The sequence below is a fragment of the Candidatus Limnocylindrales bacterium genome (assembly GCA_035559535.1).
Taxonomy (GTDB): domain Bacteria; phylum Moduliflexota; class Moduliflexia; order Moduliflexales; family JAUQPW01; genus JAUQPW01.
In genome coordinates this window covers 1-57,671 of the sequence record DATMBG010000043.1, presented here as the reverse complement: position 1 = coordinate 57,671, position 57,671 = coordinate 1, and the positions used below count along the sequence as shown (strand labels likewise).

Sequence of the window (57,671 nt, the reverse complement as noted above, 5' to 3'; positions counted from 1 at the left end):
GGTGATACCGGAGGGAAGAGAAACCCTGTGGATTAAGCAGCTTTTAATTCTTTTACCTGGGTAGGTTCGGTCTGGATCTCGATTTTCTTCCGGCCTATGAAATTCTTGGTCGGGAGTGAGATCTCCAGCAACCCATCTTTATAAGTGGCATGGACCTGATCCACATCCACTTCCACAGGCAGCGTTACCGTTCGCTCAAAGCTTCCATAGGGGATCTCGCAGAAGTAGTAATCTTCTGTTTCGATCCCTTCAGCGGCCTTCCGCTCGCCCTTGATGACTAAGGTGTTACCATGAATGGAGATGTTGACGTCTTTGGGATCAACGCCTGGAACTATAGCCCTCACAATCAGGTTATTATCCTTTACATATCCCTCCAGAGCAGGCTGCCAAGCTCCACTACTTAGCATTGCCCTGGGCATGAACCCACTCCCTTCCATTCGGCCGAAGAACTGGTCGAATAAACGATCCAGATCGGTATGAAGAGAGGCAAGTTCTTTCCAAGGATTCCATCGTGTGAGTACCATAGTTCATCACCTCCTTGTTAACCCTTAGTCAGATTTTGGAAAGAAGCTCCAGAACTTCCCTGAGAGGTATGGGGTTGACCCCTTATCAGGTTTCTCTTCCCTCCGAGGAGGAAGTTCTGGAAACTTCTTTCTGAGTTTTTCAACCTTTCCATTTATCAATCTACATATAACTCTTTATTTTTTCAACTCTTATAAATTTTAAAGGCGAAGAATAAACGAAGAAAGAATCACAAAGTTATCAATTATTTTTACCTTTCGTGTTTTTTTTTGCAAAATTTTTAATTTTTCTTTTTTTTTAAAATCTTTAAAAAACCCTGTAGAGCGAGGTTTTGATCACTTTTTTTTCTCCTTTTCCTGATAGGGAATGGGAATATATTGTACAGAAGGCCGTCTTTGGGCCGGCTGCGGATAAAGGCTCATGAGCAGATAAATTTCTTCAGGTAAGTCTCTTTTTACCGGTAGGCCCAATTCTTGTGCTTCTTCACAACTGATGGGATAGTCATGGGTCCATCGCCCTTCTGTCAGAAGAATGGCCAGGTCTTCGGCTTTTTTTTCTTCCATTTGATTACTTACCAGAATTTCTTTAACAGTACGCCGTACCTGTTTCATGGCTTTTTTAGCAACATCCGCCAGAATAAGGGTTTTATCTTCCAATTCCGGGAGGGGTTTTTGTTCTATTACTGCCAAAAGGGAGGCGGCGGGATATTCTCCCAGTTGAGGATCTAAGGGTCCCAGTACCGCATTTTCATCCATGAGAATTTCATCAGCTGCCAGGGCTATGAGGGTTCCGCCAGACATGGCATAATGGGGAACCATCACTGTAACTTTTCCCTTATGCCTACAGAGGGCATGGGCAATCTGTTCAGAAGCCAGAACCAGTCCTCCCGGGGTATGAAGAATCAGGTCGATGGGCATATGATCCGGGGTGAGTCGAATGGCCCGCAGTACGTCTTCAGAGTCATTAATATCGATATAACGTATAACAGGAAATCCCAACAGGCTCATGGTTTCCTGTCGATGAATCAGGGTAATGACCCTGGAACCTCGTTTTTTCTCCAACTTCTGAAGAATTCTCACCCGATTTGCTTCTAAGATCTTCTGCTGAAGCCAGGGAGTTATCATAGAGCTTATAAAGAAAATCCAAAATAAATCAAGAATTCCCATAACTCAACTCCTTTCTAAAATCCCTGGGTTACCAGGAAGGCCAGGCCTCATCTTCATAATATCTGGGAACTCGCCGCCTTTTAAAAAAGTGAACCAGAAAAAATCCGGCTAAGAAACCTCCAATATGAGCCCACCAGGCAACTCCGCCGGTGGCCTGACTGACAAAAGTAATGGCAATGGTTCCATTCAAGAACTGCATGAGGAACCACAAGACTAAAAACACAACGGCCGGAACTTCTACTAAAGTTAAAAAGAAGAAAACAGGAACCAGGGTAATTACGGTAGAATGGGGAAAAAGGGTTAAGTAAGCTCCTAAAATACCCGCAATAGCCCCACTTGCCCCAATCATGGGGACTGTAGAAAGGGGGTGGGTAATATATTGGGCATATCCGGCAATAAAGCCACAAAGCAAATAAAAAATCAAATATCGAAAATGGCCCAGGCGATCTTCCACGTTATCTCCGAAGATCCAGAGATACCACATATTGCCGATAAAGTGAATCCAGCCTCCATGGAGAAACATCGACGTCAAAAAGGGTAAATACCGAAACACCGGATCCACCTCCCATTTGGCCGATAGTGTAAACTTGGCCGGTACCAACCCGTAATGTAATACTAAGGCATCCACTTCCCTTCCTAAGGAGAGTTGATAAAAAAAAACGAGGGCGTTGATCAAAATAAGGGTTATATTCGTAAAAGGATATTCTCGAGATCTTATCGTATCACGAATCGGTATCACACTAAATTCCCCCTATCTAAAATCGAAGACTCATCGCTGAAACCCATCCCAAGACTTTGAAATGTCTAAAAGGAAGGTCCGATTGTTTGAGTTAGTGTTTTTATAAAATAGTATACGTTTCTAAAGATTTACAAGTTAAGATGTTGAAAACCGATATAGCCTGAAAAACTTTTAAAAATAAAAACTCACGAAAATTGATCCCAGTGAAAGTAGTTTTAAAAAATTATAGATTATTCATGGAGGTGATCTAAATGATAAAGGCCGTCCATCAGCTTGATAATTTGGAAAAGAAAATTATTTTACTTCTTTATGAAAATCCCTCAGGACTTACAACCAGTCAACTCCAGACCCTTACAGGATGTACCCAGCACTACCTCCATGATTTATGCTACTCGGTCTTTTATAATGATCGAATTGAAGGAATTCCCCAATACTTTAAAGCCTTCTATGTAACCGAAGACAAAGGCAATTTTAAAGAGTGGAGATATACTTTAACAGAAGCCGGAAAAATCCTGGCCGAAGCCCTGGGAAACAAAACTGGAAAACCTTGAAAGATTACCTGAATCTCCCTTACAGGCTTATGAATATTAAATCCGCAGGTTGAAACCTTTTTTATCTTCCCTTCCTCCTTGTAAAAGGAAGGTTTAAATAGTATAACCCCGTCAGGTCATCAGCTCACATATCCTCGGGCCCCTTTGGATGACCAGGAATCAATGATAAAAACCTTCCTTGTAAGTTTTCACTGGGGAGGTTTTTGAGGAGTTTCTTCTTTGGGTGGCTGGGTTCTACCTTGCCTGGATTTGATAGCCTCTGTAATAATAGGGGTCAGCGATTTGATTATTTCTCCTATCATACTTGTTTTGGCTTCCATAACCTCTACTTTATTTTCTGTAATGATCAACAGAGATTGGGGACTAAGCCAACCCCCCCCACCCCCGTTGAGCATGGCTCCTTCCGCTTCCATTTTAGAACAACCCGTACAGGAACCAAAACCAAAACCAAATGCCATACTAACCACAGGAACAATGGTTCTATTTTTGATCTCTATAGGCTGTCCTAAGGTTGCATTGGCCGATAGAACTTTTTGAATTTGATCTGATAAGGCACCTATCGTGCTGGCAGGAACTGTTGGGGGAGGGGGAACAGGCTTTGTTTCCTCGGCTATTATTTCAGAAGGTGAAATGAACCCCAGGAGTCCTAAAAGGATTAGACTCAGGGTAGAACGGATCTTGAGAGAATGTAGCATAGTTCTTTAATCTTTCCAGGATTGGAGCAGGGGCTGGGGGATTAACGTATTCCTCTAACTCCTTGCTCTCCCGTATGATTCCTCAACACGGTTAAAAGTATCGCACCAAATCCTAAAATACTTAACAACATCCAGAGTATCCATCCTACAAAGGGAAGTAAACGGAGGGCACCCAGGAGAACGGCTCCGAGAAGTGCCGCTATTGGAGAGGACAAAGGTCGACCTCCCAGGGAAAGGGCTATTCTTTGTCCGGTAAGGAGAGCCATACTTGACAAACCCAACCACAGGGCTCCGATCATCAAAAGACCGATGACCACCATCAGCGGAACTCCTATGATAGAAAGGGTAAGTAGGAGCAGGGTTAAAAGGGTTAGTAAAAGACTAAGTAATCCCCATAACCCTGCCCGTAAAGGGGTTTCGGACAGTCTAGACCCGATCCGATTCAGAAAACCGGAAAAAAAAGTTCCCGCCAGAATTACAGTTCCTACCCAACTGATTAAAAAAAGCAGTTGATACCCCAAAGGGACAGGAAGGAATCCAAATCGAAATCTGTCGGGAAGGGTCCAAAAAAGCCTGGTCAGTAGAGTTTTCTGAGGGGAAACAATCTTTTCGGGTACCGATGGAGAAGGTTGGGTGGCATAATCTCTCATCTTCCAGATGGTAAGGAATAAAGAGGAGACCCCTTCCAGAAATTGAGTAAAAAGGCCTTTTTGAACGGGTAGCCATTCCACCCCTCGGGAGGAGAGAAGAATCACTCCCACCGGGCTTATAACAGCCCCTCCCCCCCGGCTCATACTCCCCCCCTGATCTCCCTTTTGTTCTCCAATACCAACCCCTATGAGAGCTACCGGAATAATTTTAATACCTTCCACGTCCATAGGCTCCCCTAGAACCATACGGGGAGAATATCCGGTCTGCAAGGTCTCCAATATAGAAGTTAAGGTTGCAGCTTGATCAACAGGAGGAGTAGGAGATTGCAGGAGAGTCTTATTTTCCTCGGCAATCCCTTCCAGGGAAGCAACTAAAAGAAGATAACTTCCTAAGAAAATTCCCAGGCCAAAAGCCAGTACTCTGAAGGTGGGTATAGGCCCCTTTGTCTGTACCATCCTATCTGGGTAGGTGCTAAAAAGTTTGTTGTTGTTTAATCTTTATCTATTATATCCCCATTTTTGGTAATAGACCATAAAAAATTTATGGTGGTAATGGTAATAATTTGTTACCGATACTTTATGGTCAGGTAAATGAGAGGAGATAAAGGGAGAGATAAAAAGTAAAAGTAGATAATAAATATGAAAGAAAGTAAAGGAATTAAAAGAGGAGATAAAATAGAGAAAATTAAAATTGGAGCGGGCAACGGGATTCGAACCCGCGACTCTGAGCTTGGGAAGCTCATACTCTACCAGCTGAGTTATGCCCGCTTTTATTTCAATATGATCTGATTACGTGGGAATGTCAAGACTTTTTTAAAAGGGTTCAGGGGAGTTTAGAGCGAAAAGATCTAAAAACAGGGATATACCTTTGGATCTTTGGATCGGGGTATACAAAATTTTTCTTAAATTTTCTGATAAGCGGGCATCTTCAAATTTCCGTAACGAATATCCCTCCACGACAAAAAGGTTGTGGTCGTATGTTTCTATTTCTAGGGGGGATTTTCGAAATGGTCTCTAAAGAGGGACAAAGGATTTTGAGTCAGTAGGGAATCCAATCAGGATTTAAGGGAGACTCCTTCCTTCAATAATTGGGCAAATGCCTCAGGGGGCAGAGGTTTGCTAAAGTAATATCCCTGGACTTCATCGCACTGTTGAGAATATAAAAACGGCAACTGTTCTTCGGTTTCCACTCCTTCGGCTGTTACTTTCAATTTTAAGCTATGGGCCATCGCAATAATAGCTGCGGCAATGGCTGCATCATCGGGATTGGTGGGGATATCCCGCACAAAAGACTGATCAATCTTCAAGGTATCGATAGGAAACCGTCTCAGGTAATTGAGTGAAGAATATCCGGTTCCAAAATCATCTATGGAGAGATGAACTCCCATGTCCTTCAAAGCGCGCAAGGTTTTGATTGTTTCTTCTGCATTTTCCATGATGGTCCCTTCGGTGAGTTCCAAATCCAGATATTTAGGATCCAGTCCGGTTTCTTTAAGGGCCCGGGCGATGGTTTCCACCAGGTTTTTTTGTTTAAAATGGCGGGCTGAAAGGTTTACCGAGACCCGTAAGGGTGGAAAGCCGGCATCCTGCCAGGCTTTATTCTGGGCACAGGCGGCTCGCAAGACCTTTTCCCCGATGGGAATAATAAGTCCGGTTTCTTCCGCTAAGGGAATAAATCTTGCCGGAAGGATGATTCCTTGATCCGGGTGTCGCCAGCGTACCAGGGCTTCCATACCAACTATTTGTTTGGTACTGAGGTTTACCTGGGGTTGGTAATACACCACCAGTTCATCCCGTTCGAGAGCCCGCCGCAGCCCATGTTCTAACATAAGCCGATCAAAGGCCTTGGCGTTCATGGTTGCCGTGTGAAGCTGGTAAGTATCTCGACCTTGTTCTTTGGCACGGTGTAGAGCCGTGTTAGCGCTCTTTAATAAGGTCTGGACATCTTCTCCGTCATCGGGATAAAGGGCAACCCCCACACTGGCAGTGATATGAAGTTCATGGCCTTCGAAATGAAAAGGGGGTTTGAGGGCCTCAAGGATTTTCTGGACAACTTTAGCAGCATCTTCCGATCGGCTAATTCCGGTTATGAGCAACAGGAACTCATCTCCCCCCAGGCGAGCCACGGTATCTCCTTCCCGTACACAATTTCTCAGTCGAAATGCAACACTCTGCAACAAACGATCTCCAAAGGTATGCCCCAACGAATCATTGATGACTCTAAACCGATCCAGGTTGAGAAGCAGGATGGCCAGTTTTTTCTGTTCACGACGGGCATGGGCCAGCTCCATGGCAAGGCGATCACTAAACAAAATACGATTGGGTAGATCCGTCAAAGCATCGTAATAAGCCATGTGAAGAATCGTTTCCTCATAATGTTTACGCTCCGTAATATCTATAAAGGTATCCACCGCGCCTTTTAAAGCCCTGGTATGGGAATCCAGGATAGGTTGGGAATTCATTAAGATCCAGCGAGGTTTCCCGGTTGATCCGGGTTTCCCCGGGAGTATCGAACCTTCTTCCCCGACAGGAAAAATACCGACCACTACATTGGATATGGATTTCCCGGTATGAAGGGTTAACATACCGGGACACGTTTCAAAAAGGAAAGGAGAACCATTTTCATAAATAGCACGCCATGCAGGATCTATGGGCACTCGCCCTCGGATCTGATCCAGGGTTAATCCCATGAGCTTACACGCAGCTTCGTTTGCATACACAACCTTCCCTTTGGCATTTCGTACAATAACACCGCTGGCAATAGCCTGATAAATACTCTTAAATTGTTCCATGTTCTTCCTTAATAAGTACTGAACCAATCCGGCCCTGGTTTTTACCTGTTCTAATTTGGGCAAATATTCTCGAAGTGCCTTTAATTCCCGGAGGAGTTGTTCCTTTGTTTTATCTTCGTCTTTCATAATCTCAAGCGATGGGAAGGCATGCCCTTAAATAAGGATTTATCTACCTGCTAAGTCCAAAAAATCCTTTAACCATCCCCTTTCTCTATCCAGAATATTTATCCTTTGTTGACCTGCTGAGTTGTAATCAGGTTTAAAGCTTCTTCAAAATCCTCTACCCTAAAATGAGGTCCCACATAAAAATGGCGTTGAGGGTTCTGGGTAGGAGTGGAGTTGACAATTCCGGCTCCTCTGCCGGAAGGACTTTCCACCAAAATAGTTTTGCAATTAATTTCTCGACCCATCAAAATGTTTTCCAGGCCTTTACTTATTACGAAACTACGGGCAAGATTAAGATTCAGATCGGAAACAGCCTGCTCTATAAGGCCGGGACGAGGTTTTCGACAAGAACATTCCACCCGGTAAGAGGCTACGTTCCCTTCCGGATGATGAGGACAAAAGTAAATCCCTGCCAGTTCAATTCCCTGGGATTTAAGAAGTTGTTGTACGGCTCCATAATAGCGCTTAAGGTCTTGCTCGGTAAGCTGGCCCATGGCAACTTCCGGATGGTTCGCCAGGATAATCAATCGATAATCGGCCTGTAAAAAGCCGGGTAATACCCGAAGTACCTCCTCATCGAAATTATCTAACATCGGAGGGATAAGCTGTGGACTTTTAAAAAGGGTCTCTGGATCTAAAAAAACGGCTTTATAAGAAGGCTGGCTATAAACATGTAAGATTTTTTCAATAAGGGAACTGGTAGAAAGACCTTCTATTAATTTGGAAAGATAAATTTCTCCCCCATGGCGAAGAACTACTTCTTTTTCAATACAATCATACCCATGTTCCGGAGAGTTTACGTGAATATGGGGCCGGATATGATCTAAAAGGGTGACCGGGGTTAACTCATCAAAAATAGTAATATAATCGGTACAGGCAAGCGCCGCCAACATCTCTGCCCGATCACGCTCCGAATAGATGGGTCGGTGGGGACCTTTAAATCTACGTATAGAAGCATCACTGTTAACCCCCACGATAAGAACATCTCCCAGACTCTTTGCTTCTTGAAGCATTTTTACATGACCCGGATGCAGGAGGTCAAAGGCCCCGTTGGTGGTAACGATCTTACGCCCTGCTTTTCGAAGATGAGAGGCTATCTCAATGATTTCCGCCCGGGATTTGATTTTATCTTTAGAGTTCATGAAAATGGTATGGGAGTATGGGAGTATGGGCGTGGGGAGTTTCATCTTCTTTATCCCCACTTCCCTACCCCCATACCCCCACACTCCCACACTCCCACGCCCGACACCCTCCTACTTCATCGGAGAGAAACTGGTAGGAGTGAGAAGGATGTTCTGGACGTTTTCCACTAAGGGGCCATTCTTCTCCGTTTCGGCTCGAGCTTTTAACCATTCGGGATCTTCTTTCATGGCCTTCCAGGCTCTTTCAAAGTGATTGATGTCTTCAAAGGCGAGGAGGTAGATAAGTTCATTGTTATTTCCCACCAGGGGTTGCCAGAATCCGATAACTTTCATCCCATGCTTTTCGAAAAACGAAAGGGTTATCTTTGCAAAACGATTTAAAAGATCCGGCATTCGCCCCGGCATCGCTTTGTAAATCCTGAGTTCATAAATCATAAGGAATAATAAGGCAATGCGTAATCAGTGAAAGGGCCTATCGGGTTCATATAGGACTTGATCACGTCTTACGCATCACGTTTTATGTTTGAAAGCTTTGAAAGTTAAATTCCTGAGGAGCTCCTTAGGTTTCCAAAAGATTTATTAATTAGGCCTCCATTTTGCTTTAAGATAATTATATCAAATAAAACTTGACAAGCTTTTATTTTAGAGTTTAAGCTGGTAAAGATGCAAAGGAAAATACATATTATCCTGATAATTCTTATTCTGCTGGTAGGATGGTCCTGCTTTTTTATTGTTGACGAACGGGAATATGCCATTGTAACCCAGTTCGGTAATCCGGTTCGCGTTCTCAAATCACCGGGTTTAAAACTTAAGTACCCTTATCCCTTTCAGGATGTCCTTCGATTCGATAACCGTTTTTGGGTCTTTGAATCCCCGTCTCAAGAATTTCTTTCCCTAAGTAAGAAAAATATCATGGCTTCCAGTTTTCTCTTATGGAAAATTGAAGATCCCAAGAAGTTCTTACAGACGGTTTTCGACAAAAAAGGGGCCGAATCCAGGCTTTTGGATATTGTATCGGCGCAGTTAGGTGCGGCCCTGGGTAAGGTGGAACTGACAACTTTCATCACCGTGAATCCCGAAGATTATCAAGCCGACGCGATCATGGCAGAGGTAACCAGGAAGTGTCGGGAGATTGCAAGTCAAGATTACGGGATCTTCATCGCAGATGTCCGGATACAACAGTTGGATTTTCCAGAAAAAAATCGGGAAAGTGTTTTTCAGAGGATGAAATCGGAGCGGGGACGTATTAGCATGAAGTATCGATCAGAGGGCGAGGAAGAAGGGCTTAAGATACGTGCAGAGGCCGCCAAGGAAAGGACGAGGATTGTATCGGAAGCTTACAAGGTTGCCCAGGCCTACAAAGGGGAAGGAGAGGCTGAATCAACCAAAATCTATGCGGAAGCCGTGAATAAAAACCCTGAGTTTTATCAGTTTTTAAGAACCCTGGAGGCTTATAAATCGTTCATGAACGATAAAACCAGTATGATTTTACCCTTAAATTCGGATTTATTCAGACTTTTGTACGACCGTAATTATGTCTATGGGGAAGGAGGTGATCATAAACCTGAATAAATCCTTTTACCTGCCTATAATCTGTTCTTGGAGTTAACCCTGAACTTTAACTAAGGAGGTTAATTATGAGGTTGTTAATCAAACGATTCGTAGGGGTAGTCAGCGTTTCGGTTTTTCTTTTCTCCATCCTGGTGAGTTTTCCTGTTTCAGCGGCAGAGCATAGATATGACCCGGGGGATAAAGTTTATTTCACTTACTGTCATTCCCATCCTCCTGCTTTAAAAATTAAACCCGGGGATAAAGTAATTACGAGAACCCGGGATGCATCCAATGATGCCTTTGCGCCCACAGACAAAACCTTAGCTCCCAAACTGGATCTTACCAAAGTGAACCCTCAAACGGGTCCCTTTTACATTGAAGGGGCAGAACCCGGAGACACGCTGGTGGTGAAACTGTTAAAAGTTGCTCCAAACCGGGATTGGGGTTGGGGCGGGGCCATTCCCTATTTTGGGGCTCTGGCTCCAGAGTATAAAACCCAAATGGTGACAGATCCGGTGAAGGATACTCTGTATATTTGGAAGTTTAATCCAGATAAAACGGCGGCAGTTTTAGATATGCCCAAGAGCAAAGTAGGAAAGGAAGAGGTTCCTATCCGATCATTCCTGGGAACTATTGGTACGGCTCCTCCGGGAAAGGAGTGTATCAGCTCCCTGGTTCCGGGTCCCCATGGGGCTAATATGGATTTTAATGAGGTCATCTCCGGAGTAACCATGTATTTTCCGGTTTTTGAACCTGGTGCCTTATTTATGATCGGTGATGGACATGCTGCACAAGGAGATGGCGAGGTCATGGGAGCAGCTATCGAGACTTCCATGGACGTAGAGTTCACCGTGGATTTGATCAAAGGGAAAACCATCAACTGGCCCCGTCTGGAGAATGATAAATTCATCATGTCTATCGGCAGCACACGACCTTTGATCGATGCCCTGAGAATCGCCTGTGTGGATTTAATTAACTGGCTGGTTACAGACTACGGCTTTGACAAAATGGAAGCTTATCAATTACTGGGGCAGGCGGCTCAAATTGAAGTTGCCAATGTGGTCGATCCTCAATACTCCGTGGCCTGCCAGTTAGACAAGAAGTATTTACCAAAGTAGTACTTTGTAAAGTTAATAAAACCCCGTCAGGAGCTGACTGTTTGGAGTAGGTCAAACGTCTCGTTTGACTCGAACGTCTCGTTTGACCCTCCCAGCAGCGATCTGGGGTAGATCTGTTCCGAACCGGTTGCTCTTAACGGAGCTTCCTCTCATAAAGTTGGGGAGTTATTTTGCTATAAACAGATCCCCCCTAAGGGAGTTTTTAAGGTATATTAAAAAAGCTAACTTTACAAGGTAGTAGTACATAGTCCATTTAATTTAGAGTACGGGTGAGGGGCCCCTCACCCCCAGTGCTGCCTTCGCTTCCCAACCCCCCCTCTCCCGCAGCGTGGGAGAGGGGCTGGGGGTGAGGGCTTAAGTAGTAATACAAAAAAATACCTGACCTTTCATCCCCTCGTCCCTATAAGACGAGGGGATTAATTCTTCTGGATAGACAAAGGGTGGGGTAGGTTTTTCTGGTGACGAATGATTGATTTTTTACTTCAAATCCTTCAAGAAATCTGGACGGTTTTTAAGGAAGCTTCTCTCTTTCTTCTCTTTGGTTATATCATAGGGGTTCTCTTAAACTTACTCATTCCTGCCAAAACCTTTCTTAAATACCTGGGAGCAGGAAAGATCAAGTCGGTTTTTTGGGCATCTCTTCTGGGAGTGCCCTTACCTTTATGCTCCTGTGGAGTCCTTCCCACGGCGCTTTCTTTAAGAAAACAGGGTGCCACCAAAGGTGCCACTGTTTCTTTTCTCATTTCAACTCCGGAAACCGGCGTAGATTCCATCAGCCTGAGTTATGCTCTGATGGATCCCATTATGACCGTAGCACGTCCCATAGCCGCTTTTTTTACAGCCATGACGGCCGGTATTGTAACGAATTTATGGGGGGATGATACAGCCGGTACTCCGCGACCCGATCAACCCCCTCTAACCCGGGATCCCCATTCTGATCTGGTAGAGGAGGGGTCTTTGCTAGAACCTCCTCCTCAGTTGGAAACCCTCTTAGAACCCCCTGCGGTTACGCATACACAGCAAACGAGCCGTTTAACCTACTGGACTCGGGAATTTTATAAAAGATTTCTCGAATTGATTGATGAAACTTCTTACTGGTTAGTCCTGGGAGTGGTTTTATCCGGGATTATCGCTACACTCCTTCCGGCCTCTATCATCGAAAAATATCTAAGTGGTGGTTTTACAACGATGCTGCTTATGCTGCTCATCGGGATTCCAATCTATACCTGTGCTTCAGCATCGACGCCCATTGCTGCAACCCTCATCTTAAAAGGATTAAATCCGGGAGCTGCTTTGGTTTTTCTCTTATCCGGGCCTGCAACCAATATAGGGGCCATTGTAGTCCTATTAAAATTTTTGGGTCGTAAGGTGATGGCTCTCTACCTGGGATCCATTGTTGTGATGAGCTTATTGGCCGGATATATAGTCAACTGGATATATCTGAGCTCTGGCCTCGATCCCCGGGCTACTTTTGGAACCACCACCAGTGTTATTCCGGAGCGCCTCAAAATTGTTGTGGCCGTTGCAATGATCGGCTTATTTATCTCCAGCGTCCGCCGGACCCACATACCCGAAGAGTGGATCCAGATACGAGATTGGCTTAGTACCTTTACCGGGTTTCATGTAACAACCCCCCGAATCAAATGGGGTGTTATCATTAGTCTTGTGCTTCTTTACCTGTATAGCGGTTTTATAACCGTCGAACCTGGAGAGATCGGAGTGAAATTACGTTTTGGGAGAATAGTCTCCTCTGATCTAACTCCCGGTCTTCACTACCATCTGCCGTGGCCTATCGAAAAAATCGAAAAGATTCATCAAGATCTGGTTCGAAGGGTCGAGATTGGGTTCCGAACCTCGGCCGGCTCTAGCCTGAACAATCCAAATCCAGTTAAAACCTTAACCGTAGCAGGCCCTTCAAATCCCGCACCAACCGCTATGACCTCCATGACCCTCTGGGCCGAGCAGAAAAAAGTAGAAAATGAGGCTTTTTTGATAACCGGAGATGAAAACATTGTAGATATCAATTTAACGGTACAATATCAGATAAAGGATCCTATACAATATGCTTACAGATTCGGTGAGCCAGATCGGTTGGTACGAAGTATGACCTTAGCCGGACTTCGTGAAGTTATCGGGCAGATGATGGTCGACTCGATCCTGACGACGGAAAGGGGAAATATAGAAAAGAAGGTACAACGTATTCTCCAAGATGCCCTGGATGGTTATCAGGCGGGTATCCAGGTTCTTTTTGTACAATTGTTATCGGTTGATGCTCCCCGAGAAGTCCACTCGGCGTTCCGGGATGTAGCCAGTGCCCAGGAAGATAAAATTCATATCATCAATCGGGCTTTGACCTTTGCCGAAGAAACCATCAATGCAGCTAAAGGAGAAGCTGCCAGTACCATTCAGTCCAGTCTGGCTTTTAAAGAGGAAAAAATCTTGAAAGCTCAGGGAGATGCCCAGGCCTTCCTTCTAAGAAACCAGGCCTATCAACTTTCCCCTGAGCTCAATCAATTCCGCCTTTACATAGAAACCCTTGAGACGGTTTTACCGAGAGTTCAAAAAACCATAAGGCCCGGGTCTCGATACGTCAAAGATGTCGATCTTTGGATGATTCGGCCTCTTGTACAAGAACCATGAGAAATATCTCAACCCCTTGGGAACCTAAAAGTTTAATGAATTTCTTTACAAGATTCTGGTCACAAACGGTCTTACGTTTCCGACATCTCCCCAACAGAACTAAAAAATCAATTAACTTCTTGGGGGGAGTTCTAGGGCTGCTTTGTCTCTATTCCATGTTCTTTACTGTAGATGTGAGTGAATATGGCGTGGTCAAGCGATTTGGAAAAGTCGTAAGGGTTCTTTCAGAACCCGGCCTCCATGTAAAGCTCCCCGCACCTTTTCATCAGGTTCAAAAAGTCAACCGAAGCCTCATGAGCTTCCAACCTCCCAGTATGGAATATCTGACCCAAAGCAAGAATCATATTTCTATTTCCAATATCATTTTATGGCGGGTGGGAGATCCCAAGAGATTTGTGGAAACCCTTATAGATAGAACCCATGCAGAAATTCGACTGGCCGATATGGTATCTTCCGAAATCGGCTCTACCTTGGGGACCTATCCTTTAAATGCATTAATTTCTACGCAACCGGAAGAATTTCAGTTTAGAAAGGTTGTATCTCAAATCCTGGAGAATACCCGAAAAAATGCCAGGAATTACGGAATTGAAGTCACCGATGTTCGCCTGGTCGCCCTCAATTTCCCGGAACAGAATAAACAGAGCGTTTTTGAACGTATGGTGGCCGAACGTGGCCGTATGGCAACAAAGTATCGCTCTGAGGGGGAGATGGAATCTGCTCGTATCATCGCAGAGGCAGAACGGGAGAAAACAAAAATTCTAGCAGAAGCCTATAAAGAAGCGGAAAATTATCGGGCCCAAGGAGATAGTGAAGCCATGCGAATCTATACCGAAGCATTTCGCAATAACCCTCAGTTCTATAAGTTCCTGAGAACCCTGGAGGCTTACGAGAAAATTTTTGATACCCGAACCTTGATCTTTTTTCCCTCCGATGCCGATGTAATTAAATTGCTTAATAACCCTGAAGGAATGAAACCTGTTATCGAGAAGAAAGAGGCTTTGAAAGACCAGGCCCCTGTAAGATAGCCGGGCCTGGTAGGTCAAACGTCTCGTTTGAAGGGGGTAATCCTGATATGTCAAACGAGACGTTTAACCTACCTGATAATCCCTCAACTTAAAGAGGAGGACTTTGACCGCCTTTTAAAGTAGGTCAAACGTCCTTGTTTGATACGCTGGTTTTAATGGATTCAACTTGTTATGGCAGGTGAAGCAAAACACAACCCGTTGACAGAAAAGATTGCTTTGCCGGGCTCATCCTGGAGGAGTGGAAGGCTCGCAATGACAATCTTTATTGTTCAAGGCTTTACAAGGTATTATCTATAAACCTTTACGCAAGGCCCCGTTATGACCCAAAAAAGAAAAGTTCAGTTGGTTGGAATCCTTTTCCTTGTTCTGATGGCCGGGTATTTATCCACGGGTTTTTTTACCGTTGCCCCCGACGAACAGGCAGTCATCAGGCGCTTTGGTAAGATTATAAGTTCTCGCCTAGGGCCTGGAATGCACTATCGAATCCCCTGGCCGGTAGATCAGGTGAATACCCTCAAGACCACAGCCGTTATGAAAACAGGGGTGGGATTCGAGCTGGTTGCAGAAGGCCAGGGTCAGGAATCTCCCCTGGGAATGGAACTCCTGACGGGAGATACCAATATCCTCAATATTGCCATGGTCCTTCAGTATGTAATTCAAGACCCGGCTTTATTTCTCTTTGAGGTCGAAGATCCCCAGAAACTCATAAAAAATGTTGCCGCTTCCATATTAACAGAGACCGTTCTAAATTTACCTGTTGATGAGGTACTAACTTCTGGACGCTTACTTATTCAAGATATTGTGAAACAAAAAACCCAGGAAGCCCTGGATCGCTATAAGAGTGGTATTCATGTAATTTCAGCAAATATTATGAGTATTAATCTGGATCCGGCAGTAGTCCAGGCCTTTCAAGATGTTTCCAATGCAAGGGCCGATAAGGAAAGAAAAATTAACGAAGCCCATAGCTACGTAAACAATCTTTTACCTAAAACCCGTGGAGAAGCACAATCCCTTTTGCTGGAAGCCCAAGGATATAAGGAAAAAAAGATTTCTGAAGCAACCGGGGAAGCAAACCGCTTTAAGGAATTTCTCAAAGAGTATGAAAAGTCTCCAGATGTTACCCGAACCCGTCTTTATCTGGAATATATGGAAAAAATCCTCTCCAAGGTTAAAAAATACTACATCGATTCGGATAACGGAAAGATTCCTGTTAACCTGAGACTCTCAACAACCCCTTAAGGCTTAAAGCTGAGGGGAACTACCAGGAATTCTGAAGGATGGGGAAAAATTTTCCTGAAAAGGACGGATAAATATGGATTTGTCTTCTCCTTACCTTAAGGATGGCAGGAGGGAACTAAAAGTCACCTGGAGTCTTTAGCTCGTTTAGCCCACTAAAACTTCCCTTTCGTTTTCAAATAACCCCTTTGGGGAGTATGGGAATAAAAAGAAGCGGGAGTACAGGCCAATTCCCATACTCCCTTGATTTCAAGCTAAATGCTCTGAGGAAACCCCTAAGTAAGGGCATGGCGCCCATGCCCCTACTCGGATTCAGATTCCGATTCTTCAGGTTCAGGCGTAACCTCTCCAGCTTCTTCGGGTATAGAAGTCTCCTCTTCCTGAATAAACCCCGCGGGCTTTGGAGTGCCTCTTCCTTCACCTGCCGATTTCTGGGCTGATTTTCCTTCGGGCTTAACCTCCGAAGTGCCGGCCTCTGGACTGCCCATGGCTGCAGCTTCTTGCTTCCTGAGCTTTAGCATTTTTTTCCTTCGTTTATATTTTTGTTTTAATTTTGTTCGTTTCCTTTTAATTTTACTTTTACTTATAGCCATACATCGACCCTTATCTTCCTTAGATTTGCGAACTTAGGTTTTTACTAATCGCAAATCGATCTGCCGGTACTTCTGGCCCCATCGCCTCTATAATTACCTGATCTCCTTGGTCGGTTACTTTTATTTCCAACTCCTGGGGCCCAGAAGATTTTCCAACTTCTCCTATGCCAATACGCTTGATCAAATTGAAAAATTCTTCTTTCAATTGATTCAAGTTAGCTTTTATAAAAAGGGGTGGCCCCTCGAATTGGGTATTAAGTTGAATACGTTTACGCTTGAGATAGGGTGCTAACAGAGAAATAATCTCTTTCAAGAAGCTTTTTACCTCTATCTCCGAGATTTCCTGGGAAGACCTGGAAAAATCCCTTAGTTTTTTTGTTAAGTCGGCTATCTGATCTATTTGCTGTAAGACCCCTTCTAACAATTGCGTTTTTCTCTCCGGTTCTAAATCTGTTAAGGCATGGCTGACAGAGAGTTGAATAGCGTACAAAGAATTATTGATCTCATGAACGAAACTGGCTATAATCTCTTCGTCCATTTTCTTTTTAAAGAAAGCTTGTAGAAGTTGTAATTTAAGGATAAAATACTAGAGAATACATACTAAACAAAGAGGATTCTTGTCAAGGAGTTTGTGTTAACTCTTAAACTTTTTACCCTAAATCGTCTAAATTAACAAGGAATCATTAACCCTTTCTTCTCTTCATGGCCGGTTAAATAATCCGCTTATGCCAGGACCCCTCCATTCTATTCGAGTTTTAGATTTAACCTGGGCTCTTGCAGGCCCTTTTGCGAGTATGCTTCTTGCGGATATGGGAGCTGAGGTGCTCAAGATAGAAATTCCAGGTGAAGGAGATCCTACCCGAAAGCACGGCCCTTATATTCAAGGGTTGAGTTCTTACTTTTTAAGTATCAATCGGGGAAAAAAAAGTGTTACATTAAATTTAAAAGATCCTAGAGGTAAAAAAATCCTGTTACAACTCGCAGAAAAGTCTGATATTCTTCTAGAGAATTTCAGGCCTGGCGTTATGGATAAATTGGGATTAGGCTATGAGGAAATAAAAAAGGTAAACCCAAAGATCATTTATGCGGCCTGCTCAGGATTTGGTCAAACAGGACCCTACGCCCAAAGGGGTGCCTATGATATTATTATTCAGGGGATGGCCGGAACGTTGAGTATCACAGGCGAACCTGGAGGTCCTCCGGTTCGAGCTGGTTTTTCGATAGCCGATCTGGGAGCCGGACTATTTACTGCTTTGGGAATACTTGCAGCCCTCTACGAGCGGAGCAATTCAGGAAAAGGACAGATGATCGACGTGGCCATGCTGGATACCCAGGTTGCACTACTGGAGAACGCTTTTTCCCGATACTTTGCCACCGGAGAAGTTCCAGGACCTCTGGGAACTCGACATCCGGTGGTTACTCCTTTTCAGGTATTCCCGTCTCAAGATGGCTATATCGTTCTGGCTATTTCCAAAAATGATCAATGGGAGAGGTTCTTGAAAGCGATAGGTCGTGAAGATCTTTTAGAGGATGAGCGGTTTAAAACCAATGATCTTCGCACCAAACATCATAAAATTTTAGAAACCCTTCTAACCACCATAACCAAAACAAAAACGACCGATCAATGGATCCAAATTTTAGAAGCAAATCGTATCCCGGGAGGACCTCTCAACACTATCGATGAAATCGCCGAAGATCTCCACCTCAAAGTCCGAGGGATGATTACCGAGTTAGATCACCCGGGTATCGGCAAAGTTCGAGTGATTTCCCATCCGGTCAAGTTCTCGAGAACCCCTTCCCATATCCAGGGTTCGGCACCTGAAATAGGACAACATACGGAGGAAGTTCTCAGAGAGCTTTTGAATTTGAGCCAGGAAGATCTGACGCTTCTTAAAAAAGAGGGGGTTATTTAGTTAAGGTTTACCCAGGAAAACTGAAATCTAACATTTAGATGGTTGACAGTTCCCCGGGGGGAGCATACCCTTATAAGTGGGGAGGTAGCTTATGTCCATTCGAGAAATTACTATAGCCCATAGTCCGGATTCCGATGATGCCTTCATGTTTTATGCGCTGGCTCATGGGAAAATAGATACAGGCCATTTACATTTTAAACATATTCTCCAAGATATCGAGACCCTTAATCAAAAAGCGACTCAGGGAGTCTATGATCTAACTGCCATTTCCTTCCATGCCTATGCGTATATTGCAGATAAATATGCCCTTCTTTCCTCAGGGGCCAGCATGGGTTTAAGGTATGGTCCCCTGGTTATTGCCTCTAAACCTTTTCCTCCCTCGGAATTGGCCGGAAAAACCATCGCTATCCCGGGGATTAAAACCTCGGCCTATCTGGCTTTAAAGCTCTTCCAGCCTGAGTTTACCTACCAAATTATTCCCTTTGATAAAATTCTAGAGGCCGTACAGAAAGGGGTTTGTGAAGCAGGACTTCTTATTCACGAAGGTCAGCTCACTTACAAAGATCTCGGACTTCATAAAATCATCGATTTAGGAGAATGGTGGTACGAAGAGACCGGATTACCACTTCCGTTGGGCGGAAATGTGATTCGCCGAGATCTGGGTTGGGATTTAATCCCCCGAATTTCGGCTTACTTGAAACAGAGTATCCATTATGCCCTTACCCACAGGGAAGAAGCACTGGTCTATGCGGCTAACTTTGCCCGGGGCTTGAAACCGAAGTTGACGGATAAATTTGTAAGTATGTATGTTAATGAGTTAACTCTGGATTTTGGGGAATCTGGAAGAAAAGCCATTCAACTCTTCCTGGAAAAAGGTTATCAGAAAGGAATCATCCCTCATCCGGTGGAAGTAACCGTTTTTTAGCAAAAGGCAAAGGATAAAAGGCAAAGGATAAAAGGCAAAAATAAAATTTCCTTTTCCCTTTGTTCTTGGTCCTCTTGCTTCTTTATTGAGGAGGAACTTTGCTTTCCATACTATTCGAGCGTTATCCCGGTTACAAAGATATTATTGAGAAAGTCCACGAAGGAAAACGGCTCAACTTTGAAGAAGGTTTGCGGCTTTTTAATTGCGATAATTTAAACCTGCTGGGATATCTGGCCAACCTGGTACGGGAACGACTTCATGGAAATAAAGCTTATTTTATTCGGAATTTTCATATTAACAGTACCAATATTTGTATTTACAGTTGTAGCTTTTGTTCCTTTGCCAGGAAACCCGGACAGGAAGGCGGTTATGAAATGTCCCTGGAAGACGTTTATCGTAAAGTACACCAATACGATAATCGGGTTGTTCATGAGCTTCATATTGTAAACGGGGTTCATCCCAAGCTGGGGGTTGAATATTATGCGGAGATGCTCCGGGGAATCAAGAAAATCCGCCCTGAACTTCATCTAAAAACTTTTACAGCCGTTGAGATTCCATATATGGCCAAACGCTCTAAGATGACCATTGAACAGGCCCTACGAACCTTAAAGGAAGCCGGTATGGATTCTATGCCGGGGGGAGGAGCCGAGATTTTTCATCCGGAGATCCGTCAACAGATCTGTGCCGACAAGGCTGATCAAGAGTTATGGCTCGAAGTACATCGAACTGCCCACAAACTAGGGATACGTACCACCTGTACCATGTTATATGGACACATCGAGCGCTATGAACATCGGCTCCACCACATGCTGGCTCTTCGAGATCTTCAGGATGAAACCGGTGGCTTTACCGCTTTTATTCCTCTCAAATTCCACAATGAAAACAACGATATGTCTCACATCCCTCAAACTTCTGTGGTAGACGATCTTAAGACTTACGCAGTAAGCCGATTAATGATGGATAATATTCCCCATCTCAAGGCCTATTGGATCATGATTGGTCCAGAGGTTGCTCAACTGGCTCTAAGTTATGGGGTGGATGATATCGATGGAACGGTGGTAGAGGAAAAGATTTATCATATGGCCGGAGCCAAAACTTCCCAGGAAATGACCCGGGAGGAACTCATCCGCCTTATCCGAGAGGCCGGACGTCATCCCATTGAACGGGACAGCCTGTACGGCGTTGTGGAAGATCTCGGGGAACCGACAGAAGCTACTCCATAAGTCGTCTGTTATCGGTTATTGATTGTTTATTCCCTATCGTTAGGCTAAAACTTTCGAGATTTCAAGAATCTCCAGGATTTATAGCGATTTCTTATCTTTTGCTGGAGTTACTGACTCCGGAGAGCAGACCCATGATCCGAATTATTGCTGTTTCTTATCTGAATACCAAACCTTTAGTCTACGGTCTGGAGCGAGGAATGCTCCCGGCCGGTTATGAGTTGTCTTTTGAAATCCCCAGTGTGTGTGCCCAAGCCCTTATAGAAGGGAACGGTGAGATTGGATTGATCCCTTCCCTGGAGTATCAACGTATTCCCGATTTGACCCTGGTTCCTGATATAGGAATTGCAGCCCGAGGAGCTGTACAAACGGTTCTGTTGGTGGCCGAAGTCCCCATTTCTTCCCTTCAATCGGTTATCTTAGATTACTCCTCGCGAACTTCCAATGCCCTGGTCCAGATTCTGCTGGCCCGTAAATATAAACGATCCCTTTCTTTCCACATTGGAAAACCCGGATACGAAGGAGAAATTCGAGGAAGGCAAGGGGGGCTTATCATCGGAGACCGGGCTTTCCTCTATCGTCGGCAATTTCCTTATGTGTATGATTTAGCCCTGGAGTGGCAAGAATGGACCGGACTTCCCTTCGTTTTTGCCTTCTGGGCGGCTAAATTGGGTTCTCTACGCGAGGATTTGATCCAGGCCTTCTATCAAAGCCTGGAGGTTGGACTGGAACATATCCCGGAAATTGCCCGGGAATGGGCCCAACTCCACGGAGGTTCACCGGATATTTATGAATCTTATCTAACCTCTGCCATCCTCTACAAATTGGGTTCTAAGGAATATGAAGGCCTTCGACGATTTTATCATCTGGCTGGACAGCAAGGACTTATTTCTGAACTGAAAGAACTTAAGGCAGGCCATTAAATTCAGGAATCAGATAGTAGAGGCAGGTTTTAAACCTGCCCCTACACGTCTGACCTCTGGCTTTATGATAACCCGTTTAATAGATAAAGCCCTTTCTTTCCAACCCCTTAGCCTGGAGGAGGGAAAACAGCTTTATCAAAAACTACCCCTGAGTGAACTGGGGCTTCTGGCTCATGAATTGCGGATGATGAAGAAAAAGGATAAGATCGTCACCTATATCATCGACCGCAATGTGAACTACACCAATATTTGCAATGCAGATTGTCACTTCTGCGCTTTTTATCGACCCCCTGGTCACGAGGAAGGCTATGTTTTGACAGAAGCGGAGCTGTATGCAAAAATTGAAGAGACCTTACAACTGGGTGGGCATCAACTCCTCCTTCAGGGAGGGCATAATCCAGATCTGGGAATTGAATATTACGAAGATCTCTTCCGAAAGATCAAAAGTCGCTACCCCATTAAACTCCATGCTTTGAGTCCCCCGGAAATCATTCATATTACCCAGATCAGCAAGCTTTCCATTGAAGAGGTTATCCGGCGGTTGATGGCAGCAGGCCTGGATTCCATTCCAGGTGGCGGTGCCGAAATTCTCGTGGATCGGGTTCGACGGAAAATTGCCAAAAATAAGTGCACCACCGAAGAGTGGCTGGAGGTCATGCGGGTAGCCCATAAATTGGGCCTCCGTACAACGGCTACCATGATGTTTGGGCATATTGAGACGTTGGAAGATCGCCTGGAACATTTAATCCGTATCCGTGAGCTACAGGAGGAACGAGGGGGATTTACGGCTTTTATCCCGTGGCCCTATCAAAGCAAAAACACGGTATTAGGACGCAGAATTGAAGGAAATACCACAGGACATGAATACCTGGCTACATTGGCCATCTCCCGAATTATGCTCCATAACGTGGATAATCTCCAGGTCTCCTGGGTCACCATGCCGGTTAAAATCGCCGTAGCCGGACTCTATTACGGAGCTAATGATTTTGGTTCGATCATGATCGAAGAAAATGTAGTCAGAGCCGCAGGAGCCCACTACAAAATGGATACTGCTCAGGCCGAGTATCATATCCGTATGGCCGGATTTATTCCAAGACGGCGAAATATGCAATATGAATTGATCTAACTCCATCCCTAAAGAACTCCGCCAAGATACCAAGCCCTCGAACGAATCCAGACAATCCTTTAATGAAAGACGAAAGAAAAATGAGAAGACCGGAGAGTGGGAGAACGGGAGGGGATTCTATATTCCCCCCTTTTTCTTATTCCTCCCCGGTTACCCTGATAACGGCCCCCCTTGTACTTCCCATCACAACCCCTCCTCTTCGAGAAGGGGCCGTGGTCCTTTCTAAGAATGGAATGATTTTGGACTGTGGACCCTGGCGAGAAGTGCGAGCACGATTTCCCAAGGTCCCGGAACAGCGTTATGAAGCGGTATTGGTTCCGGGATTCATAAACACCCACTGTCATTTGGAATTAAGCCATCTGCGTGGCCGACTTCGACCGGGTGGAGGATTACCCTCCTTTGTTCGACAGGTAATGGGATTACGAAATGCCGATCCTTTGAGGATCGAGCAGGGAATTCAAGAAGCCTTGCAGGAGCTGCGGCAGGAAGGAGTGGTTGGTCTGGTTGATATTGGAAATACAGGACGTTCCCTCCCTTTTTTTAGGGAATCCGGGTTACAGGGACTCTTCCTTCTCGAATTGATTAAGTTCGATCCTCAAGCCGCCGAACGAATCTTTGAAGAGGGAAAAGCTTTCTTGAATCGAGAGACGATGCGGAGAAATGGAGACCTGGAGATGCAGGAACATGGAGAGGGATCGACCCGAAGACCCGCAAAGATAGGGGATATAATTCCACAAGAAAACTTATTAGAGTTCAGAACCCAGATTGCAACCGGATTAACAGGACATGCTATTTATTCCTGTTCGGAACCTCTGTTGCAGAAAGTAGCTGCTTACGCACTGGAAACGAGAACCCCTCTATCTTTGCATTTATTAGAAAACCCGGAAGAGCGTATGCTGATTGAAAAAGGCAGGGGGTTTTTTGCCGATTACCTCCGACAACTGGGATACTCCCTGGATAACTGGAGACCTCCCGGGCTCCGTTCCGTTTTTTATGCCGAACGTTGTTTAGGATTTGAAAACCGCCGACTCTATGTTCACCTCATCTATATCCGGGAAGACGAACTTCAGCACCTGGCTACTCAACCCAACACCTTTATAGCCCTTTGTCCTAAAAGCAACCTCTTTGTTGAGGGTCGGCTTCCTCCCATCGATCAAATGGCCGCCGTTCATCCCAATATTACTCTGGGCACCGATAGTTTAGCCAGTAACGATCGGCTCAGTATCCTGGACGAGCTTAAAACAATCCAGCATGCATTTCCCCATCTCTCCTCGGCCCTTTTAATTCAATGGGCTACTCTAAACGGCGCCCGGTACCTGGGATTAGAAAAAATCTTGGGGAGTTTAACTCCCGGCAAACAACCCGGGATTTTAGCTATTTTCACCCCCCAACGAAATCCCGAGAATTTCCTGGCTGCAGAGGCCCTTTCCTTAAAAATAATTACTCCAGAGACTTAATGAACTATTGGTAACTGTCACAATTTTGCAGGCGTCACTTTTTTCTGACCGAACATTCCCCAGCTCTCCCTTTCAGGGGTATCTTTTTGGATCTAATCCCCCCGATTTCCCTGTAAGGGAAGGGGTGTTGGAGGGGTTAGGAACTAAGTAAAAAAAGTAAAACCCGCCATGGAGGGGGGCCATGGCGGCTGCCGTCTACCCGAAGGACCCCCTCACCTGCTACTTGTCAATACTTATAAACCACGTCCCAGTCCCAGGACGCCAAACAGCCAGATCCGTAATCCCATCTCCATTGTAATCCCCAGGCACCGGTTGATCCCCTGCCTGCCCCAACGACTTCACCACAATCTGACCTGTAGAAGATAAAATTATGTACCACTGCCCTTTATCCCCTCGCCAAACCGCCCAGTCCGCTCTTCGGTCTCCATCATAATCCCCAGGTACCGGTTCATCTCCCCTTAAACCCCAGGGTTGAATCACTATCCCCCCACCAGACCATACCCCATACCAGCTCCCCGTCCCAGGTCTCCACACCACCACATCGGTCTTCCCATCCCCTCCCTTGTAAAGTTAATTCTATGGAACTCTTCCCCCACCCTCAACCTCCAGGTGTCAGGTCAAGCTGAAAAGTCCCGTCAGGGGCAAACTGTCGGTAGCCCCCGAGCAAGTCGGGGGTTTCAGTCATTCAAAATTTTCTTCAAGCTCCAGAGGAGCGGCCTGTGAAACAGGTCGCCCCGCCGGAGCTAACCTTCCTATTCTGGCGCGTATGGGGGCCGGGGGTAAGGGGCACTTAAATATTAAGCAAAACTAAGTAAACAATTTTGAGAAGGAGTTGATATTATTTATTTCTTGCTGGCGTCAATAACCTCGCCGAACAGAACCCATCTCTCTCCGTTAAACTTACCCAGTTGTAGCTGTTCTATGGGATAAAAATCTGCGGGACTGGTATTGATCTTGATTCCGGGTAAGAGCATCGGCAACTCCAGATCCTTGATATTTGCAGCCTGGCGCATGATGTTCTCCCGCGTCAGGTCATCTCCAGCCTGTTTTAATACCTGAATGAGGGCCTGGGCTACCGTGTAGCCGTAGACATTAAATAAATCATGGATATTTCCCTCGGGATAGTACTTCTCCATCCATGTCAGCCACTCTTTTCGACCCGGATCGTCCGCCCATTGAGGGTCGTCTGGATCCTTCAAATAGAAAGAGGAAATGATATCCTTAGAGGCTTCGAGACCGGCCGGTTGAAGCACAGATCCTACAGAGTTCGATACGTTGTTCAGGAAGTGGACCGGCTTCCAACCTATATCCGCCACCTTCCGGATCGCCTGGGCAGCAAATTTGGGTGTGGTTACATTGAATAAAACATCGGCTCCACTGTTTTTCAGATTCACAATCTGGGAATCTACAGTAGGTTCCGTCACCTCATAGGTTTGCTCTGAGACGATCATCTCCCCGGCCCTCTCGCCAAGCCCGTCCTTAAACCCTTTTACATAATCCTTCCCGTAATCGTCGTTTTGGTATAGGATTCCAATCCTGGCATTGGGCAAATTCTCTAAAATATAACGGGCATAGATCTTTGCCTCGGTTTGATAATTGGGCTGCCAACCCATCGTCCAGGGATGCCCTTCGGGATCTCCCCACTTGGTAGCTCCGGTGGCTACAAAGAGCTGCGGTATCTTCTTCTGGTTCAGGTATTTCCAAATTGCCGTATTTGTTGGAGTCCCCAGCGTTTGAAACAAAAACAATACCTGATCCTGTTCCACCAACCGCCGTACCTGCTCCACCGTCTTGGGCGGACTATATCCATCATCATAACTGATGAAGGTGATCTTGCGACCGTTGACCCCGCCCTCTTCATTAATTTTTTTGAAATAAGCCGCAATAGACCTGCCGATTGTGCCATAGGCCGAAGCAGACCCACTATATGGATTGGTATTACCGATTTTAATCTCAGTATCGCTGGCACCGGGGTCGTATTTCCCGGCACTATAAGCCAATACCCCGATAAGACCTGAAAGTATGAAAATAATTCCTAAAAATAACTTTTTAAGAATCATAACCTCCTCTCCTTTACCTTAAAGTGAAATAGTTTCTCCCTCTTTATCTTATACCTTCCCTGTCTCCTATAGCTGACATGATTTACATGATTTAAAGGAAACGTCAAGATAAACTCACTATACTTTTGTAGTTTTTATGAGCTGAGAGTTTTCCTCGATCTCAAGCTTTGTCTGATAATCTTCTCCGTATTCTAAATCGTATATAATCTCCGCACAAAAAAGCAAAATAATCCAGGTCACTTCGGTCCATAGGAGAAAAGAGAAAATGGCCCCTAAGAGACCATATAATTTTTCGTAGTTCGCCAGATTATGGGTATAGTAATAAAAAGCCCGCTTGGCCAGTTCCCATAGAATCGCTGCTATCAGGCTGCCGAGGATGGCAGGTCGGGTTGAAACCGAATGCCGGGGCAGAAGTTTGTAAATGAGAAAAAAAATGAACCAGGATAAAAAAACAGGCAATGTGTACTCATACAGATATCTCACATAAGATTCAGAGAGATGAAAATATTTGTTAATATTAGCCGACAAATAAAAGGAGATTCCAAACAGGACCGGAGCCAGGGTAATGGTAGTCCAGTAGGCCGGAAATCTCTGGAAAAAAGGTCGATTCTCTTTCACCTTCCAAACGTTGTTAAGGGCGTGTTCAATAGAGCTTAGCCAAAATAACGAAGTAATAATAAACGAGATCAATCCAAGAAAGTTTACCTCGTACCCTTTTTCAAAATACAGGGTGAAATACTCCTGAACTCGAGGTTCGTTTTGAATGAAAAAATTCTTGAAAAGGAAACTGAGAATGGCTTCCCGATACGCCGTAAAGAACCCAAAAGTCTTTAGAAGGGAAAACGCCAGAACTGTTAAGGGAAGCATTGCAAACAGGGTGAAAAAGGAAATGGAAGAAGACCAAAGCAGACAATCATCTTCTTTAAACATCCGAAAGATCCGTATCAGACGAGAAACTTCCCTATGACAACATTGTTGAAGATATGCCTTCAACCCGGATAAAAGACTTAGATTTTTCCACATAACTTAATCTTTCTAAATCTCTTATTTTAAGATAAATTGACATAAATTTTATTGTCAATGATTTCTTCTTACTATTTCTTAAGGAAATACTCATTCTTTTCCACACCTTCTATCCACACCTTTGTGGATAATCTTTGGCAACCTCGGTACTTGGAGCTTTTTCTTTTTATTTATTCTGTTGATTTCCGGTTAATATTCGCTTTAAGGGCGGAACCACGGTCGAGGTAGGGGTGGGAGTTACTTTAGGCATTAGGGTTGCCGAAGGGGTCGGGGTAGACGTGGGCGTCACATCAGGCGTTGGAGTTGCCGAAGGGGTCGGGGTCGGCGTAGGAGTTAAATTGGAAGTTGGGGTCGGTGTGGAGAGAGACGGTGTTGGGGTAGGTGTGGAGGTTGGTGTAGGGCTTGGTGCAGCCAGATAGGGAGTCGGTGTGGAAGTTGCATTGGAAGTTGGGGTAGGGGTTGGGGTCGGCGTGGAGAGAGACGGTGTTGGGGTCGGCGTGGAGGTTGGTATAGGGCTTGGTGTGGCCGGATAGGGAGTCGGTGTGGGAACTGACTCGGAACGATAAGGGGTTGGAGTGGGTTCCAGTCGGACTGAAGTTGAAGGATTGGATAGAACCATTTGAGGAGTTGGTGTGGGCGTAGCAACAGCCGGAGCCGGAATAGGAAGCGAAAAGGGGGACCCTGTAAGGTTATTATGGATGGTAACCGGGACCCCGTTAACCTCTCCAATCACGTTTTTCTCTCCGTTTATTTTTTCGATTTTACAAAGGATGGAATGATCTGGTTTGTTAGGAGTTATATTAACTCCGAACTGGAAGTCGATATTTTTAGAGGCCTGCATGACCCTTACGATGAAATCTCCAAAGGGGATACCCATAAAAACGAATTCACCGTTTTGCCCGGTAACCGTGGTACTTATTTCATTATTTCTTTCATCCAGCAACAGGACCAGGAGGCCGGGAACTCCCACCGTGTTACTTGTATTGATTCCGGCCTCGGCGGGATATATAAAGGTAAAGGCCCATGCAAATATTTTCTCCAACCAAGTAGCCTGAGAGAGTTGAGTTCCGGCATCGGTGATAATTCGGCCGTTCAAGGTACCTATTCCGTTTAGGGGTTCGGTTTCAGTCGGGCTACTCTCGAAATCTCCACAACCATAAAGTGAAACCACTATGGCCAGGATGAACAATTTGCTACTCAACCCACCTGTCTTTCCCATAATCTGGATGGAGAAAAGGGTTGAGAAAGGGATTAATGAACCACCTGCTTTTCCTTCGACTTACACAAAGGAAATCCCATTTCTTCCCGTTGTTTGAGGTAAGCTTCGGCACACATTTTCGTAATATTTCGAACTCGCGCGATGAATCCGGTTCGTTCTGTAACACTTATGGCTCCCCTTGCTTCCAGAAGATTGAACGTATGAGAGCATTTCAGACAGTAATCATAAGCGGCCAGAACTATTTTTCTGTCCAGAGCTCGCAGAGCTTCCCGCTCATACATCTCAAACAAGCGAAACAGCATATCCACATCGGCGACTTCAAAATTATATCGGGAGTACTCCACTTCACCTTGATGATGAACATCTCCATATTTAATACCCGGCGTCCATATTAAGTCAAATACATTATCAACTTTTTGTAAATACATGGCGATACGTTCCAATCCGTAGGTAATTTCACCCGAAATAGGGAAAAGATCGATGCCGCCCGCCTGTTGAAAATAGGTAAACTGGGTAATTTCCATCCCATCCAGCCAGACCTCCCAACCCAGTCCCCAGGCTCCCAGGGTTGGGTTTTCCCAGTCATCTTCCACAAACCGGATATCGTGTTCCAGGGGATCAATGCCCAGATTGAATAAACTCTCCAAATAAAGGTCCTGGAGATTAGGTGGAGAGGGTTTCATCAGGACTTGATATTGGTAATAGTGTTGGAGGCGATTGGGATTCTCCCCATAACGACCGTCCGTGGGTCTACGAGACGGTTGTACATAGGCCACATTCCAGGGTTCTGGACCGAGGCATCGAAGCAGGGTGGCCGGATGACAGGTTCCTGCTCCTACTTCCATATCGTAGGGTTGTAGGAGGATACACCCTTTATTAGCCCAGAATCGCTCGAGTGTTAGAATAACCTCTTGAAAAGTCATCCTGAAGAGGAGTCCGGAGTCGGAAGGAAAAGCTTTTAACTTCTGACTTCTGGCTCCCGGTTTCTGATTTTCCGACTTTTAACTTCTATGAGATATACACCTTGTTCTGTTTCTCGACCTGACAAATACAATTGGGCACGATCGTTGTTTGAATAAACTCCTGCTGGTTCTGGATCAAGTTTAATCGAATATATTTGCTGGTTACCGTACCCTTATCCAGATAAGTTAAGATCTCCGGCAGAGCCAGTGCAACCAGAGCTTCGTTGATAGCTAAAATTTCCTCTCCTCGATTCCGGTGGATTTCTTCTTGGGGATCCCCGGTATCCAGGTAACCGGCTGCTCGACGTAAAGCCTTTTTCCTGTCGGAAACGGGTAAGGGTAACCCCATACAGAAAAGGCATTCTTCTCCGGGGAGTTGGATTCGTATCTGGCCTCCCTTGAAGATGACCTGTCCATTTCGAATGACGATTCCGGCCCCCAGGTCAAAGAGGGGCACCTTAAAGTAAAGACCAGCCATAGCCAGATATTGCCGGGTTTCATTATTATCGACACAGGCAACGATAACCTCATAATCTTGAAAATTCTCCGTGCAATCCTGGACTTTACTTTGAATTTTTTTCAGAAATCGATATCCGAATATGGCTTCGAAAGCTTCTGTTTTATAAAACCCCACATGTTGGTCTGTAGCGCCTATCAGCCTGGGGAGATTAGAGGATTCTATTTGATCGGGTTCTATGACGGCCACCTCAATATTTTCCCAGGACATTAATTTTCGCATCAGCGCCCAGCCATTTCCACCAAGGCCAACTAATAATAAATTCAAATTAATCTCGATGCAAGGGCCTAGAGAAGGGGAGGTAGCAACATTGTTACCTGGTTTCCGTATCTCTATACCCTTACACCCCTGCGTTGATCGGTACACGATTTACTTAATTTTGACCTCCCAGGACGGCCTTCACTCTCCAACGCCCTTCTCCCACAGCGTGGGAGAGGGGTCGGGGGTGAAGGCCCCTTAAACGCTAAGCCAAAACTATGTAAACCGTGTATTAGTTCACTACTTTGATCCTTACCGGTTGATAGGTTTCCTTTAAATAAATCCCGGCCTGATATTCTGTACGTGAAAATAACAGTCGAACAAGAGCATTGTTTTGGATATAATTACCCTCTTTATCGTAGAATCCGTATCGAGCCAGTTGGGGATGATAAGTATTATCTATTCTGGAGTATCTGGCTCTTTTAGAAAGGGGATGGGTATGAAAAAGGAACAGATAATATCCTTGAGCGTGGACCCACTGGAGGTAAGAACCACACTGTTCTGGGTCTACAACAACATGGAAAAGTCCGTTATGCTGGATTTTCGTATCTTTTAAAATTTCAATCAGTTTAAATTCTTTAGATACAGCACCCAGGTAAGCTTTTTCCTTTGGTGACCGAAGCGCCTTTTTAAGGAAAGCCAGATCGGCCCTTGAGATTTTAAGGACCACACTACCACCATCTCTTTCTCGTTTTCTCTGCCTGTCTTGCGAACCAATGCCAGGCTGCACGTACATATTCCGCCAGGGTCACATCGGCATAGACATGGAAACAAGACCAACACCATCCCAGGTCTCCATGATGGGACTGACGAGAAGTTGCAGGAAAATAATGTTCCCCTAGAAGCCGGCTAAACCCCTCTTCGATATGCATGAGGTAATTTTTGACGGCCCCCTTATTTCCGGCTGTAACCGGTAGCTCTATCAGTGCATGGGTAACTGGGCTTTCTTTTCCACAGGTAAGAGCCAACTCCGCAGGCAATTTCCAGTTATAGAGATAGATGTAATCAAACCCCTCGATATAAGAACCCTTCTGATCTTTGGAAGTACGTACATCCGCCATGGCATAGATCCCTTTGGTCTCGTACGCCGGTAATTCAATGGGATGAGAAAAACGGAAGCACTCTTCGGTACCTATGAGTCTAATCAATTCAAGATACTGACGATTGATCTCCTCAACGTTTTGTTTATACCAGTTAAACAGTTTAAACACAGCACAACCCCTCAAGACTGTGCAACAGCCTTACAATCCACATTAACCTTTCAAAGGTTTATGACCTTTGAAAGGTTAACGCTATAGAGGGTCTTTAACCGTATAAGTATCAAGCTGTTTAACCCGAGATCACTTGGGGATTGGTGGCGATTTTTACGCCTTTTAATTTCTCCGTACTAAAGTTATCAGTCAGTAGCTTAGAAGTAGAATTACCGGTATATTCCGTAACAGTATAATCTTCCGGAACTCCTAAAAATTCCTTGAGCTGGCCAACGGTCTTTATGGATTCGGGTACTTCAACCCGCTTACCATTATGAATGATGGTATAAGTACTCCCGGCAGAGGACTCAGATTCTCTCAGAGGGTCAAAGGGATGGGTATAGGATCTTTCATCATCGATTACCTTTTGCATACAGGTACCTCCTTAATTTTGAAGAATAAACCTATTACCAAATCGTCAAGGCCTATTCTAAAGGTATCACAATCCCTATACGCTGTCAATCAAATATTACTTCTAACCTTGGGTTAATCTTCTTATGGAATCTAAAAATTCTGGAGCCTTTAGAGGAACCTCCAGATAGAAATCCAACCATCTCCTTAAAAGCATCTTGATTTCCCTTTGAGTCTCTTCAGAGATCTTAAGTCGAGGGCATTTTTCTAAATCCATCTTCAAAAGTTGTTTTAAGATCTGAAGTGCTTGTAAGGAGGTTGGAAAAACCGGGTTTCCTTCCCCGGTACATCCTTTACAAAGGCCACCTCCTTTAGATAAGCTGAATAAAACCCGAGGGGTATTTAAGGGGTTTCGGCATTGCGCACACCGATCCAAAACGGGGCTATAGCCGGACAGGGTCAGGAATTTAATTTCAAAGGTTATAAGAACCTTATCTATTTCCTCTTCGGGATATACTACCATCGCTCTCAACGCCTGGCTGATTAAATCATAAAGCGGAGGACTTTCTTCATTTTCACCTACACCTTTATCTACCAACTCCACCAGACTGGCTGCTGAAGCGAGTTTCCGTAAATCTCCTCTCAGTTCAGAAAACGACTCGATAATATCTGCCTGACTGATGTTAGGAAAGGTATAAGTTTCCTTTTCAAAGAGGTTTACCTGGACCCGAGTGAATAACTCCAGACTACTTCCAAACCGATTTTTCAACTTTCTCGACCCTCGGGCTATCCCCCTCAATTTACCGAAGGATTTTGAATAAAAAACAATGATTTTATCGGCCTCGTTAATATCGAAAGACCGGATTATAAACGCTTCTGTCTTTTTAAAACCCATAGAATTCATTTTAAAAGGGATAATTGCCCGATGCAAGAAAAATTTTTATTGAAGGTTTTCATTGACCAAAAGATAATAAGTTGCTAGAAGAGGTTTTAGTGTATTTAATTTCTCGTAAAGGTGCAGAGAGGGTCAGGTGGAAGCGGGATAATCCCCGGGTTTCAAGCCAAGACCGATGGATACTTCCAGATTCTCATCGGGGGAATGGTATTAAAGGATCTAAACGGTTCCACCTCGACCGGGCGTCCTTTGCACCTTTGTGAGAAGCTCTGTGTATAAAGGAGGAATCTTCATGGCCGAGAAAGAAAAATTCCAATCCCTGTTAGGTGAGCAACGAAAATTCTTTCCCCCCAAGGAACTCAGTGAAAAAGCCTATATCAAAAGCATGGAACAATATGAGCAGATGTATAAACAATCTATCGAGGATCCCGAAGGTTTCTGGAGTAAATGGGCCGAGGAGATTGTTTGGCGTGAAAAGTGGACCAAGGTCCGGGAATATGATTTTGTAAACGCCCGAATCCAGTGGTTCCTGAACGGTAAGCTGAATGTTACCGAGAGTTGTCTGGACCGTCATCTCAAGGATAAAGCCGATCAGATTGCCCTTATCTTCGAATCCGATGATGAACAGAGTGATCAGACCTTTACCTACCGGCAGCTTTATGATGAAGTAAATAAATTTGCCAATGTTTTGAAGAGTCAGGGAGTCAGAAAGGGGGACCGGGTTTCCATCTACCTGCCTATGATTCCTCAATTGCCCATTGCTTTACTTGCCTGTGCCCGCATTGGAGCCATTCATAGTGTTGTTTTTGGTGGATTCTCAGCCAGTTCCCTGGCCGATCGTATCGTCGATGCCGGTTGTACTTTTTTGATTACTTCCAATGTTTCCATGCGCGGGGGTAAGTTCATCCCCATGAAGCAAAATGCCGACGAAGCCATGGAAGCTGCCAAGAAGAATGGCGTGACGGTAACCCGGTGTGTGGTGGTGGATCGTCAGGGTAACAAGGAGAATACCCCCATGACTAAAGGTCGTGACCTGTGGTGGGACGAGCTGATGGCCAAGGCCGAGCCTTATTGTCAGCCCGAGGTTATGGACTCCGAAGATCCTCTCTTCATCCTGTACACTTCAGGTTCCACCGGTAAACCGAAAGGAGTTCTTCATACCCAGGCCGGTTATCTCCTTTACGTCAAAAAGACCTTTGAACTCATTTTCGATTATCATCCCGGAGATATCTACTGGTGTACGGCAGATATCGGTTGGGTCACAGGCCATAGTTATATCGTCTACGGTCCTCTTGCAGCCGGAGCCACAACGACCATGTTCGAAGGTGTGCCGGTTTATCCCAATCCGGATCGTTTCTGGCGTACCGTGGATAAATACAAAGTGACCCAGTTTTATACCGCTCCTACGGCCATCCGTACCCTCATGGGTAAGGGAGATCATTGGGTAAACAATTGCGATCTTTCCAGTATCCGGATTTTGGGAACGGTAGGAGAGCCCATTAACCCGGAAGCCTGGATGTGGTACTACACCGTCGTTGGGAAAAGCCGCTGCCCCATCGTAGATACCTGGTGGCAGACGGAAACCGGAGGCATTCTCATCTCTCCATTACCCGGGGCAACGCCCCTCAAGCCCGGTTCGGCCACCCGTCCTTTCTTCGGTGTAAAACCCAAGGTTATTCGCCAGGATGGCTCTGAAGCGGACATCAACGAAGGAGGTTTTCTGGTCATCGAAGAAGCCTGGCCAGGAATCATGCGTACAGTCTATGGTCAGCACGAACGATTCAAAGAAACCTACTTCAGCCAGTACCCCGGTCTCTACTTTACAGGGGACGGTGCCCGCAAGGATGAGGATGGTTACTTCTGGTTGATGGGTCGTGTGGACGACGTTATCAATGTCTCCGGTCATCGGATAGGTACTGCCGAAGTTGAAAGTGCCCTGGTTTCCCATCCATCGGTTACCGAGGCAGCCGTCGTTGGTTATCCCCATGAAATCAAGGGTCAGGGTATTTATGCCTACGTCACTTTAAAAGATGGATTCCAACCCAGTGAAGATCTAAAGAAGGAATTGATTGCCCACGTTGCAAAGGAAATAGGCCCTATTGCCAGGCCGGATGTGATTCAATTTACACCGGGTCTTCCTAAGACCCGTTCTGGTAAAATCATGCGCCGGATCCTACGCAAAATCGCCCAAGGTGAATTTGAGCAGATAGGAGATACCACCACCCTGGCAGATCCCTCCGTGGTAGAGTATATTATCAAGGGCCGTACAAGTGGTTAATTTAAAGAAATGAGGTGTGGGGGTGTGAGGGTTTGGGAGTATGGAAGTATGGGGGTGTGGGAGTATAGGAGTATGGAAGTGAGAAAGTATGGGGGTGTAGGAGTATGGGAGTGTGGGAGTGGGGAAGTGAGAGAATGGTTATACTCCCATACTTCCATACTTCCCTACCATACCCCCATACTTCTATACTCCCATACTCCCACACCCCCACACCCCCATACTTTCCCAACCCCCACACCCCCATACCCTTTAAATAATGCGGCATCCTTTCATTGTAACCAGAGAAAATACTGCCTTAGCCATTATCGATGTGCAGGAACGATTGGCCGCTATCATGAAAGATAAAGATCAGGTAGTTCACAATATAAAATTATTAATCCAGGCGGCCAGGCTGTTTAACATACCGATACTGGTTACGGAACAGTATCCCAAAGGATTGGGTCGGACGGTTCCCGAGATCACGGTTGAAATTCCCAAAATCACCCCCATTGAAAAGATGACCTTCAGTTGTTGTCAGGCCGATGCCTTCAATAAAGAACTGGAAGATCTCAAAGTCGATCAGATTATTTTGACGGGTATGGAGACCCATATTTGTGTCTTACAGACGGCTTTAGATGCCCTTCAGGATGGGTATCGCGTTCAAGTTGTGGAAGATGCAGTCTGTTCCAGGACCCGGGATCGTTGGGAAACGGGCTTACGCCAGATGGAAAAAGCAGGAGCTTTAATCACCTGCACCGAGACAGTGATTTTTGAGTTACTGGGTAAGGCAGGAACCGAAGAGTTTAAAACGATGCTCAAAGCGTTAAAATAATGGACTTTTTAAAGCTGGTCGTTGCTACCCAAAATCCTGGCAAGATTCGGGAAATCCGGGAAATTTTGAAAGGGTTAAACTATGTTGTTATCCCCATCTCCGAGCTTTACCCTGACTTTGAGGTGGAAGAAGACGGTCAAACCTATGCAGAAAATGCCTCTAAAAAAGCGATAGCTGCTGCCAGACTTACAGGCCTTATGGCTTTGGCGGATGATTCCGGACTGGAAGTTAAGGCTTTGGGAGGTGCTCCCGGCTTATTTTCAGCCAGATTCGGTGGAAAATCCCTTCCTCAATCAGAAAAGAATCGTCTTATCCTCGAGTCTCTCAAAGGAGTTTCCGATCGATCGGCTCGATTTGTCTGTGTAGTTGCCGTTGCCACTCCTGAAGGTCAGGTTAAAACGGCGGAAGGAATCTGTGAAGGGAGTATTGGATTTAAAGAGCAGGGAGACGGTGGATTTGGCTATGATCCCATTTTTATCGTAGAAGGCTATCAAAAAACCATGGCCGAGCTGGAGCCGGAGATTAAAAATAAGATTAGCCATCGGGCCAGGGCTTTAAAGAAGATCCGGGAGATTTTATCCTCTTTGCAAAGTACCTTCTGATTTAATCCCAAAATCAGACTTGACTTTTATACAAAATTTATCCTATATTGTAGAGCAGTTTGATCCAATACGGGGCGTAGCGCAGTTTGGTTTAGCGCGCGTGCCTTGGGAGCACGAGGTCCCCGGTTCAAATCCGGGCGCCCCGATTTATGTGCGCCTGTAGCTCAGCCGGACAGAGCATCTGCCTTCTAAGCAGAGGGTTGGGGGTTCGAGTCCCTCCAGGCGCATTCTGAAAGGTTTGGAACATTTATCTGAAAATTTATATCTAAGAAAATAGCCCTTATTCGGTGCTACCCCCGGTCATACACCCGGCCATATCTCTGTATTCGACCCCGTTGGCCTGCTCCTCATCGTAGGTGATGCAATGACCAATATCAACAACAAACTGAGTGGTTCGAATCCCCAGTATACCACAAACATGGCCCAAGCCAATGAGAGTATTAAGAAGCTGGCAGCACTGAAGTTTGAAAAGGCCGTTTTCGGCCACGGTGAACCCATTGAACAGGGCGCTTCGGCTGCTGTTGCTAAACTGGCCGGTACTTTATGAGATACAGGGAAGACCACTTCCCTGTCGGCTGGTTTGAGCCTTTGGTGAAGACGCTGACCCTGTTAAGGTGATACCGAGGTACAGGACAGTCCCCCATCGACAATAAGTTGAATACCCGTAATGTACTTAGCTTCATCGGAAGCAAGAAACAGGGCAGCGTAGGCAACGTCCCAGGCATCCCCCATTCTTCCCATGGGGCATTGGCGACTCCGAATTTCCATCATTTTCTGAATATCCCCTTGAGCATAGACATGGGCTAAACTTTTATGGATCATGGGGGTATTGATGAAGCCGGGTAATATACAATTACAGCGAATGTTTTTAGAAGCATATTGGGCTGCTATAGCCTGGGTTAGCTGAATAACCCCTGCCTTTGTGGCACTATAAGAAATATAGGGAACCCCCAGCCAGCGGATACCAGCAACGGAGGCGATATTAATAATGGCCCCACTTCCCTGCCGCTCCATATAAGGAAGCACATATTTACAGGTGAGAAAGACACTCTTAAGATTTATTGCATTGACACGATCCCAGCTTTCCTCGCTGGTCTCAACCGGCCCACCTACCTCTACGATTCCCACGTTATTGTGGAGAATATCGATATGTCCATAACTTTCCATGCAGCGCTCAACGATCGTCTGGACATCTCCGGCTTTAGAGACATCTCCTGCCTGTACGATACATTCTCCCCCTTCTCGGACAATAATGTCCCTGGTCTCCTCCGCCGCTGCCGGGTTAATATCTACGGCAACTACTTTCGCCCCTTCACGGGCAAATAGAACCGCTGTGGCTTTTCCATTACCCCATCCTGGCCCAACAGACCCCGCACCGGTTACAATGGCTACTTTTGCCTTCAATCGTTCTCCCATGCTTAGAACCTCCCTGAAAGATGCCTGAAAAAATAACCCATCCCTCGAACCACAACATAAAACCACTTTACAGTGGATAGAGGAAAAGGTCAACCTAAAATTGTCGTCACAACTGCTTTTCATTTATTTCCTTGACCACTTCCTGGACTTCTGCTAGAAGTCAAAGTAGCTCCTAATTTTATAGGGACCTTCGAGATGTAAAAGTTTAAAAATTTTAGTTTTACACGGGAGGTGTCTTTTTATTCTCCAGAAGCAAGCTCTCCTTTTAATTTCGTTTATAGAAATATTGAGGAGAGCCCATGGTAACCCAAGTACACATCCCGACAGGATGTGTAAATTTGCTTAAAAATATATAACCATGATGGAAGCTCTTAACATCACCAATTGGATTTTACCTATAATTTTTATTTTGGGAGGACTTCTCCTGGGGATATTCTTTGAAGTCATAGTTCTCAAAACTCTCAAAAAAGTAACCGTCTACACAAGCTGGCAGTTGGTTGATATTGTCCTGACCTCACTTCACCGTATGCCCATACTCTGGTTTACCTGTGCAGGTATTTATGGTGCTATTCTGAGTATTTCCGTGCGGCCTCAGGTGCATAAATTTATCCAGGATGTGTTGGTTGCGGTGGTCATCCTCTCAATAACCATATTCTTATCCAGGATCGCGGTAGGTCTGCTCAGCTTGCTTGCCAAAAGGACAGAAGGTAGAGAGGCTCCTCCCTCCTCTCCGGTAGTCCAATATTCTAAGTATTTAGCTTCTCTCTCCCAGAGAGCCGAAAGTGGATTGCCGGCCACATCCCTTTTTGTTAGTGTCACGCTCTTTGCCAACGTGGTAAGGTTACTGATTATTCTTATCGGGGTATTTATTATTCTTCAAAACTTGGGCATTTCCATAACCCCTTTAGTAACTGCCCTGGGGATTGGTGGTCTGGCCGTTGCACTTGCCCTTCAAGATACCTTATCTAATCTTTTTGCAGGTTTCCATATCATTGCTTCTAAACAGGTAAGACCGGGGGATTATGTAAAACTGGACACCGGTGATGAGGGTTATGTAACCGATGTGAACTGGCGAAATACCGTTATTACCCCTCTTCCCGCCAATAACATCATTATTATTCCCAATAGTAAATTTGCCTCGGCTATCATTACAAATTATAACCTTCCCGAGAAAAAGATCTGGGTACCCGTGCAGGTTGGAGTGAGCTACAACAGTGATCTTGAAAAGGTCGAAAAAGTAACCCTTGAAGTTGCGAAAGAAACCGTAAAAGAAGTTGCCGGAGGTGTTCTCGATTTTGAACCCCTTATCCGATATCACACCTTTGGGGATTCCGGGATTCTTTTCACCGTAAGAATGCTGGTTAATGAATTCTCCAGCCAATTTCCGGTTAAACATGAATTTATCAAGAGATTGCATAGACGATATAAAGAAGAAGGGATTGAAATTCCTTTTCCTACCCGGACCGTCTATCTTAAAGAGAAAAAAGATACAGACCCTGAAGCCCAATCTTTATAAACCGATACTTTAAATAGCAGACTGAGTTTTTCATAAATCAAGCCAGATACTTAATGGTGAAGAGTTTTTTCTTGACAACACCCTCCCGTCTATGCATGGGTTTGTCCGTTTAAAGATCAAGATGAGAGGCCTTGACTTAAGGGTTTGTTCTCCTCATTCCCAGGTTCTGCACCGATACCGTTGATTCAGGCACCTTCTTGCTCCTGACATTTCCCTATTCCTTCAAGGAAGGAATCCGGGGAGTGCCCTGTTGTAAGCTCCCTCTGGTGTGGAAGGTTCCTTAAGTCAGTGCCATTTAGATTAAGATAACAAAAGCGGAAATAATCATAGCCTTTTTTAAAGGGAGGGTAGTACTTTCTTTACCTCGTTTTGCTTGGCTTTTAAGTAGATTATCGGGTGCTCCAGGAGGGCGTGGCTGAAGACGCGATCGAAGCTCCCATCATCAAAGGGCAGAGAACAACAGTCTGCCATGAGGAACTCAGCATTATGGATTCCGGCGTCGGCGGCACCGGAAGTTGCTGGCTCGATCTATGAGAATGCGAAATCGATCCCGACGATTTTACCCGGCGCGACAAGGGGGGCCATGCTCAAAGTGATGGAGCCAGGGCCATATCCACAATCCAGCACCAACAGACCAGGGGTCAGATACGAGAGGAAAAACCGGCCATGAGTCTGAACAGACCACTTTACCACGAAATCGGTAACCTTTGGTGAATAACCTGGGGGTATACATTTGGGTCTTCATAGACCCTCTACCCCGGTACGTTACGACGTAATTCCTCCAGCCAGACTGTCGCTTCAGAATCACTGGGTGCCCGCCAATCACCCCGTGGGGAGAGTGATCCACCGGAACCGACCTTTGGACCGTTGGGAATGGCCGTGCGCTTGAATTGACTGATTTTAAAGAAGCGGTAAAGGAAAACTTCCAACCACTTCTTGATAGTTGGTAAATCGTATTGGGTGCGTTTCTCGGGTGGGATCAAATCCGGCCAGATACCTCGAGTTTTATCTCCCCAGGCATGATAACCGAGGAACGCCACCTTGCTGGGTCGGAAACCAAAGCGGGTGATGTAATAGGTGTTAAAATCTTGCAACTCATAGGGTCCGATGACCTCCTGGGTACTTTGAGCCGGCCGATCCGAGGGACCTTCCTTGGCCGGAATCAATTCAGGTGAGATTTCCGTGTCCAGGATCGATTGCAAGATGTTACCGGTCTGTGGATCAAACTGCCCTGAAGTAATAACCCAGCGAATTACATGCTGGATTAAGGTTTTAGGTACCGAACTGTTCACATTATAATGAGACATGTGATCCCCAACCCCATATGTCATCCATCCCAGTGCCAGCTCGCTTAAATCCCCTGTGCCGACCACAAGGGCCTTATGTAAATTCGCCAGGCGAAAAAGATGGGAGGTCCGCTCTCCGGCCTGGACATTCTCGAAGGTGATATCATAAACCGGCTTCCCTTCTGCAAAGGGATGACCAATGTCACGGAACATCTGCATGGCCGACGGACGAATATCTATCTCTCCTGCGGTGACTCCCAATGCATCCATGAGTCGATGGGCATTGGTCCGGGTGATATGGCTAGTGGCAAACCCGGGCATGGTATAACCCAGGATATTTTTCCGAGGCAGCCCCAATCGATCCATGGTCTTGGCTGCAACAATCAGGGCATGCGTGGAGTCCAGCCCGCCGGACACACCAATCACAATTTTTTCGATTCCTGCGCTGGTTAGACGCTTCATGAGGCCATGGACCTGAATATTGTAGACCTCAAAGCAGCGTTCGTCGCGTACCTGTGGATCACTGGGTACATAGGGGAAACGTTCCACCCTTCGCATCAACTCGCTGGCACCTTCGGGCACCTGGAACTCAAATCTGATGTGGCGAATAGTCCGTACCCGCTCCAGATGATCCCCAACAGTATCGTTGAAACTCGTCATTCGCATCCGGTCCTGGATCAAACGTTCCAGATCTATATCTGCAAGGATGATCTGCTCTTCATCTGAGAATCTCTTAGATTCAGCCAGAAGATCGTTATTTTCATAGATCAAGGCATGTCCATCCCAGGCCAGATCGGTGGTCGATTCTCCAGGTCCCGCAGCAGAATATAAATAAGCTGCAATGCATCTGGCCGATTGCGAAGCACATAAATTACGGCGGTACTCGGCCTTGCCGACCGTAATATTACTCGCGGATAAATTTACCAGCACGGTGGCTCCGGCAAGGGCCGCATAGGTGCTGGGAGGAATCGGCGTCCATACATCTTCACAAATCTCCACGTGTAAGGAAAAACCTTCCACGTTAACAGCATCGAATACTAAATCGTCCCCAAAGGGAAGGGATTCACCCAGGAAAAGTACCTCCCGGCTCACGGCCTTACGCCCGGAAGTAAACTGTCGTTTTTCGTAAAACTCCCGGTAATTCGGCAGGTAGACCTTGGGTACGATCCCGAGGATCCGTCCCCGATAAATCACAATCCCACAATTGAACAGTTTTCCCTCAAACCGAAGGGGAGCTCCCACTACCAGAACAGGGGTGAGTTCTCGACTTTCCTCTATAAAATGAACCAGAGCCGCTTCGGTTGCCTTAAGAAGGGCATCCTGGTGAAACAGGTCTTCATTGGAGTAAGCAGAAAGTCCAAGCTCCGGGAAGAGCGCAACTGCGGCACGGAGCTCAGAAGCACGGCGGGCAAGACCCAGCGTGCGCTCCAGATTAAACTCGGGATCTGCTACCCGGACAAAGGGGATACAAACCGCTGCCCGAATGAATCCATGGGAATAGATGGAATAAAAAGGATGTTCCATATTATCCATATAGCCTACCTAAAAGAAAAAATAAATCTTCTTCGGCCTCGTTGCACCTCCCATTAAATTTAACCAAACTTTCCAGGAGCAGCTTTCCTTCTTCTCCAGAAGATCCTTTCAACCTCTTCCTCTACTTCAATTTCCGAGCCGGGAGTAGCGCTTCGTCTTACCTTAATCTGAACCCTTTGGCCTTTACCCGAACAGGGGATTCGTCCCGCCGAATGCATCAATGGCCGTACCAGTAATAGCCGAGCTGGCATCGGATGCCAGGAAGATCACTAACTCTGCGATCTCTTCAGGCCGCATCAATTTTGGGTTTTCTTCCCGGCCTTTGCTCCCAAAGGCTTCCCGATAACCTTCGGTATCCACACCGCCCGGACAGATACAGTTGACATCGATTCCATATGGTTTAACTTCGGCGGCTACACTTTCGGTCAGGCTAATCAACCCGGCCTTTGTTACCCGATAGGCACTACGACCTTTACCACCCCTTCGCCCCCCGATACTGGAAATGTTGATGATCTTGCCGAATCGATTTCTCATCATGCCCGGTAACACGGCCTTGATGAGAAGAGCCGGCCCGGTCAGGTTTACGTCTATTACTTTCCGCCACAAATCGCTATCAAAGTTTACCAGATCGATGGGAGGATGAATAATGGCTGCATTGTTAACCAGGATATCAATACGCCCGAATCTCCTGAGAGCCTCCTCAACCAGATGGTGAATGTCCCTTTCAACACCCAGATCCGCCACCACCGCCAGGGCTTCCCGTCCCATTTGCCTGAGTTGATCTGCAACGGCCTCCAGGGCTTCCAGGGTACGGGCGGTGGCAACCACATGGGCTCCTTCACAACCCAAGGCCAGGGCTGTGGCCTTTCCTATCCCCCTACTTGCTCCCGTAACGAGGGCAATCTTGTTTTCAAGTCTCTCCATGGGTCTCTCCTTTTTATCCTTTCTTAGGATAAAACCTTCCTAATGTAAAGAGAATTTTGAAGCGGAAGGAGACTTTTCCCATTTCCCAGTTCCTCACAAAATACCTGATTTATCAAAAAATTTGATATAATATGAAAAAAATGTAAATTCAAACTCAGAGGTTTCAAAGAGCCATTTACAGAATCCTTCAAAAGAGGCTCTAACCCATAACGGAGTTATCCCATTTAAATTTAAGAGGGAGGAATAAATCATGTCAAACACTGCAGCAGATATATTGATAGATACCCTTTACGACTGGGGGTTGAAGTTATCTTTGGTCCGCCCGGTGACGGAATCAACGGAATTATGGAGGCTTTACGCCAAGGAGTAGGCCGCTAAGTTTGCTGAATCGCTGGTTCGAGGTACTCCTAACCGGGGAAAGATTGCCTTTACGGTATTGTAGGATAAAGTGAGAGAGTTCATTTAAAGAGGAAGATGTTCATTTTGAAACTAGTATTAGAAAAATAAAAAAGGAGGTACCTATGAAGACAAAACTTCTCCACGATCAGGATGAAAGAACCTTTGCCGTTATATTTGATAAGGGGGATGAGCTTATGTCCGGCTTGCTAAACTTTGCCAGGAGTCAGAAGCTGAAAGCAAGCCATTTCACGGCTATCGGTGCGTTCAGTGAAGCCATTTTAGGCTATTTCAGCCGGGAAAGTAAAGAATACAAAAAGATTCCCATCCGGGAACAGGTCGAGGTGCTTTCCTTGATAGGAGATATTTCCCTTAAGGATGGTGAACCCAAGATTCACGCCCACGGGGTGGTTGGGAAGTCCGATGGTACAGCCCATGGAGGTCATATTCTGGAGGCCAGGGTGTGGCCTACCCTTGAGGTTATGATCGTTGAATCACCGGCATATCTACAACGTAAATACGATGAGGAGACAGGTCTTGCGCTGATAAATATATAAGCATAAGGCCTCTCCATTGGGGAGGACAGGAAGGCTTTCAAGGGTATCTTTTTTGTAGCCAGCTCCTCCGACTCCCCTTCCCTGTGCAGGAAGGGGAGAGATCAGATTAATAATCTACCCAAATAGCAAAATACATGCTAAATTATATTAAAGACCCTTACCCTTCATCCGGCTTAGGAGTCTCCACCGGCTAGGAGAGGGATAAGGAGTCAGGGGTATAATCTTTTTAAAAATACCTAACCGTTGCTTCCCTTAGTTTAAAAACTTTTCTTTTTACTAACCACCGATCCAGGCGTTACACCCTTCGGCCAGGAACACTTATGAGAAACGGTTCGGGAAGTAAAATAATTGCAAGGTTATCTGTTTGGAGGAATGGGAGAAATTTCTATCTCTTCGCCCTGATATTCAGCTTACTTTCCTTTGGAGCAAGTTGTGCTTATGATAAAGGCCTGGAACCCGGTTCAAAGACAAATAAAGTCATAGAGGAAGAAGGGGGTTCTATTGCCGAGGTTGCCGGAGTTCGTATAACGGTTAGAGGAAATACCTGGTCGGGGGAGCCCCCCAACCTGGCAGAATATTTAACACCCCTTCAAACGACCCTTGAAAACCAGAGTGGTAAATCCCTCCTTATCCGTTATAACAATTTCATACTGGCCAATTCATCAGGTCTTTATGTTCAGGCCCTCTCTCCGCAGGAAATTAAGGGTAATGTCGTGATAGGTCCTTCCATTAACCCACTGAATCCCGATGCGATCCCGTATGGAGAATCCTACCCCCCTCCCTGGGAAGGTAACTTTACGGCGGATCCCTGGTACTATGCCCGTTATTATGGGATATGGTGGACGCCTCTGCCTACGACGGATATGTATGAGAAAGCCCTTCGGGAAGGCGTACTTGAGAACAATCATCAACTATCCGGCTTCCTTTACTTTCAGAAAATAGATAAGAAGGTACCTCGGGTAAGCTTTAACGTCAAGTTAATGGATGCCAAAACCGGGGAAATTTTTGGAATCGTGAGCCTCCCTCTGACAATAAAAAATAACCTATAAATCCCATCCAAAGTTTATCGTTTCCTGAAACCTGGAGGGCTATCTTAAAAACCAAAAAGCCATCTCCACATCTGGAGATGACTTTTCCTGGAAAGGTGATCGGCGGGACTCGAACCCGCACTCGCCAGGGCCACAACCTGGAGTGTTAACCTTTACACCACGACCACCATGGTTCTATATTACTAAGGAATAAATTCTGGTCAACGGGAAGATTTGTCAAGGATTTTTTCATTGACGATGGGGGAAAATTGTGTTAAAAACTTAACCATTTAATCCAGATCTGTAATGAATTTCTTGTAACGGTACCTGGGGGGTCTATGATGTTTGAGAAGAGGGGGAGCGGAAGGCGAAACCATGAGAAAAATATTTGACTTATTCTTCCTTCGGAGATTATTTTATTATACGGTGTTTATGCCAGCAAGCCAAAATCCAGATTTATTCCTGCATTGGGAAAATGTTATGCGCCTGTAGCTCAGTTGGATAGAGCGCCGGACTTCGAATCCGTAGGCCGCAGGTTCGAGCCCTGCCAGGCGCGTTCAGAGAAGATTTATTTTTGCGAGAGTGGTGGAACTGGCAGACACGCAGGACTTAGGATCCTGTGGGTAAAACCGTGTGGGTTCAAATCCCACCTCTCGCATCCCTATGAGTTTATCGTCTGTGGTCTATAGTTTATAGTAGGGTTGGATCAGGCCATAAACTATCTGAAGAAGGGGTTGTTAATTCTACTACAGACTATAGACTACAGACACTGGACAAACAATCCGTGGTGAAAGTAGCCGTTGAAACCCTAGACCCTTGTAAGAAAAAATTGCTCATTGAAGTTCCAGAAGAAGATGTGAACAAGCAATATCAGGCTATTCTCAATGAATTGAGAAAAGACGTAAGGATCCCCGGGTTCCGAAAAGGGCGTGTACCGCAAGATTTGCTGAAAATGCGGTTTAGAAAACAGATTGAAGAAGAGGTTAAGGCGAAATTACTTCAGTCTTCCTATGAAGAAGCTTTGAAGGAAAATAACCTTTCTCCTGTGATTAAACCGGAGGTGGATCAAGACAAGCTGAGCCTGGCAGAAAACAAGCCCTTTAAATATGAAGTTACCGTTGAGGTCAAACCGGAAGTCAAGGTGGAGAACTACAAGGGAATTAAAATTACCAGACCGGTTATGAAACCGATTACCGAGGAAGAGGTTCAAAAAGGGTTGGAAGTGCTTCAAAGGGAACATATTCAATTTCGAGAAGCTCCGGAAGGTTATACCATCAAAAAAGATGATATGATCATCATTGATTATGATGGCTTTATAGATAATAAGCCGGTTAAAAACGGCAGTGTTCGAGATTATTCTCTGATAGTAGGTTCAGAAACCATGGTTCCGGGCTTTGAGGAGCAATTTCTGGGAAAAAAGAAGGGAGAGGAGCTGGAGTTTAATCTACTCTATCCCCAGGATCATCCCAATCCAGAACTTGCTGGAAAAAGTGTTCATTTTATTATAAAAATTAAGGATGTTAAGGAGGGATATCTGCTTCCTTTAGACGATGAGTTTGCCAAGGATTTAGAGCTGGATTCGTTGGAGGAGCTTAAAGCGAAGGTTCGAAAAGGTATTGAAGAGCGGCTTCAAAAGGAGATGGAAGTGCAAATTAAACAGAAGATTTTAGATACCCTTATCGACCAGCACCCCTTTCCGGTACCTCCCTCTCTGGTAGCTTATGAACAGATGATATCCAGGGTCTCTGAGGAAGAGGCTATGCGACGGGTACGAGGTTCCATTATCCTAGAGGAGATTACTAAACAAGAAAATATAACAGTTTCTGAGGAAGAATTAGATGAAGAGATCAAAAAGATGGCCGCACGTCATAACCAACATCCGGCTAACCTCAAGAAATCTTTAAAAGAAAAAGGAACCTTAGAAGATCTGCGCTCAGAACTTTTAAAAATGAAAGCTTTAGATTTCTTAATGGCCCATGCCAATATAACGGAGGAGAACCAGCCATGAGTGAATTGTTTCTTGACAGATCAACAACATCTTACAGGTGGCCCCTACAGCAGAAGCCTTCTATGACCGTAATTCCCATGGTTATTGAGCAGACCGGGCGGGGAGAACGGGCTTACGATATTTATTCTCGACTCTTAAAGGATCGCATCATTTTCATTGGAACGCCCATCGATGATATGGTTGCCAATTTAATCATTGCCCAGATGCTATTTCTGGAGGCAGATGACCCCGAGAAGGATATTTACTTATATATCAACAGCCCTGGAGGAGTGGTTACCTCCGGATTGGCTATTTACGATGCCATGCAGTATATTAAACCTGATGTTTCAACCATCTGCGTGGGTCAGGCTGCCAGTATGGGGGCGCTGCTTTTGGCTGCAGGAACCAAAGGAAAACGCTTTGCCCTACCCCATGCCCGGATTATGATTCATCAACCCATGGGCGGATTTCAAGGACAGGCTTCGGATATTGATATTCAAGCCCGAGAGATTCTTCGGATGAAGGACGAGTTGAATCGCATCCTGGTTAAACATACCGGCCAAAAAATGGAGCGAATTCAGGCGGATACCGATCGGGATTTCTTTATGACACCACAACAAGCCAAGGAATATGGCTTGATCGATGAAATGATAGAACGAAAACATTAGAAGTGCCTAAAGTGAGTTGTCAGCCACTAACAATGAAGGGAAACTTTAGCTCGCTTTAGACACTTTGATCACTTTGGCCCATGCCTATTTCACGAAGTGGGGGTAAAAATCTTGCTTGTTCCTTTTGCGGGAAGCCTCAAGAAGCTGTCCGAAAATTGATAGCAGGTCCATCGGTGTATATCTGTAATGAGTGCGTGGAGCTTTGTAATGAAATCATTGCAGAGGAAACCAACGAGGAAATCAGCGAGGCTTTCCAGTCTCTTCCTAAACCTAAAGATATCAAGAAAGTTCTCGATGATTATGTCATCGGACAAGAACACGCCAAAAGAATTCTCTCTGTGGCTGTCTATAACCACTATAAGCGGATTGAGGCTGATCTGGATGTAGGGGATGTAGAGCTCCAAAAGAGTAATATACTTTTAGTGGGTCCCACAGGTACCGGAAAAACGTTGCTTGCCCAAACTCTGGCCCGGATTCTAGATGTTCCCTTTGCCATAGCCGACTGTACCACCCTCACGGAAGCCGGCTATGTGGGAGAAGATGTAGAGAATATCATTGTAAAGCTTCTCCAGGCTGCCGATTATGACATAGAGCGAACAGAAAGAGGGATCGTTTACCTGGATGAAGTGGATAAAATATCCAGAAAATCCGATAGTCCCTCCATAACCCGGGATGTCTCCGGAGAAGGAGTTCAACAGGCCCTTTTAAAAATTCTAGAGGGGACCATCGCCAACGTACCCCCCCAGGGAGGACGAAAACATCCTCATCAGGAGTATATTCAGGTGGATACCACCAATATTCTATTTATTTGTGGGGGAGCTTTTCATGGCATAGAGAAAATTATCGAACGCCGAATCGGTAAATCTTCCATAGGTTTTACAGCAGAAATCCAAAAGAAAAATGAACGAACCATGGGAGATATCCTCAAACATATTCAACCCATCGATTTACTCAAGTACGGCCTTATTCCGGAATTTGTCGGAAGATTGCCCATCGTGGCCACCTTGGAAGATCTGGATGAGGAAGCTTTAATCCGGGTTTTGAAAGAACCTAAAAACTCCCTGGTTAAACAATACCAAAAACTGTTTGAGTTTGAAAAGGTCAAACTCAAATTTACCGAGGGCGCCCTGGCCGCTATTGCCAGAGAAGCTCTAAAACGAGAAACAGGTGCACGGGGATTACGAGCCATCATGGAAGATATTATGCTTGATCTAATGTACGAACTTCCCTCTCAACAGACAATTAAAGAGTGTGTGATCAGTGAAGACGTCATTTTTAAAAAGGAAAAACCTTTGTTGCTGTATGAGAAGACGGGATAAAAGATTCGTGGTCAGTGAGCCATGGGCAGTAAGGGAGAGGAAGGAGGAACTGCTCACTGTCCACTACCCGCTGCCTGTATGAAGGTCAAATCCGCCACATTTATTGTCAGTGCTACCAACCCCTCCCAATATCCTCGTCACTCTCTACCTGAAATTGCCTTTGTGGGAAGATCCAATGTAGGGAAATCCTCTTTGATAAACAGCCTGGTCGAAAAAAAAGGCCTTGCTAAGACCAGCAGTACCCCCGGTAAAACCCGGCTCATCAATTTTTTCAACGTCAATAACCTGTTATGTTTTGTAGATCTGCCGGGTTATGGTTATGCCAAGGCACCGAAAGAAGTGATAGCCGGCTGGCAATCCATGATAGAAACTTATCTCTTAAAAAGAGAAAACCTCAAGGGGATCGTTCTTATCTTAGATATTCGCCACGCTCCAACCCCAGACGATCAAACCATGAAAGAATGGCTGGATTATCATAGGATAAAAACCCTGATAGTGGCTACAAAAGCCGATAAGTTATCTAAAAATCAGAGGATTTCCCGTTTGAGAGAAATCGAAAAGCTTCTACCGATCCGGCCGGGGGAATCCCTAATCAGCTTCTCGGCCTTAACCGGAGAGGGAAAAAAAGAAATCTGGCAAGCCCTTATAAATTTAGCACAGGGGGATACGGCTATGCTATCGCAGAATGACGAAAAATGATCCTGTATCTCTCTGTACCCCCCTCACGCAGGGGTTAGGTAATTACCATAGGAAATGGGGATGAATCCAGCGTATGAAAATAGCGGTTGTTATTCAAAGATACGGCTTAGATATTACCGGAGGTGCCGAACTTCACTGTCGATGGATTGTGGAGCGTCTGGCCACCAATTTTGAAACGGAAGTCCTCACGACCTGTGCAAGGGATTATGTAACCTGGAAAAACGAATACCCGGCCGGGCTTACCCTGGTCAATGGAATTCCAGTTAGAAGGTTTAAAACTGATCAAATGCGATCTCCTCGAAAATTTGATAAGCTCTCCCAAAAGCTCTACGGCAATTCCCATACTTATCTGGATGAAATACACTGGATGATCCAGCAAGGTCCTTATTCTTCAGGATTACTCAACTATATCAAGGAAAACCGGTCCCACTACCAGCGTTTTCTCTTTTATACCTACCTCTATCCAACGACGTATTTCGGGATGCAGTTAGTTCCGGAGAAAAGTCTTTTCGTTCCCACGGCCCACGACGAACCCCCTATCTATTTCGATATTTTTAAAGCCCTTTTCCACCTCCCCAGGGGCATTTTTTATCTTACCCAAGAGGAAAAAGAGTTTGTCACAGGACTGTTTAACAATGGCAGAATTCCCCATGAAGTACTGGGGGTAGGAGTTCAACTCCCTGAGAAGCCAGATCCTGAAGCTTTTCGATCCCGATTTCAAATTTCCGAGGATTTCATCTTGTATGCCGGTCGGATTGACGAAGGGAAAGGATGCGGTCAACTCATCCACTACTTTCTGAAATACAAAACCTGCCATCCATCCCCCCTTAAACTGATCCTTATAGGCAAGTTGGCCATGCAAATTCCCCATCATCCGGATATTCAAGTCTTAGGGTATGTTTCCGATGAAGATAAATTTAATGCCATGAAGGCAGCGACGGTGCTGGTAGCCCCTTCCCTGATGGAAAGTTTATCCATCGCCTCCTTGGAAGCCTGGGGGGTTGGAACCCCGGTTTTGGCCAATGAAGGTTGTTCTGTCCTCAAAGGTCACTGCATCAAAAGCAATGCCGGACTCTACTATGGCAATTATGAGGAGTTTCAGGCCTGCCTGGGCTTGTTGTTAGGTAATCCCGAACTGCGTCGTAAATTGGGGGAAAACGGAATCCGTTATATTCAGAAAGATTATCAATGGCCTGTTATCGAGGCCAAGCTCCAAAAGATGATTCAGCTTTTAAGTGTTTGAAGTTTTTTCAATTTTAGACACTTGCGTGCACTTAAAACCCTTTAGGCACTTTAACATGCGAGACCTTATCCTCCAGAGTTTTAAAGAAAGTGCGGAATTGAAAATCCGATTTATTGAGACCCATTTAAACCTGGTTATTTCGGTTGCCAACGAGCTGGTTCAGGCTTTACAGTCTGGAAAGAAATTACTTGCCTTTGGTAACGGGGGTAGCGCCGCCGATGCGCAGCATATGGCCGGGGAGCTGGTAAATCGGTTTAAATTTGATCGCCCGGCTCTACCAGCACTTTCTTTAGCTACGGATACGTCGGTGCTCACGGCCATTGGGAATGATAGCGATTACTCTCAAATTTTTGCCAGACAGATTGAAGCCCTGGGGCAAGAAGGGGACATTGCCCTCGCCATCAGTACCAGTGGTAATTCTCTGAATGTCCTTCGTGGTGTGGAAGCAGCCCGAAGAAAGAAGTTAAAGACGGTGGCTTTTACGGGTAGAGATGGGGGGAAATTGGCATCTCTGGTCGATTATGCCATTATTGTTCCCTCCCCGGAAACTCCCAGGATTCAGGAAGTTCATTTGACTTTGATTCATGTAATTTGTGAGATTATCGAGCATGAGTTGTTCAAGGCATAAGGGGTCATGCGTACGGCGTCCTGTGGTCTATAGGTCTTCTACGCGTCACGTACCCCACATTACGTAATTACCTTGTCTTACGAGCCTATTAATCTGGAAAAAATTAAAACCTATCCCTTGCTGGATCGAAAAAGTAAGGTAAAGGTTGGCGATTTTGCCCACCGCTGGCAAAAAAAGGGGAGTTTTCAGGATTTTATCTCTTCCCTGCCGCATATTTTGGCCGGAACAGATCTCCGACAGATTATAAAGGCCGTTGTAACTGCAGTTAAAGCCCACAGGCCGGTTGTATTTGCCATGGGGGCCCATGTGATTAAGTGTGGCCTTTCACCTGTCATCCTAGACCTCATGGAAAGGGGGGTCGTCTCGGCGATTGCTCTGAACGGGGCCGGCATCATCCATGATTTTGAATTGGCTCTGGCTGGGAAAACCTCTGAGGAGGTTGAAGAAGGCCTCTCCACCGGAGAATTTGGAATGGCTCGAGAGACGGGAGAATTTCTCAATGAGGCTATTGAAAAGGGAGTTCAAGATCACCTGGGTATAGGAGCTGCCGTAGGTCGAGAGCTGATAAATTTAAGTCCGGCTTATCTGGATTACAGCCTTCTGGCAGCCGCCTATCGATTGAAGTTACCGGCCACCGTTCATATCGCCGTCGGTACGGATATCATTCATATGCACCCCAGGGCAAAGGGATCGGCATTGGGGGAAGGGAGTCTCCGGGATTTTAAAATTTTTGCCTCGGTGATTTCGAACCTGGAAGGGGGCGTCTATTTCAATATCGGCTCCGCAGTTCTTCTTCCCGAAGTATTCTTAAAAGCCCTGACTCTGGTTCGAAACCTGGGTTACCCCGTTGAGAACTTTGTGACGGTTAATATGGACTTTATTAAACACTACCGACCCACCCAGAATGTGATAAACCGTCCTGTTTCAGGTAGCGGAAAAGGGTATGCCCTCTTTGGTCATCACGAAATCATGCTCCCTCTTCTTGCTGCCGGAATTATTGAGGAACTCGATTAAGTGAATCATGGGTCATGGGGGGTGAACCTATTTGAGACGTCGAGACGCGGAGACGCGGGGACAAGGAGACTGGGGGCACAAAGAATCCCCCCGCGTCTCCAGGTCCAAGACAGCATCCCTCATGGCTTATGATTTTTAACCTTTTATGAGGACCAGGAAAGCTTTCCGGGCTGGAAGTTTTTATCCGGCCTCCCGCTCTGCCTGCATTCAATTGCTGGAAACCTGCTTGAACCAGGTTCCTGCTCCCGAGGAACCTCCTCGTATTATCGCAGGCATTGTCCCTCATGCAGGATGGGTATATTCGGGACCTACAGCCGGTAAAGTGTTTTATAATATCAAAGAAAAAATGGGAAAAGCCACCGAAGCCCCTGTGTTTCTGATTTATGGGGCCGTTCATGTCTGGGGCGCCGAGGTTCCTTCTCTATATCCGGAAGGTTATTGGGAGACTCCTTTGGGCAAAATAGAAGTAGCCGGCGAATTGGCCGAGAAAATACTCGCCGAGGATATACCGGTAGCGGCTGATCCGGAAGTTCATGCCAGGGAACATTCTATAGAAGTACAAGTCCCTTTTATCCAGTATTTGTTCCCCGGCGCTAAAATTCTTCCCATTATGGTTCCACCGGATAACCAGGCGGTCATCCTGGGAGAGCGTATAGGTACCCTTCTTTCCACAGGGAACCAACCCGTTGTAGTTTTGGGAAGTACCGATTTAACCCATTATGGTCCCGGCTATCGCTTTACCCCGGCCGGTGTTGGACCTGAAACTCTGGCCTGGAGTAAAGAGAACGATCGCCGGATAATTCAATTGGCCCTGGAAATGAAGGCAGAAAACGTCATTCCAGAAGCCAGATCCCATCATAATGCTTGTGGGGCCGGAGCTATTGCCGCAGCGGTTGCAACGGCTAGGACCCTGGGGGCACAAAAAGGAGTCCTTCTGGAACATATTACCAGTTATGAAGTAAGATCCGAAGGAGAGATAGAAGATTTTGTAGGTTACGCCGGAATTATTTTTGGAATTGGGAATTAGGAATTGGGAATTCCTCAATTCCTAAATTAATTGTTGGTTAATTGTCCTGGATAAGACGGTTCTGGGACAGTGGGACCCAGGGACCAGGGATACGAGAAATCCCCACATCCCGATAGTAGGGGCTATCGGCCGATAACCCCTACATTATCCGCATCTCGATGGCCCACTGTCTCAGAGGCTTCTTCCTTTTATTCTCAGGAGATAAAACAACAAATTCATGGATAAGCGGGCCTATCTTACCCAAATCCCCTCTGTAGATGCGATGCTGGCAGAACCTTTGGTGAAGGAACTTTTAGAACAATTTCCCAGGGAAATTGTCGTCGAAGGGATTCGAAAAGTTCTTAATGCGCGTCGCTCCCAAATCCTGGAGAGTTTAGATCCTACGCGATTGCCTCAAATCGATAAGTCTCAGCTCATCGCAGAACTGGAAGTTGTGGTAAAAAGCCAGATGGAACCTCATTTAAAATATCTTATCAATGCCACCGGAGTTATTCTCCATACCAACCTGGGACGGGCTCCTTTAAGTGAACGCGTTTGTCAAAGAATCACCGAGATTGCCCGACAGTATTCTAATCTGGAACTGGATCTCAGTACCGGGGAGCGGGGAGAACGATACACCCACATCGAAGGGCTCCTGAGAAGGCTAACCGGGGCTGAATCCGGACTTGTGGTTAATAATAATGCGGCAGCGGTCTTACTGGTTTTAAACACCTTTGCCCAGGGAAAAGAGGTAATCGTCTCTCGAGGCCAGCTCATCGAGATCGGAGGCTCTTTCCGAATCCCGGATATTATGGTAAAAAGCGGGGCTATCCTCAAAGAGGTGGGAACTACCAACAAGACCCATCTCCGGGATTATCGGGAAGCCATTACCCCTAACACGGCGTTTCTCCTTAAAGTTCATACCAGTAACTACCGGATCCTAGGTTTTACGTCCGAGGTTTCCCTGGAAGAGCTGGTTCAACTGGGACGGGAATATCATGTTCCCGTCATGGAAGACCTGGGAAGCGGAAGCCTGATCGATCTGAGCCGCTATGGTTTAGAAAAAGAACCTACCGTCCAGGATTGTATCCGGGCCGGGGTGGATATTGTTACCTTTAGTGGAGATAAGCTCCTGGGCGGTCCCCAGGCCGGATTGATTGTGGGTAAGGCGACCTATATTGAGAAACTTAAGAAAAACCCATGGACCCGGGCTATTCGGGTAGATAAAATGACCCTGGCCGGCCTGGAAGCGGTTCTCCTGGAATACCTGGATCCAGAAAAAGCTATTCAGGAAATCCCCACCCTTCGTATGTTAACCATGAAGCTGCCTGAGCTGGAAGCGAGGGCTAAAAACCTGTTGAATCTTCTGTTAGAAACCCAACACTTTCCAACCAACCCAGATACACCCGGGCAACCCTCTGGAGAGTCTTTTTCTGCCAGAATTCTGGATGACTTCTCTCAGGTAGGTGGCGGTGCCCTTCCACTACAGAAACTTCCCACCAAGGTCGTTGCCGTTAAACCTTTTAAATTCTCCGTTCAATGCCTGGAAGAGCGATTACGGGCCTATAATCCTCCTATCCTGGCACGGATTCAGAATGATGAACTTCTCCTGGATCCTAGAACCCTGGAAGTGTCCCAGTTCCCTATCCTTGCTGAAGCCATATCGGTTATCTGTAAAAGCCTCTAAGGGGATCGACTTCCTTCCGTGGGTCTCCAGACGATTATATCAACCTTCCCCTATCTCCCTCATAATCTCCAGAACCGGGGTATCCCCCCTCCTTAAATTAAAAAAGTTTTCTAAAGTCAGTCTATTTTTTGCTTGAATTTTTTTGAAGTTTCTGTTAGAGTTGCCAGCCTGATTTAAATTAATCCACAACTCGCCAGATTTAGGGTACAGGGTCCGTCATGGTGGGGACGTGAGGTGAGCCGAAGCCTAAAGTGAAGCGAAGGGGACGAAGTAATCTGTTATTTTTACTTCGATGTGAGATGATATAACATCCAAAACTGCAACCTAAGTATAGGAGGACTTCTCCATGGAACGTAAGTCGAATAAGAAAAAAACGGTGGCATCAAGTAAATCCATAAAAACTCCTAAAGAAAGGGAAACATCTGCCAAGATGGTTCGACCTTTAAGGCCTGTGAAGTCAATGCATGGTCCCGAAGTAAAACCCTCCAGACCTTCTAAACGGGTTGTAAAAGAGAAGGTGGGTAGAAAAAAAGAGGTTTCTCCTCCGGTAAGTCTTCCTACCGGGTTTTTTAAAATTTACGATGCCTTAAGACACCCTTCTGCCCATCCTGGAATTTTTATAGATTCCCCAACTTTTCCCAACTGGGGAAACCCGACAAGGCTTCGGTATAGGGCGGTTCGGGCCACAACCCAGCCGGGATTCCTGGTTTTTGGACAGTACGAAAAGGGTTTTCCGGTTCAGGACTGGATAGCCGTATTCAGTGTCGTCGTAGATAATAACACCTTTGACGACGCTTATGTGGGCACTCTGGATGTGGTTCAGGATTCCACCCGGGTGATCGCCAAAATGATCCTGACCCGAAAAGATTTCCCCGAAGCCGGTAAACCTGTTCGGTTCGCTTTACCTTTTAGACCCACATCCCCTGATTCCAAATTAGAATTCCGGCTTTATTATATGGGTTATACCTATATGGCCATTAAGTTTATCTGTATTGTGGATCCTGCCCTTACCCCCCTCTCCTCTCCCAGGTTGGGGGAGGGATGGATACTCCCAGAGGGGAGTTTCCTATCGGACGAGGAATTGGCCAAACTTTTACCCTCTCCGGTATCCCCCTTTATGGGGGATTATGTTTATAACCTTAGGGCTAGGGGCTACGATCTTTATAATGAGATAGATCCGCCCCAAAAGCTGGTGATTACGGGGTATTCTACCTATATGTGGACAGATATGAGTTTTTATCCCTGGGACGGCCCTTACAAGGGGAAGACCCCTGCCGAGTTTGCCGACATTATCCGGGGGTATAACGCGTGTCTTACCCGAGTTTTCTGTATCGATACCTGGACCTCGTCTCTTTTCCCCTGGAGTAGAGTAGGTCAAACGGGGAAGTTTGACTTGAACCGTTTCGATCCGATCTATATGGAGAACCTGAAAAATCTGGTCCGATCCTTTGGAGAGAGGGGAATTATCGTGGTTTTAGATTTGTTCGACAACGTAGCCCTTTGGGACACACCCTCCGGCATGACCTGGCGAAGACATCCCTTTAATGCCGCTAATGGCGGCCCGATCACCAATCCTAAGGATGGTCGCCCTGAGTTTTATAATCCCAATCCAACAGTTCGGGCCCTTCAAGAAAACTATGTTCGCTACATGGTAGATTCGTTACGAGAGTATAAAAATATTATCTTTGAAGTCTGTAATGAGTACAATATGGGAGGAGGTGCCACCTGGCATAACTGGGTTGCCGATGTGATTAAATCGGTAAATCCTGAAGTATTGGTCTCTGCCTCCCTCGAAGTGGATAAGCCCGGATATTTCGATGTCTGGTCCTATAAAAATACCGATATTATCTATGATCACACCGGGGGCTGGGTATCCCGGGATTTTAAGACCATCTGGAAAAACTATGTAACCATTAAGCTAAAAGAACCCGGAAAACCCGTCCTTCTTTCCACCGACGGGTGTGAAGAAAATTACCCGGCCCAACATCGGGATATGGTCAACGCGGCTAAGTTTGCTATTGATCAGAACTGCGGGGTGGAGTTCAAGGACTTATACGAGCCCGTAGCCCAAGAGGTCAAAGCCTTTGCAGTTCCCCTTGCACCGGCAGGAACCGTTTAGGTAGGGGCGACTGGCCGGTCGCCCGTACTGGGAATTAGGGATTAGGTTCCTTAATTCCCAATCCCTAATCCCTAATTCCCAAATTTCTGTCAGTGTCAACCGGGACGGTTGACCTACCATCAACCCTCGGGAATATAAAACCGTAAAGGGTATAATAACCTGCAGGGCAATTCTGGGTGATCGCCCTTAAACAGGGCCCCTACAAAGGGCAATCCCCTCACCCCCTATCCCCCTCTCCTGTGTAGGGGCGGGAGGCCTCCCGCCCCTACA

At 45.8% G+C, this 57,671-nt stretch carries 51 protein-coding genes, 6 tRNA genes and 1 pseudogene; 33 read left to right on the top strand and 25 right to left on the bottom strand.

The genetic code is table 11. The features are described from left to right. Positions 1 to 32: 32 nt before the first annotated feature. The 3 genes from VNM22_15890 to VNM22_15880 form a co-directional block, all read right to left on the bottom strand. Positions 33 to 524, bottom strand: a complete 492-nt coding sequence (locus VNM22_15890) for an Hsp20/alpha crystallin family protein (protein ID HWP48637.1) — start codon at positions 522 to 524, stop codon at positions 33 to 35. Between the two features lie 333 nt (positions 525 to 857). Next, on the bottom strand, positions 858 to 1,688 hold the full coding sequence (locus VNM22_15885) for a hypothetical protein (protein HWP48636.1): 831 nt from the start codon (positions 1,686 to 1,688) through the stop codon (positions 858 to 860). A gap of 28 nt (positions 1,689 to 1,716) precedes the next feature. Then, entirely contained in the window at positions 1,717 to 2,427 is a 711-nt protein-coding gene (locus VNM22_15880; protein HWP48635.1) for a rhomboid family intramembrane serine protease, read from the bottom strand. Positions 2,428 to 2,678: 251 nt separating this feature from the next. Between VNM22_15880 and VNM22_15875 the strand changes: the two genes are divergently transcribed. Further along, on the top strand, positions 2,679 to 2,978 hold the full coding sequence (locus VNM22_15875) for a hypothetical protein (protein ID HWP48634.1): 300 nt from the start codon (positions 2,679 to 2,681) through the stop codon (positions 2,976 to 2,978). Between the two features lie 188 nt (positions 2,979 to 3,166). Here the strand turns inward: VNM22_15875 and VNM22_15870 are convergent, their stop codons facing one another. The 6 genes from VNM22_15870 to VNM22_15845 form a co-directional block, all read right to left on the bottom strand. After that, positions 3,167 to 3,673 carry a spore germination protein GerW family protein gene (locus tag VNM22_15870; GenBank protein HWP48633.1) on the bottom strand — a complete coding sequence of 169 codons (507 nt, stop codon included), beginning with the start codon at positions 3,671 to 3,673 and terminating at the stop codon, positions 3,167 to 3,169. Positions 3,674 to 3,714: 41 nt separating this feature from the next. Continuing rightward, entirely contained in the window at positions 3,715 to 4,779 is a 1,065-nt protein-coding gene (locus VNM22_15865; GenBank protein HWP48632.1) for a hypothetical protein, read from the bottom strand. A gap of 236 nt (positions 4,780 to 5,015) precedes the next feature. After that, a tRNA-Gly gene (locus VNM22_15860) sits at positions 5,016 to 5,091 on the bottom strand. A 287-nt stretch (positions 5,092 to 5,378) separates the two neighbouring features. Then, positions 5,379 to 7,241 (bottom strand): EAL domain-containing protein, encoded by a 1,863-nt coding sequence (locus VNM22_15855; GenBank protein HWP48631.1) that lies wholly within the window; start codon positions 7,239 to 7,241, stop codon positions 5,379 to 5,381. A 98-nt stretch (positions 7,242 to 7,339) separates the two neighbouring features. After that, positions 7,340 to 8,467: an HAD-IIIA family hydrolase gene (locus tag VNM22_15850; protein HWP48630.1), complete on the bottom strand. Its 1,128-nt coding sequence runs from the start codon at positions 8,465 to 8,467 to the stop codon at positions 7,340 to 7,342. Between the two features lie 66 nt (positions 8,468 to 8,533). Beyond that, positions 8,534 to 8,857: an NIPSNAP family protein gene (locus VNM22_15845; GenBank protein ID HWP48629.1), complete on the bottom strand. Its 324-nt coding sequence runs from the start codon at positions 8,855 to 8,857 to the stop codon at positions 8,534 to 8,536. 228 nt (positions 8,858 to 9,085) lie between these two features. Here VNM22_15845 and VNM22_15840 point away from each other — a divergent pair, with 228 nt between their 5' ends. The 5 genes from VNM22_15840 (at position 9,086) to hflK (ending at position 15,995) form a co-directional block, all read left to right on the top strand. Next, positions 9,086 to 9,994: a protease modulator HflC gene (locus VNM22_15840; protein HWP48628.1), complete on the top strand. Its 909-nt coding sequence runs from the start codon at positions 9,086 to 9,088 to the stop codon at positions 9,992 to 9,994. A 65-nt stretch (positions 9,995 to 10,059) separates the two neighbouring features. Further along, positions 10,060 to 11,091 (top strand): acetamidase/formamidase family protein, encoded by a 1,032-nt coding sequence (locus VNM22_15835; GenBank protein HWP48627.1) that lies wholly within the window; start codon positions 10,060 to 10,062, stop codon positions 11,089 to 11,091. A gap of 465 nt (positions 11,092 to 11,556) precedes the next feature. After that, on the top strand, positions 11,557 to 13,731 hold the full coding sequence (locus tag VNM22_15830) for an SO_0444 family Cu/Zn efflux transporter (GenBank protein HWP48626.1): 2,175 nt from the start codon (positions 11,557 to 11,559) through the stop codon (positions 13,729 to 13,731). Positions 13,732 to 13,886: 155 nt separating this feature from the next. Beyond that, positions 13,887 to 14,756: a protease modulator HflC gene (locus VNM22_15825; protein HWP48625.1), complete on the top strand. Its 870-nt coding sequence runs from the start codon at positions 13,887 to 13,889 to the stop codon at positions 14,754 to 14,756. A 318-nt stretch (positions 14,757 to 15,074) separates the two neighbouring features. Then, positions 15,075 to 15,995, top strand: coding sequence for an FtsH protease activity modulator HflK (gene hflK / locus VNM22_15820; protein HWP48624.1), 921 nt, complete (start codon positions 15,075 to 15,077; stop codon positions 15,993 to 15,995). Between the two features lie 299 nt (positions 15,996 to 16,294). On the opposite strand, the gene VNM22_15815 is transcribed toward hflK, so the two are convergent. Next, positions 16,295 to 16,585 (bottom strand): hypothetical protein, encoded by a 291-nt coding sequence (locus VNM22_15815; protein HWP48623.1) that lies wholly within the window; start codon positions 16,583 to 16,585, stop codon positions 16,295 to 16,297. Positions 16,586 to 16,604: 19 nt separating this feature from the next. Beyond that, positions 16,605 to 17,123 carry a histidine kinase dimerization/phospho-acceptor domain-containing protein gene (locus VNM22_15810; protein ID HWP48622.1) on the bottom strand — a complete coding sequence of 173 codons (519 nt, stop codon included), beginning with the start codon at positions 17,121 to 17,123 and terminating at the stop codon, positions 16,605 to 16,607. Positions 17,124 to 17,310: 187 nt separating this feature from the next. On the opposite strand from VNM22_15810, the gene VNM22_15805 reads away from it, so the two are divergent. From VNM22_15805 to VNM22_15780, 6 genes are all read left to right on the top strand, one after another. After that, the gene (locus VNM22_15805) at positions 17,311 to 18,498 is read left to right on the top strand and encodes a CoA transferase (GenBank protein ID HWP48621.1); all 1,188 of its coding nucleotides are present in this window, start codon (positions 17,311 to 17,313) and stop codon (positions 18,496 to 18,498) included. Positions 18,499 to 18,589: 91 nt separating this feature from the next. Then, positions 18,590 to 19,423: an MqnA/MqnD/SBP family protein gene (locus tag VNM22_15800; protein HWP48620.1), complete on the top strand. Its 834-nt coding sequence runs from the start codon at positions 18,590 to 18,592 to the stop codon at positions 19,421 to 19,423. A gap of 98 nt (positions 19,424 to 19,521) precedes the next feature. Then, a complete protein-coding gene (mqnE, locus tag VNM22_15795) occupies positions 19,522 to 20,646 on the top strand; it encodes an aminofutalosine synthase MqnE (protein ID HWP48619.1) in 1,125 nt (374 codons plus the stop codon). Positions 20,647 to 20,777: 131 nt separating this feature from the next. Next, the gene (locus VNM22_15790; protein ID HWP48618.1) at positions 20,778 to 21,566 is read left to right on the top strand and encodes a menaquinone biosynthesis protein; all 789 of its coding nucleotides are present in this window, start codon (positions 20,778 to 20,780) and stop codon (positions 21,564 to 21,566) included. A 64-nt stretch (positions 21,567 to 21,630) separates the two neighbouring features. Continuing rightward, positions 21,631 to 22,692, top strand: coding sequence for a cyclic dehypoxanthinyl futalosine synthase (gene mqnC, locus VNM22_15785; GenBank protein HWP48617.1), 1,062 nt, complete (start codon positions 21,631 to 21,633; stop codon positions 22,690 to 22,692). An 80-nt stretch (positions 22,693 to 22,772) separates the two neighbouring features. Next, positions 22,773 to 24,149 carry an amidohydrolase family protein gene (locus VNM22_15780; protein HWP48616.1) on the top strand — a complete coding sequence of 459 codons (1,377 nt, stop codon included), beginning with the start codon at positions 22,773 to 22,775 and terminating at the stop codon, positions 24,147 to 24,149. Between the two features lie 219 nt (positions 24,150 to 24,368). On the opposite strand, the gene VNM22_15775 is transcribed toward VNM22_15780, so the two are convergent. The 10 genes from VNM22_15775 to recO all read right to left on the bottom strand — a co-directional run bounded on the left by VNM22_15775 (position 24,369) and on the right by recO (position 32,684). Beyond that, entirely contained in the window at positions 24,369 to 24,689 is a 321-nt protein-coding gene (locus VNM22_15775) for a VCBS repeat-containing protein (GenBank protein ID HWP48615.1), read from the bottom strand. A 302-nt stretch (positions 24,690 to 24,991) separates the two neighbouring features. Beyond that, the gene (locus VNM22_15770) at positions 24,992 to 26,209 is read right to left on the bottom strand and encodes an ABC transporter substrate-binding protein (GenBank protein ID HWP48614.1); all 1,218 of its coding nucleotides are present in this window, start codon (positions 26,207 to 26,209) and stop codon (positions 24,992 to 24,994) included. Between the two features lie 117 nt (positions 26,210 to 26,326). Continuing rightward, positions 26,327 to 27,232 (bottom strand): YihY/virulence factor BrkB family protein, encoded by a 906-nt coding sequence (locus tag VNM22_15765; GenBank protein ID HWP48613.1) that lies wholly within the window; start codon positions 27,230 to 27,232, stop codon positions 26,327 to 26,329. Positions 27,233 to 27,398: 166 nt separating this feature from the next. After that, complete coding sequence (locus tag VNM22_15760; GenBank protein HWP48612.1) at positions 27,399 to 28,451, bottom strand: hypothetical protein; 1,053 nt, start codon at positions 28,449 to 28,451, stop codon at positions 27,399 to 27,401. 32 nt (positions 28,452 to 28,483) lie between these two features. Beyond that, positions 28,484 to 29,374: a glycine--tRNA ligase subunit alpha gene (gene glyQ, locus VNM22_15755; protein ID HWP48611.1), complete on the bottom strand. Its 891-nt coding sequence runs from the start codon at positions 29,372 to 29,374 to the stop codon at positions 28,484 to 28,486. A gap of 85 nt (positions 29,375 to 29,459) precedes the next feature. Further along, positions 29,460 to 30,197, bottom strand: a complete 738-nt coding sequence (locus VNM22_15750; GenBank protein HWP48610.1) for a ThiF family adenylyltransferase — start codon at positions 30,195 to 30,197, stop codon at positions 29,460 to 29,462. Positions 30,198 to 30,420: 223 nt separating this feature from the next. Continuing rightward, positions 30,421 to 30,858 carry a hypothetical protein gene (locus VNM22_15745; protein ID HWP48609.1) on the bottom strand — a complete coding sequence of 146 codons (438 nt, stop codon included), beginning with the start codon at positions 30,856 to 30,858 and terminating at the stop codon, positions 30,421 to 30,423. 1 nt (position 30,859) lies between these two features. After that, complete coding sequence (locus tag VNM22_15740) at positions 30,860 to 31,399, bottom strand: hypothetical protein (protein ID HWP48608.1); 540 nt, start codon at positions 31,397 to 31,399, stop codon at positions 30,860 to 30,862. A 118-nt stretch (positions 31,400 to 31,517) separates the two neighbouring features. Continuing rightward, entirely contained in the window at positions 31,518 to 31,811 is a 294-nt protein-coding gene (locus tag VNM22_15735; GenBank protein ID HWP48607.1) for a hypothetical protein, read from the bottom strand. A 102-nt stretch (positions 31,812 to 31,913) separates the two neighbouring features. Then, positions 31,914 to 32,684: a DNA repair protein RecO gene (gene recO, locus VNM22_15730; protein ID HWP48606.1), complete on the bottom strand. Its 771-nt coding sequence runs from the start codon at positions 32,682 to 32,684 to the stop codon at positions 31,914 to 31,916. A 292-nt stretch (positions 32,685 to 32,976) separates the two neighbouring features. On the opposite strand from recO, the gene acs reads away from it, so the two are divergent. The 6 genes and pseudogenes from acs (at position 32,977) to VNM22_15700 (ending at position 36,922) form a co-directional block, all read left to right on the top strand. After that, positions 32,977 to 34,962 (top strand): acetate--CoA ligase, encoded by a 1,986-nt coding sequence (acs, locus tag VNM22_15725; protein HWP48605.1) that lies wholly within the window; start codon positions 32,977 to 32,979, stop codon positions 34,960 to 34,962. 256 nt (positions 34,963 to 35,218) lie between these two features. After that, positions 35,219 to 35,773, top strand: coding sequence for a hydrolase (locus VNM22_15720; GenBank protein HWP48604.1), 555 nt, complete (start codon positions 35,219 to 35,221; stop codon positions 35,771 to 35,773). Next, entirely contained in the window at positions 35,773 to 36,375 is a 603-nt protein-coding gene (locus tag VNM22_15715; protein HWP48603.1) for an XTP/dITP diphosphatase, read from the top strand. The genes VNM22_15720 and VNM22_15715 overlap by 1 nt, the downstream gene beginning before the upstream one ends. A 70-nt stretch (positions 36,376 to 36,445) precedes the next feature. Further along, positions 36,446 to 36,521, top strand: a tRNA-Pro gene (locus VNM22_15710). A 7-nt stretch (positions 36,522 to 36,528) separates the two neighbouring features. Further along, positions 36,529 to 36,602 (top strand) — tRNA-Arg (locus VNM22_15705). A 68-nt stretch (positions 36,603 to 36,670) separates the two neighbouring features. Continuing rightward, positions 36,671 to 36,922 (top strand): annotated as a pseudogene (locus VNM22_15700) (MBL fold metallo-hydrolase). Between the two features lie 62 nt (positions 36,923 to 36,984). Here VNM22_15700 and VNM22_15695 read toward each other — a convergent pair. Next, positions 36,985 to 37,791 carry an SDR family NAD(P)-dependent oxidoreductase gene (locus VNM22_15695; GenBank protein HWP48602.1) on the bottom strand — a complete coding sequence of 269 codons (807 nt, stop codon included), beginning with the start codon at positions 37,789 to 37,791 and terminating at the stop codon, positions 36,985 to 36,987. Between the two features lie 358 nt (positions 37,792 to 38,149). On the opposite strand from VNM22_15695, the gene VNM22_15690 reads away from it, so the two are divergent. Then, entirely contained in the window at positions 38,150 to 39,307 is a 1,158-nt protein-coding gene (locus VNM22_15690; protein HWP48601.1) for a mechanosensitive ion channel family protein, read from the top strand. A gap of 752 nt (positions 39,308 to 40,059) precedes the next feature. On the opposite strand, the gene VNM22_15685 is transcribed toward VNM22_15690, so the two are convergent. Both VNM22_15685 and VNM22_15680 read right to left on the bottom strand, forming a co-directional pair. After that, on the bottom strand, positions 40,060 to 42,126 hold the full coding sequence (locus VNM22_15685) for an NAD(+) synthase (protein HWP48600.1): 2,067 nt from the start codon (positions 42,124 to 42,126) through the stop codon (positions 40,060 to 40,062). A 183-nt stretch (positions 42,127 to 42,309) separates the two neighbouring features. Next, entirely contained in the window at positions 42,310 to 43,050 is a 741-nt protein-coding gene (locus tag VNM22_15680; protein HWP48599.1) for an SDR family oxidoreductase, read from the bottom strand. A gap of 521 nt (positions 43,051 to 43,571) precedes the next feature. On the opposite strand from VNM22_15680, the gene VNM22_15675 reads away from it, so the two are divergent. Together VNM22_15675 and VNM22_15670 are read left to right on the top strand one after the other, a co-directional pair. Then, positions 43,572 to 44,003 carry a PPC domain-containing DNA-binding protein gene (locus VNM22_15675; GenBank protein ID HWP48598.1) on the top strand — a complete coding sequence of 144 codons (432 nt, stop codon included), beginning with the start codon at positions 43,572 to 43,574 and terminating at the stop codon, positions 44,001 to 44,003. A gap of 320 nt (positions 44,004 to 44,323) precedes the next feature. Then, positions 44,324 to 45,052 carry a hypothetical protein gene (locus tag VNM22_15670; GenBank protein ID HWP48597.1) on the top strand — a complete coding sequence of 243 codons (729 nt, stop codon included), beginning with the start codon at positions 44,324 to 44,326 and terminating at the stop codon, positions 45,050 to 45,052. A gap of 94 nt (positions 45,053 to 45,146) precedes the next feature. On the opposite strand, the gene VNM22_15665 is transcribed toward VNM22_15670, so the two are convergent. Beyond that, positions 45,147 to 45,219, bottom strand: a tRNA-His gene (locus tag VNM22_15665). Positions 45,220 to 45,513: 294 nt separating this feature from the next. Between VNM22_15665 and VNM22_15660 the strand changes: the two genes are divergently transcribed. The 12 genes from VNM22_15660 to VNM22_15605 all read left to right on the top strand — a co-directional run bounded on the left by VNM22_15660 (position 45,514) and on the right by VNM22_15605 (position 57,401). Further along, positions 45,514 to 45,587: transfer RNA gene (locus tag VNM22_15660), tRNA-Arg, on the top strand. A 20-nt stretch (positions 45,588 to 45,607) separates the two neighbouring features. Beyond that, positions 45,608 to 45,689, top strand: a tRNA-Leu gene (locus VNM22_15655). Between the two features lie 126 nt (positions 45,690 to 45,815). Continuing rightward, on the top strand, positions 45,816 to 47,039 hold the full coding sequence (gene tig, locus VNM22_15650; protein HWP48596.1) for a trigger factor: 1,224 nt from the start codon (positions 45,816 to 45,818) through the stop codon (positions 47,037 to 47,039). A 62-nt stretch (positions 47,040 to 47,101) separates the two neighbouring features. Continuing rightward, complete coding sequence (clpP, locus tag VNM22_15645; protein HWP48595.1) at positions 47,102 to 47,686, top strand: ATP-dependent Clp endopeptidase proteolytic subunit ClpP; 585 nt, start codon at positions 47,102 to 47,104, stop codon at positions 47,684 to 47,686. Positions 47,687 to 47,766: 80 nt separating this feature from the next. Continuing rightward, positions 47,767 to 49,005, top strand: a complete 1,239-nt coding sequence (gene clpX, locus VNM22_15640; GenBank protein ID HWP48594.1) for an ATP-dependent Clp protease ATP-binding subunit ClpX — start codon at positions 47,767 to 47,769, stop codon at positions 49,003 to 49,005. A 21-nt stretch (positions 49,006 to 49,026) separates the two neighbouring features. Further along, positions 49,027 to 49,704: a ribosome biogenesis GTP-binding protein YihA/YsxC gene (yihA, locus tag VNM22_15635; protein HWP48593.1), complete on the top strand. Its 678-nt coding sequence runs from the start codon at positions 49,027 to 49,029 to the stop codon at positions 49,702 to 49,704. Between the two features lie 73 nt (positions 49,705 to 49,777). Beyond that, positions 49,778 to 50,947: a glycosyltransferase family 4 protein gene (locus VNM22_15630; GenBank protein HWP48592.1), complete on the top strand. Its 1,170-nt coding sequence runs from the start codon at positions 49,778 to 49,780 to the stop codon at positions 50,945 to 50,947. Between the two features lie 55 nt (positions 50,948 to 51,002). Next, positions 51,003 to 51,575 (top strand): D-sedoheptulose 7-phosphate isomerase, encoded by a 573-nt coding sequence (locus VNM22_15625; GenBank protein ID HWP48591.1) that lies wholly within the window; start codon positions 51,003 to 51,005, stop codon positions 51,573 to 51,575. Between the two features lie 72 nt (positions 51,576 to 51,647). Further along, on the top strand, positions 51,648 to 52,589 hold the full coding sequence (locus VNM22_15620) for a hypothetical protein (protein ID HWP48590.1): 942 nt from the start codon (positions 51,648 to 51,650) through the stop codon (positions 52,587 to 52,589). Between the two features lie 145 nt (positions 52,590 to 52,734). Continuing rightward, positions 52,735 to 53,616, top strand: a complete 882-nt coding sequence (amrB, locus tag VNM22_15615) for an AmmeMemoRadiSam system protein B (protein ID HWP48589.1) — start codon at positions 52,735 to 52,737, stop codon at positions 53,614 to 53,616. Positions 53,617 to 53,833: 217 nt separating this feature from the next. Further along, entirely contained in the window at positions 53,834 to 55,282 is a 1,449-nt protein-coding gene (selA, locus tag VNM22_15610; GenBank protein HWP48588.1) for an L-seryl-tRNA(Sec) selenium transferase, read from the top strand. Positions 55,283 to 55,628: 346 nt separating this feature from the next. Further along, positions 55,629 to 57,401 carry a cellulase family glycosylhydrolase gene (locus tag VNM22_15605; GenBank protein HWP48587.1) on the top strand — a complete coding sequence of 591 codons (1,773 nt, stop codon included), beginning with the start codon at positions 55,629 to 55,631 and terminating at the stop codon, positions 57,399 to 57,401. The last annotated feature ends 270 nt before the right edge of the window (positions 57,402 to 57,671 follow it).

Bases quoted from the DNA above. Each gene is read 5' to 3' on its own strand.
- VNM22_15890 (HWP48637.1), bottom strand. From the start codon at position 524: ATGGTACTCACACGATGGAATCCTTGGAAAGAACTTGCCTCTCTTCAT.
- VNM22_15885 (HWP48636.1), bottom strand. From the start codon at position 1,688: ATGGGAATTCTTGATTTATTTTGGATTTTCTTTATAAGCTCTATGATA.
- VNM22_15875 (HWP48634.1), top strand. From the start codon at position 2,679: ATGATAAAGGCCGTCCATCAGCTTGATAATTTGGAAAAGAAAATTATT.
- VNM22_15870 (HWP48633.1), bottom strand. From the start codon at position 3,673: ATGCTACATTCTCTCAAGATCCGTTCTACCCTGAGTCTAATCCTTTTA.
- VNM22_15865 (HWP48632.1), bottom strand. From the start codon at position 4,779: ATGGTACAGACAAAGGGGCCTATACCCACCTTCAGAGTACTGGCTTTT.
- VNM22_15855 (HWP48631.1), bottom strand. From the start codon at position 7,241: ATGAAAGACGAAGATAAAACAAAGGAACAACTCCTCCGGGAATTAAAG.
- VNM22_15850 (HWP48630.1), bottom strand. From the start codon at position 8,467: ATGAAACTCCCCACGCCCATACTCCCATACTCCCATACCATTTTCATG.
- VNM22_15845 (HWP48629.1), bottom strand. From the start codon at position 8,857: ATGATTTATGAACTCAGGATTTACAAAGCGATGCCGGGGCGAATGCCG.
- VNM22_15840 (HWP48628.1), top strand. From the start codon at position 9,086: ATGCAAAGGAAAATACATATTATCCTGATAATTCTTATTCTGCTGGTA.
- VNM22_15835 (HWP48627.1), top strand. From the start codon at position 10,060: ATGAGGTTGTTAATCAAACGATTCGTAGGGGTAGTCAGCGTTTCGGTT.
- VNM22_15830 (HWP48626.1), top strand. From the start codon at position 11,557: ATGATTGATTTTTTACTTCAAATCCTTCAAGAAATCTGGACGGTTTTT.
- VNM22_15825 (HWP48625.1), top strand. From the start codon at position 13,887: ATGTTCTTTACTGTAGATGTGAGTGAATATGGCGTGGTCAAGCGATTT.
- hflK (HWP48624.1), top strand. From the start codon at position 15,075: ATGACCCAAAAAAGAAAAGTTCAGTTGGTTGGAATCCTTTTCCTTGTT.
- VNM22_15815 (HWP48623.1), bottom strand. From the start codon at position 16,585: ATGGCTATAAGTAAAAGTAAAATTAAAAGGAAACGAACAAAATTAAAA.
- VNM22_15810 (HWP48622.1), bottom strand. From the start codon at position 17,123: ATGGACGAAGAGATTATAGCCAGTTTCGTTCATGAGATCAATAATTCT.
- VNM22_15805 (HWP48621.1), top strand. From the start codon at position 17,311: ATGCCAGGACCCCTCCATTCTATTCGAGTTTTAGATTTAACCTGGGCT.
- VNM22_15800 (HWP48620.1), top strand. From the start codon at position 18,590: ATGTCCATTCGAGAAATTACTATAGCCCATAGTCCGGATTCCGATGAT.
- VNM22_15790 (HWP48618.1), top strand. From the start codon at position 20,778: ATGATCCGAATTATTGCTGTTTCTTATCTGAATACCAAACCTTTAGTC.
- mqnC (HWP48617.1), top strand. From the start codon at position 21,631: ATGATAACCCGTTTAATAGATAAAGCCCTTTCTTTCCAACCCCTTAGC.
- VNM22_15780 (HWP48616.1), top strand. From the start codon at position 22,773: ATGAGAAGACCGGAGAGTGGGAGAACGGGAGGGGATTCTATATTCCCC.
- VNM22_15770 (HWP48614.1), bottom strand. From the start codon at position 26,209: ATGATTCTTAAAAAGTTATTTTTAGGAATTATTTTCATACTTTCAGGT.
- VNM22_15765 (HWP48613.1), bottom strand. From the start codon at position 27,232: ATGTGGAAAAATCTAAGTCTTTTATCCGGGTTGAAGGCATATCTTCAA.
- VNM22_15760 (HWP48612.1), bottom strand. From the start codon at position 28,451: ATGGGAAAGACAGGTGGGTTGAGTAGCAAATTGTTCATCCTGGCCATA.
- glyQ (HWP48611.1), bottom strand. From the start codon at position 29,374: ATGACTTTTCAAGAGGTTATTCTAACACTCGAGCGATTCTGGGCTAAT.
- VNM22_15735 (HWP48607.1), bottom strand. From the start codon at position 31,811: ATGCAAAAGGTAATCGATGATGAAAGATCCTATACCCATCCCTTTGAC.
- recO (HWP48606.1), bottom strand. From the start codon at position 32,684: ATGGGTTTTAAAAAGACAGAAGCGTTTATAATCCGGTCTTTCGATATT.
- acs (HWP48605.1), top strand. From the start codon at position 32,977: ATGGCCGAGAAAGAAAAATTCCAATCCCTGTTAGGTGAGCAACGAAAA.
- VNM22_15720 (HWP48604.1), top strand. From the start codon at position 35,219: ATGCGGCATCCTTTCATTGTAACCAGAGAAAATACTGCCTTAGCCATT.
- VNM22_15715 (HWP48603.1), top strand. From the start codon at position 35,773: ATGGACTTTTTAAAGCTGGTCGTTGCTACCCAAAATCCTGGCAAGATT.
- VNM22_15695 (HWP48602.1), bottom strand. From the start codon at position 37,791: ATGGGAGAACGATTGAAGGCAAAAGTAGCCATTGTAACCGGTGCGGGG.
- VNM22_15690 (HWP48601.1), top strand. From the start codon at position 38,150: ATGATGGAAGCTCTTAACATCACCAATTGGATTTTACCTATAATTTTT.
- VNM22_15685 (HWP48600.1), bottom strand. From the start codon at position 42,126: ATGGATAATATGGAACATCCTTTTTATTCCATCTATTCCCATGGATTC.
- VNM22_15680 (HWP48599.1), bottom strand. From the start codon at position 43,050: ATGGAGAGACTTGAAAACAAGATTGCCCTCGTTACGGGAGCAAGTAGG.
- VNM22_15675 (HWP48598.1), top strand. From the start codon at position 43,572: ATGAAGACAAAACTTCTCCACGATCAGGATGAAAGAACCTTTGCCGTT.
- VNM22_15670 (HWP48597.1), top strand. From the start codon at position 44,324: ATGAGAAACGGTTCGGGAAGTAAAATAATTGCAAGGTTATCTGTTTGG.
- clpP (HWP48595.1), top strand. From the start codon at position 47,102: ATGACCGTAATTCCCATGGTTATTGAGCAGACCGGGCGGGGAGAACGG.
- clpX (HWP48594.1), top strand. From the start codon at position 47,767: ATGCCTATTTCACGAAGTGGGGGTAAAAATCTTGCTTGTTCCTTTTGC.
- yihA (HWP48593.1), top strand. From the start codon at position 49,027: ATGGGCAGTAAGGGAGAGGAAGGAGGAACTGCTCACTGTCCACTACCC.
- VNM22_15630 (HWP48592.1), top strand. From the start codon at position 49,778: ATGAAAATAGCGGTTGTTATTCAAAGATACGGCTTAGATATTACCGGA.
- VNM22_15625 (HWP48591.1), top strand. From the start codon at position 51,003: ATGCGAGACCTTATCCTCCAGAGTTTTAAAGAAAGTGCGGAATTGAAA.
- amrB (HWP48589.1), top strand. From the start codon at position 52,735: ATGAGGACCAGGAAAGCTTTCCGGGCTGGAAGTTTTTATCCGGCCTCC.
- selA (HWP48588.1), top strand. From the start codon at position 53,834: ATGGATAAGCGGGCCTATCTTACCCAAATCCCCTCTGTAGATGCGATG.
- VNM22_15605 (HWP48587.1), top strand. From the start codon at position 55,629: ATGGAACGTAAGTCGAATAAGAAAAAAACGGTGGCATCAAGTAAATCC.